The organism is Arthrobacter rhombi (genome assembly GCF_900163545.1).
GTDB lineage: Bacteria > Actinomycetota > Actinomycetes > Actinomycetales > Micrococcaceae > Arthrobacter_H > Arthrobacter_H rhombi_A.
Genome location: NZ_FUHW01000032.1, coordinates 113,755 through 171,425, shown reverse-complemented (window position 1 = coordinate 171,425; position 57,671 = coordinate 113,755). Strand labels below are relative to the sequence as shown.

Here is a 57,671-nt window from a genome sequence, read left to right as displayed (position 1 = left end):
TCGATTTTGGCGCTTTCCTCAAAAATCGCCATTGTGTGTTCGATAATGGGACGTCCTGCGATTTTTATCAGTTGCTTCGGGATACCCAAGCCAACCCTCTCGCCGACTCCCCCTGCAAGAATCACACCAACATTACGCATATATTGACCATCCCTCGTCTAGAAAATATTGCAAGTACGATACTGAAACTCGCGGGAACTACCGTCACAGTCCCGCGTTGAGTATCTTTTTAACTCAGTTCCTTGACGATCTGGCTCAAGCTATCAAGGGTTCGTTTGAGTTCTGACACGTGCCGTTCATCGAACGCACTGAGGACACGCTTCATTTCGGTGGTCGAAATCCCTGAAGTCCGTGGCAGGTAGATCACGTCTACCTTGTCTTCCAGATCATCGAATTTGCCGCGCCAGTCGTCCCCGATCCCGAACACGTTGACATCGTATTTGGTGATATCTTCGCGTTTTTGTCCCCAGTTGTCTTCCGGGATTGCCTCGTCTACGTAACAGATAGAACGGACGATCTCCACTCGCTGATCGTAGGGGACGATTGGCTTTTTACCCTTGACCGCGTTGAACTCATCCGTTGATACGCCCACAATCAGGTGGTCGCCTTGTTCCTTGAGTCGCTTCAAGATGTTCAGATGCCCGATGTGGAAGAGGTCAAATGTGCCGTAGGTCAATACGGTCCTGGTCATGTTCTATTACCTGACGTCGAGGGCTATGGATCCACAACCACTTTAGACGAACCCTGCCTCTCGATCACGTTCCAAGCATCACGTGTTCCCAAAAGGCAGGTTTTTGAACTGCGCAGTTGCGGAGACACGGCTCATCGGTGAAACCCGGTCCCGTTCAGATAATCGGGGGACGACCAGCCAGCGTCATCCGGAGATGTGTACTCCACTTCAACTTGGGCCGCGGCGTTTGATACCAAGGGGAGGTGCGGTAGCCCGACATCACCCCGGCGAGGTGCTGGCGCAGGCCCTTGCGGTCTTTCCGCAGGCGGACGATGTTGATCAGCGTCCATGACCCCACGTAGGCCCAGCTGAAAGGCCACCTCAGATTCCTACGTGCCAGCCAAACGCGGTTTCGGGCGTTCAGCCGATAAAATTCACCGTGCCGACGTGGATCTACGACAGGGTGGAAGACTCGCAGGTCCCCCGCGTACCAGACACGATGGCCTGTATCCCACACACGCCAAGCCAACTCAATGCCTTCATGGGCATACCAAAACCCGCCAGCCCAACCACGGGTCGCCTCAAAAATCGCCCTGGGTAGGAGAAGACAGGTCTCCCCAACATGGAAGATATTGCTTGACTCCCCCGCCGTCTTTTTATTCAGGCGAGGAATCCAACGACGGGGCGATTCCTCGTTTTCCGGGTCAGCGATGCGCGGCATCAGCATCCCCATATCCGGGTACTTCCGGAAACGGGCAACGGCATTTTGCAGAAAATCGATGTCTGGAAGCCACGAATCATCGTCGAGGAACAGGATGAATTCACCCCGAACGTGCGGCACGCCGGCATTACGTCCGGCTGGGATGCCTAGATTCTCTTCCAAGTAGACCGGAACAAAACATTCCGGTAGTCCTCCCGGCTGTGTTGCCGGGTCCCAGCCATTGCCGACAACGGCAACATCCAAGCGGACGCCTTCTTGTAATTGAAGCGAAGCGAAGGCGCGCCGAAGTTCCTGCGGCCGGTCTCCCATGGTCAGGATCACGACTCCGACGCTGGGCTCTCCATTCGTTGTGCCCATGAATGCCTCCTAGGCCCTGAGCCTGGATGATGCGAGGCTGGCTGCGAAATGCCCGAGATTCACGAAAAGGGTGACAGGCACGAGCAGCCACAGTAACCAGCTTTCGGCAAGTCCTGAACTCCCGAAAATCGTGGATACAATGGTCGCTACCAGAAACAAAAGGCTCAATTCCACAGCGTGCAAAAGCCGGTGGAAGGGCAGGAAGCGGGCGAGATTCCGCAACTTGCCCAACAGGGACGTCGACGGGATTGCCCGCGCATCCCCGGTATCGGGAAGTTTGCCGAGTCCAGCCATGCCGCGAGCAGCGTGGACCATCAGGCTCAAGGAGCGGTTGAGCACCAGAAGCAAGGCCACGATTGCGCCGATGAACAGCACCTGGTCATCGAGTCCCGCGGGGAGCCCCGCTTCGTTTCCAAGGGAAATCCGAGCCGCAAGGGCGATGGGTAGTAGCGCCTCGGTAGTATGGTGGCCGACCATGTCAATGAAAATGCCTTTGGGCCCCTGGGTTTCTCGCCATCGCGCGACTTCTCCATCGCAGCAATCAAAATATAGCTGCACTTGGGACAGCACGACAGCGAGTAGGGGGCCCCAGATTCCTGGAATCAGCAAGGCTGCGGACATACCCCAGCCGGCAAGAATCATGAGTCCCGTGACTCCGTTGGCACTGATCGGGGTTCGAACCAGTAGTGCGGTGAGATAGATGGAGATATGTCGAAGATATAGTTCCGCAGTCCAATGCTCGGCGTTACGTCTGGATCTGACCTCCGGGGGCTGACATACGGCACGAAGCTCATCCAACGACGGTCTTGCCGGTCGTGTTTCCGACGGGGTCATTCTGTACCCTCGGAGTTTTTTTCCACGTTCTTTACCGGTCGGCTCTGATCCGTGGTCTGGCCGGCCCCAAGAATTCGTCCACGGACAAAGCCGAAGGCCCAGGGAAAGTGGATGGTCGGTAAGACACGCAGCAGTTGGAGCCGCTCCAATCCGTTGCAGCATTTCGTCTGGACTGAAGCCGCTATGATCATTGCTCCATAGACCGCAGGGGCACTGCGCACAGCTCGTTGAACTAAGCGTCCTAGGCCTCTGAAATGGTCTGAACGCACGAGCCACGACACGACTCCCGCCGCAACCGTTACGGCCATGATCGGCGGCGCGAAATGCCTAATTGACTTTCCTTCCGGATACCTACGAGCCAATTCCCCGCGCCACACCCCGGAAGCGTAGCTTTGTGCGGCCAATCGACGATAATCATCCCGAGGAAAATACGTCGTCTTCAGCAGTGGATCAAACCACACTTTTTCTCCGGCCTGTCGGATCCGGAGACACAGTTCCCAATCTTGTCCACGCCACAAGGACTCATCGTAGAAGCCGACTTCGTCGAAGATCGAGCGGCGAAAAACTCCAAGGTACGCCGATTCAGCCGGGCCTTCGGGAGCACCCGAGTGGTACGCAGCTCCCCCCAGTCCCAGGGGCGAATTATAGGCAGCCGCGACGGCGCGTTGCAGAGCGTTGCGGCCTTGCGCGTCCATACGGCCGCCAACATCGGCCGCCCCACTGCGCAACAGGGTGTCCACGCCGCGGCGTGTGTACTGGGGATCCAGAACGCTGTGCGCATCCACCCGGATGATGATGGGAGCCGTAGACGCCTTGATGGCGAGGTTCAGGCCTGCTGGAGTGCGTCCACTGGGGTTGTGAACCCACCGGATCCTCGGGTCTTCTAGTGCCATCTGCTCCACCACGGTCTCAGTCCCATCGTCGCTTGGTCCCAGAGCAAGGATGATTTCCTTGGGTCCATCGAAGTCCTGGGCGAGAATCCCTTGGACAGCGTCTCTGACGTACTCAGCCTCGTTCAGGACAGGCATGACGTACGAAACGGCTGTCTTTCGGTCGGGGAAATTCATTTCTTTGATTCCTTGTACGCCTTGACGACTTCCTCGGCGTCCCCGTCCATTTCCAGAACCCCCTGGTTGATCCATAGCACCCTGTTGCAGGTATCGAGGATGGACTTCATGGAATGCGATACGAGGAAGACTGTTCCGGCTTGTTCGCGGATCTGCCGGATACGAGCTTCACTCCGCTTCCGGAAACGGGCGTCGCCAACCGCCAGCGCTTCGTCAACGATGAGAATTTCGTGCTGCTTAGAAGCCGCGATCGCGAACTTCAGACGAGCCGACATCCCGGAGGAGTACGTCCGCATGGGCAAGTCGATGAAGTCCTCGAGTTCAGCGAATTCAATGATATCGCTCCTCATCGCTTCGATTTCCCGGCGGTTATAGCCCAGGGCGAGCCCCCCGAGGGTGATGTTCTTGTCCCCTGAAAGATCGGGAATGAGCGCGGCCCCCACGCCCAACATATTGGGACGAGAAGTCGCGTAGACGGCGCCCGATGCTGGAGGGGTCAGGCCCACGATGCTGCGCATCAGGGTGGACTTTCCTGAACCGTTTGAGCCGATGATCCCGATTGACTCGTTCTCATAGGCCGTGAAGGAGATCCCTTTCACCGCGTGCACCTCCCGCAGCCCACGGGTTTTCGTCATCAGTCGTCGACCACCAGCCGAACCAGCGGACTTCCCACTGGAATAGACCTTGTACCGAACATGCAGGTCCTCCACGACCACCACTGGTCGTCGTCCGTCCGGGTGTGTATCCGCGGATTCGGGTACTGGAGAAACTGTCGCGGATTCGGTCTCCAGCGTCGCGTGTGCGGACTCTGCCTCTGACGATGCCGAGACAGGAGACGCCGTGTCTTCAGGTGGGATCTCGCTAGGAGGACCGCTGGGTGGTTCGACCTGGTGGTGGTTTCCCATGGAGTTCCGGCGTCTCCCCCGGAATGCTTCAGAGGGAGTATCTGCATTCGTTCCGGCACCGTCGGTTTCGACACGGTCCGCAGAACGTCGCCTCGGACGAATCAGATCGTCAAAATCAGTTGACTCGGCCATAACGCTCCTCTGCTACCCAAAAGAAAAGGATTCCGAAAATCAACAGCAGTACCGACCAAATGGACAGGTATGCCCAATACTCAATGGGGTATTCGGTGCCCATGATGCATCCGCGGGCGATCTGGAGCGTTTGATAGATCGGGTGGAAGTCGAAAAGTGTCACCATAACCGGGAGCATGCTCAGAATGCGATCCACCGAAAATAAAACACCGGACGTATAGAACAAGAGCCTATTGATCAATGGCAAAAGCTGAGTCAGGTCCCGCACATGCACGGTAAGTCGTGCAGCAACGAGGGCGACCCCGGTATTGAACAAGGTATAGATGCCTACGAGCGGCAAAACCAGTAGCCAGCTCCATGACGGCTTAGCACCCAGAATGAGGCAATAGATATACATCACTCCCAGCATGGGCGCCAGAGTGAGTAGCTGCTGAAGAACGGTAGCCAAGGGAAGCGTAATACGGGGGAATGAAAGCGACTGCACCAGCGCAGTATTTCCGGTAATCGACTTTGCGCCTTGATTCATCGACTGGCTGAAGAATTCGAAGAGGAAGACACCGATGACGACGTACATCGGAAAGCCTGGCGGCCTGCTGTCACCCTGTAATAGCCCAAAAATGGCGCCATACATCAGTGCGTTCAAAGTCGGCTTCAGAACGACCCACAACATACCCAAACGGTTGCGCCCGTTGCTGGCCTCGATCCGGCTACGTGCCAGTTCGAAGGCGAAGTCACGCCGCTCCCAGGCTTGCTTCAGGTAGGTAAGGAGGCGGGGTCTGGCTCCCACACGGTGAAGACCTTCGGGTCCCACTGAACCAATGACCGTCATGCGTTCAAACTCCTCATTTGGCCTTGGCTTCCAAATCTGATTCCAAATCTTCGAAATAGGAGCCCATCGTATCGTGGCTCAGGGCTTCACCGACGTCAGCAACTGCTTGTTCATCTTCCAACACGATGGATTGCCCGTCCGCGCTCGTCGATGTACCTGCCGTTGGGAGGGTGAACAGGTGAACGTCTTTGGAACGCAACCCTTTGAATTGGATGGCCAATCCGGCAACGGTCCCTGCATCAAGCGAGTCGTCAAGTGATACATAGGGAGAGACCTTGTCGATGACCCTATAGACCTTGCTCGGATTAGTCAGAGTTTCGGACCGCAGGAGCTTATCCATGACGGCTTTCAAGAACGTTTGTTGGTTCTTCACTCGCTGGTAATCGCCATCGGAGAAGGACTTTCTTTCGCGGACAAAGCGGAGCGCGCGGTCTCCCTCTAAATCAATATTTCCTACCGGGTAGAAATAGTCGGTGTCGTTCGCCGTGAAGGGAATCTCATTCTTAACTGTCACGCCACCCAGTGCGGTGGTGAGGTCTCGGAACCCCTGGAAGTCCACCACGGCGACGTGATCGATTTTAGCGTCGAATAAGCCTTCAAACGTTTGAACCACCAAGGGGACTCCCCCGAAAGCCATCGCCGCGTTGATCTTGTGCTTCCCATGGCCCGGAATCTCCAGCCATGTATCGCGCATGACTGACATGACGTAGATACCATTGCGGTCCGCCGGAACGTGCACGAGCATCATCGTGTCAGAGCGCTGACCGGTACCACCAGTGTCGATGACGTCTTCGGTGACCTGATTTGCGCCACCGTGGTCCGCACCCATCAGTAAGATGTTCATGGATTTATCGCCCGGATCCTTCACAGGCCGAAGCGACTCTTCCGGAAAAGCTGAGCCCAACTCGGGGGTCTGATCATCGAACGTGTTGGCGAGCGTGAATAAGTATCCGCCGGCGACGAGAGCGGCGACCACAATCAGCGCCACCAACGACAGAATGACGGCGCGTACTGGGTGTTTCTTCCGCGGCGCCATTCGGCGCGGAGCGTACCCGGATTCAGGCTGCGTACTGTTCAAGTCTTCTCCCGTGGGGGACGCCGGCCGTGAAATGGCCCGAATTTGGCCGCGACGATGCCCGAATCAAGTGGATGGTCGTAAGCAAGCAAGTCTAGCGCCATTGGAAGAGAAGACTTGCCCTGTGCAGATGCAACTGGATCTAGGCCTCCAAGGCTGCAACGAACTCCTTGAGCCACGGAACCAACTGTTCGCCGATATCCTGCCGCTCGGCTGCGAGACTGATCACCGCTTGAATATACGAGAGCTTATCTCCCGTATCGTATCTGCGACCACGGAAAATGACTGCGTGCACGCCGCCTCCAGACTGATCCGAAGCTGCGAGTTCCTGAAGGGCGTCGGTCAGTTGAATTTCATTACCACGACCGGGTTCAGTCCGCTCAAGCACTTCGAAAACTGAAGGGTGGAGTACATAGCGGCCGATAACTGCCAAATTAGAGGGGGCTTCCACTGGGTTCGGTTTTTCAACCAATCGATTAACCTTGACATAATCCTCGCCGTCTACGCTAGTGACATCAGCACATCCATAGGCGCCAATTTGCGTCGGATCCACCTCCATCAACGCAATCACAGACCCCCCAGTATTCTGTTGGACCTTGATCATTTCGCTCAAAAGATCGTCCCGTTCGTCGATGAGGTCGTCACCCAGAAGAACAGCGAAAGGGTCATTCCCCACGTGAAGTTTGGCGCACAAAACAGCGTGTCCTAACCCCTGCGGATCTCCCTGGCGAATGTAGTGGATCTCTCCGAGGTCAGTCGCCTCTTGGATCAATGCGAGTTTTTCCGTGTCACCCTTGTCCGTCAAGACTTGCTCAAGATTAGGTACTCGGTCAAAATGATCTTCAAGAGCTCGTTTGCTGCGTCCGGTGATCATCAAAACGTCGTCTAAGCCTGCCTTGGCTGCCTCAGCGACAACATACTGGATGGCTGGCTTATCGACGACGGGGAGCATTTCCTTGGGCATCGCCTTGGTAGCCGGCAAGAAACGGGTCCCCAACCCCGCTGCCGGAATCACTGCCTTGGTGACGCGCTTTGTTTCACTCATGATCCGACTTTACAAGACCGATCCCACTTCGGTCTGCAATCTCTAACGACCATTGCGAAAGCGACTGACGACCGAACGTGGAAGGTACTCTTCCACATCACCACCCAGAGCTTGGACTTCTTTGATCAGGCTTGAAGACAGATGCGTATACCTGTTGTCTGCGGAGAGGAAAACGGTCTCGACACCTGTAAGGTGCCGATTCATAGCTGCCATCGGAACTTCATATTGGTAATCCACCACAGAGCGCAGTCCTTTGACGATGGCGTCGGCACCCACCTCGCGGCAAAATTCTGCCAACAGCCCGTCCCCCATCGGCACGACGCTGATTCCGGCGAGCCCAGAGACAGTTTCACGCGCCATAGCGATCCGCTCTTCTTGATCGAATCGGTACTTCTTGGAGTAGTTTGTCGACACTGCCACCACGACCTCATCGAAGAGGCTACTGGCACGGGCAATGATTTCCACATGGCCCTTATGAATGGGATCAAAGGATCCGGGGCAGACGGCGCGACGCATACGTGCAATCTATCAATTGGAGGCGTCTATGGCCTGCAATAGTCGTCATGTTGGCCGCGTCCTTGCCATACTGAGTCCATGTCCCACAGCTTTCCCTGGCAACGTGCCGCCCATGGCGCAAATCTCCTCGGCCCAGACGGCCACCTGGCAGCAACCATTTTCGAAGAGATCACAGTCCTCGCACGAAAACACGAGGCAGTTAATCTCGGTCAAGGATTCCCCGACACGGACGGGCCCGACTTCATGGCCGAAGCAGCCGCACAAAATATTCGATCAGGTCAGAACCAATATGCACCGGGTCCGGGTATTCCGGAGCTCCGCGAAGCTATTGCAGAACACCAGCAACACTTCTACGGGCTTTCGCCCGACCCGGCGGACGGCGTCGTAGTCACCACGGGTGCTACTGAAGCAATTGCTGCATCGGTCCTCGCCCTGGTCAACCCGGGAGACGAAGTTCTCACCTTCGAGCCCTTCTACGACTCCTACGGAGCCACCATCGCTTTGGCGGGAGGTATCCACCGAACGGTTCCGCTGCGGCTTCCTGATTTCCAGCCAGACCCAGCAGATCTTCAACGCGCCATAACCGACAAAACGCGCATGATTCTGCTTAATAATCCGCATAATCCGACGGGAACGGTCTTCAAGCGCGAAGTCCTCGAACAGATCGTCCAGCTCGCTGAACGTCACGACGTACTGATCGTGTCCGACGAAGTGTACGAGCACCTGACCTTCGGCTGTCAGCACATTCCGGTGGCCTCCATCGATGGCGCTTGGAAGCGGACGATCAGTATTTCCTCGGCTGGCAAGACTTTTTCCTTTACCGGGTGGAAGGTCGGATGGGCGAGTGGACCAGCCGACTTGATTGCTGCAGTCCGCACAGTGAAGCAGTTCCTTTCCTACAGTTCGGGTCCGGCCTACCAACCCGCCGTGGCCGAGGCACTCCGGCTTCCCGACGAATACTTCGCGAATTTTGCGACGGATCTGGCAGAACGCGGCACATTCCTGGCCGACGGCTTGGAGAACGCTGGCATGGGGGTGTATCGCCCTTCAGGCACGTACTTCGTTGTCGCCGATGTGGCACCCCTGGGAATCGACGACGCCGCGGACTTGGCGCGGCGGATGCCTGAAATCGTTGGGGTTGCCGGGATTCCCCTGTCGGTCTTCTGTCACCAGGAGGGTGCCGCTGCTACACGTACGTTGATCCGGTTCGCCTTCTGCAAGCGGCCCGAAGTCCTCGCCGAGGCGACGAAACGGCTGAGTCGGCTGCGTGAAGTAATCACCCGATGAACGTCCCGCACCACAAGACCCATCGCCGCTGGCTGTCCGGTGTCGGTCAGCACGCGGACCTCGTTCCGGACACGTGGATTCCCGGGGCATGGGTTCTCTCGATCGGCGGCGCCGAGCAATCCCACGTCAATCCAGCGGCTCCCGGCGACATCTTCTACGAGTACCTCCGCCGGACGGCAAACCATCTGGATCTACTCGGTTCTCCTGGGAGTCCGCTCAGTGTCCTCCATCTGGGGGCAGGAGCACTCACTTTGGCCCGCTATCTCGACGCAACACGGCCCGGCAGCACGCAGCTTGCCGTTGATTCAGAGCGGGAGCTCTTGGACTTCGTTACCGAGATCCTGCCGTTACCCGCCGAGGCGAACCTTCAACTGATCATCGCTGATGCACGTGATGTTGTCGCTGGGAAACTTGCCGGGGAAACCTTCGACGCCGTCATTTTGGATGTTTTTGCCGGAGCCGACGCTCCGGAGCACTTGCGTGCGGATGAATTCCATCGAGAAATCCGGCGATTATTGACCCCTGCGGGGATTTCATTGGTCAATGTCGGGGACGATCCGCCCTTTGCCTTCATCCGCCAACAGATCCGCGCCATGGAAGAGACCTACCGGCAGGTCACCGTCGCTGCTCCCCAGGATCTATTCGAGCTCCGGGCCCCGGGAAATTTCATTCTCATGGGGACGGATACCGCGTGGGACGGCTCTCGGCTAGACGACTTGCGTGGCATGGGCCCCCACCCCGGCAGTGTCCTTTCAGGCGTCGATCTTGACGACCTCCGCAAACCATAGGGTCGTCTCCCCGTATTTTTTCGTCGACAGTCCGGCCAGCTCCGCCGGCCACGAAGGTTCAGGGGAACGTGAGGAACGTTCCAGGACCACCAACGCCCCCTCGTTCAAGACAGGCACCAACGCCAGGAGCGTGGCCGAGAGCTCGGCGTCAGTCAGAGGGTAGGGCGGGTCCATGAAGACCAGGTCCCAGCCACGCCCCGACTCGGTTTCCGCTGCCAAAAACGTCTTGACTGACCCGCGCCGGGCCGCGATAACTTCGCGGCGCAGGTGTTTGTTGACTAACGCGGCATTGGCTTGGCACACCGCCAAAGCCTTGGGAGCTTGTTCAACGAGCACTACTGCTCGAGCTCCCCGACTGGCTGCCTCAACGCCGAGTGCGCCGGAGCCAGCATAGAGGTCCAGAACACGAGCGCCGTCGAGTTCGTCCTGGCTTTCCAACCTCGAGAAGAGTGCTTCCTTCACACGATCGGTCGTCGGTCGCGTGGCGTCACCCGGTACGGAGGTGAGGCCCAGTCCCCCGGCTGCACCGGCAATAACACGTCCCATATGCAGTTAACCTCGTTCCAGAAAAGCTTGCATGTCATCATCCACCCAGCTGTGCACCAGTTGGCGCAGTCCCGGGTGCGCGGCGAGCCCTCCGATGCTTTCAACGATTTTTTCGGCATCAGTTCGGGCTGCCGTGATGATCTTCCGGTCACGGACGACCCGGAGGATCTTCAGGGTGTTCTGTGTTCCCGATTGTCTGGCCCCCAGCACGTCTCCTTCGCGGCGTTCGGCCAAATCAACTTCTGCCAGCTCAAAACCGTCGGTGGTTTTGGCCACGGCTGCGAGTCGTTGCAAGGAAGGGTGCTCCTGGGGCAGCCATGACGCCAAGAGACAGGTCCCTGGCAGGCCGCCACGGCCAACGCGTCCGCGCAGCTGGTGCAACTGCGACACACCGAAGGAGTCGGCATCAAGGATCACCATGGCGGTGGCGTTGGGGACATCGACGCCTACTTCGATGACCGTAGTGGAGATCAGGATTCCGGTCTCCCCCGATTCGAATCCTGACATTGAGGCTGCCTTCTCTTCGGTCGTCATCCGACCGTGCAGCGTATCGATGCCTACCCCGTTGAAAAGCGGCATGTTTGCCACACGTTGGTACATCTCCTCGACGGTAGCCTTCGGCGGTGCAGGCAGACCGGGCAGATTAGCGCCTTCAGATCCTGTGTCCGAGCCCATAGCTTCGGAGCCGTTCAGCCCCGGAGCCATGCCTTCTTCCGTCGCCTGTTCGGAGATGCGCGGGCACACCAAATAGACCTGGTGTCCCTGATCAACCTCTTCTCGCATGAGAGCAAACATTCGGTCGCGGTAGCGTTCGTCATGGAGGTCAACGACATAGGTACTGGTCGGGGCCCGGCCGGCCGGCAATTCCGACAACGTACTGATCTCCAGGTCCCCAAAGACCGTGATCGCGACGGTTCGCGGGATAGGTGTTGCCGTCATGACCAACATATGGGGTTGAATGCTTCCCTTGGCTCGCAGGGTATCTCGTTGTTCGACGCCGAACCGGTGTTGTTCGTCGACAACGACGAATCCCAGTTCGGCGAAGATCACGTTTTCCGATAGCAATGCGTGGGTGCCGATCAGGATGCCGGTTTCCCCGGAGGCAACCCTGAGCAGGACTTCCTTGCGCTGTGCGGCGGGCATGGAACCAGTGAGCAGATCCACGCGTGTCCCGTTAGGATGCCCGTCTAGCTGCCCTGCACGTCCTAGTGGACCCAGCATCTTGGAGATGGAAGCATAGTGCTGCTGCGCCAGGACCTCTGTCGGTGCCATCAACGCCGTTTGTGCCCCGGCATCGATCACCTGGAGCATGGCCCGCAACGCCACGACGGTCTTACCTGACCCGACCTCTCCCTGGAGCAGACGGTTCATCGGTCGTTGACGCGCCAGATCCGCTGAAATTTCCATCCCGGCCCGGATCTGGCCTTCGGTGAGCGTGAACGGCAGAGCTGCTTCGAAGGCATTAAGTATCCCGTCGACTCCCCCGACCCGAGCGGTAGCTGGCTGGCGGAAGCGGTGCGCCCGGCGCTCAGCCAAGGCCAGCTGGAGAACCAATGCCTCGTCGTATCGGAAGCGTTTCTTCGCCGCTTCACCATGGGCGACCGTATCCGGCGCGTGGACCGCGTGTAGGGCTCGTGCGAGCTCGGGAAGGCGGTGTTGCTCGCGGAGTGATTCGGGCACCGGATCTGGGTATGTCGTCGATGAGACGCCAGCCAACACCAGGTCCATCATGCCCCGCAGTGCCTGGCTACTGACCGCAGCGGTCGCCGGGTAGATGGGGATCGGCCGGGGTTCGGCGTCCTCTGCGGTTTCCAAGAGTGCGTACTCGGGTTGGGCTAGTTGAAGTGTCTGCCGGTAGGCACCGACTTTTCCACTGAACATGGCCACGGTTCCGTGGGTCAGTTCCTTGGCAGCCTTGTACCCGTTGAAGAAGGTCATGTTGAGTCGGCCCTGCGTGTCGCCGAGTTCGTCCTCGACAGCTACTTGCAGGAGCATCCCTTTGCGTCGTTGCATTCTGCGTTGTTCCGAGGAGACAACCCGGGCCACCACGGTCACGGTTTCACCGAACGGAAGTTCGTCGATACGCGTCAGTTCACCCACGTCGAGATAACGTCGGGGGAAGTGGTGGAGCAGTTCCCCACAGGTTTCGATATGAAAGGCCTTGGCCACTGCGTCGGCTGCTCGACTTCCAACTGCCGAGCGCAAGGGTGTTTCCGGACCGAAGGACGTTGAGTCAACCACTGTGGGTGCACAAGTCCGTAATAGAAACGTTGACCGGTTCACCGGCCTCACGGATGGCTTCCAGCGCGTCTTCTGCAGCAGGAACATGGACGTGGACACGCCAGCGATAGGCTTCGTTGGGCCCATTGACCGCGCTCATGATGACCGAGTTGCCGAGCGAGTCGAGCCGGGCACGCAGCGTGGCAGCTTCCAAGGCTCCCAACGTGATCGTGCACATCACTTCGACGCCTTCCTCAGTTGAGGACGTGGCATGAATGTGGGGATCCTGGATCCCGTACCCGTGTAACGGGGTATAGCGCGATTCCTCAGGTTCTTCACCCGTCAGCGCTGCACACAGCGTATCGAGGACCAGCAGCATACCCACGGCTCCGGCATCCACCACCTTGGCTTTGGTCAGCGCCCCGAGCTGGTCTTCAGTACTGACCACGGATTGGATCGTTACTTCCTGCACGGCAGTCAGAACCTCGCGCAGGTTTGCTCGACTGGACGGATCGGCAGTCGATTGTGCCACCGCGCTACTTGCCGCCCGAGCCGCGGACTCCGCCACGGAGAGCATGGTCCCCGGAACCGGGTCGCTGAGCGCGGACCATGCCCGGACCCTTCCACGTTCCAGGGCGGCGGCGAGCAAGGGGCCGGTCAATCGTGGCTGTCCCAGCAGCGGTTCTGAAAAACCGATAAGGAATACCGAAAGCAGTGTCCCTGAATTACCGCGCGCCGATTCCATTCCGGCTCGACCTGCCGTCGCCAGATACTCGCCGAGGTCCTCTGATTCCAATACCGACACCGCGTCGTGGGCAGTTCGCGCGGTCAGGTAAAGATTGGAGCCGGTATCCCCGTCAGCTACCGGAAAGATATTGATAGCGTCCAGCCGGTCGCTATGGTTGGCCAGGGCCCCGACCATCGATTCGAGCCAGGTGGCTGCTGCGGGCACCCCTGAAGCGATCTTGGCGGTCATGTTCGTTCCCCTTACGGGTTGCTTAGAGTCCGTGTGACTGGACGAATTCGCCGACTTTGTCATCCTTGAGTGCGGTGGCGAGTTCATCGATCGCCGCGTCGTCAGGGACAACGATTGATTGGCCGTCGTTGGACCAACCGGTGCCCTTATTCGGCAGTGTGAAGAAGTGCATGTCCCCACTTCGCACACGAGCCAGAGAGGCGCCCAATTTACCAACCTCGACCGCGCCGAATTCATCGTCGACGGCGATATATGGCGAGATTTCATCGACCACATCGGTCATCTTGGCCGGGTTGGCCAACGTTTTCGGAGTCAACACCTTCCCCACGACAGCCTTGATAAAGGTCTGTTGGTTCTTCACTCGCTGATAGTCGCCATCCTTGAACGACTTTCGCTCGCGGACAAAGGCCAAGGCCTTATCTCCTTCGAGATGTGTCTGTCCTTGAGTGAAGTCATAGTGTCCGTACCCTGACGTGAAATTCGATGGCACGTTGACATCGACACCACCTATCGCCTCGGTGAGCCCCTTGAAGCCTTCCATATCAATGGAAGCCACATGGTCAATACGCGTATCCAAGAGTGTCTCCAGCGTCTGGACCGCCAGCGGGACTCCACCGTAGGAGAAGGCTGCGTTAATCTTGTGGCTGCCCTTCCCCGGAATCGGCACCCAAGTATCGCGCATAATCGAGGTGACGAAAACGTTCTTTCGGTCTGCCGGTACGTGGATCAGCATGATGGTGTCAGATCTGCCGGCATTGGGGACACCCTTGAGGTTCTCCGAGTCACCGGATCCGCCTCCAGAGTCGCTGCCCAGGAGAAGAATGTTGGAGGCCCCATTGGCCGACTTCTCAGGGCGGACTGAGTCCGAAGGGAAAGCCGACTCGATTTTTGCGCTGTGCGAATCGAAGTTCTTGGCGAGCATGAAGACGTATCCACCGGCGACCAGGGCGGCAATCACGACCAGTGACAAGAGAGTGATGATGGTCGCTCGTACCGGGTGCTTCGTCTTATGTTCGGGTTCACCGAACGCCAAATCCATGTTCTCTTGGGACATGTCAGCCTTTCATCGCCGTGGTTGCCGTCTCATCTTAGCCGTGGCACCACGGGTTAGAGTGGAGGTGTGCGTTTGCCTGTTGATTTATTTGTTCAGCGCCGGGCCCTCCCGGCGGTCGTTGTCCTTCTCGCGGGCCTATCATTGGCAGGATGTGCCAGTCCCGCTACCGTGCAGCCGGCCGATGACGCAGCGAATCCACTCTGCGCTGACATGATGGTCGCGATGCCGGATGAGCTGGCCGGCTACAAACTTCGCCCCACGACCAGTCAAGCAACGGCAGTCTGGGGGGACCCTGCGAAAATCATCCTGCGGTGCGGCGTCAATGTTCCGGGCCCGACGACGGATCAGTGTGCCGGCGTGAACGGTGTGGACTGGGTGGCCAAGGAGGGTGAGGTCGCATGGACGTTGACCACCTACGGCCGGACCCCCGCCACCGAGGTACTCTTCAATCCGGATGAAGTGCCTTCCAGTTCCGTGCTGTCCCAGCTTGGATCCGCCGCCGAGCGTATTCCCGCTCAAGGAGGGTGCAGCACCCAAGACACCTCCGAGGACCTGCCGTAGGTTCCCGAAGGGAACCACCGGGTCCTAGCGGAGACCGGTTTTTCGGTTCACGGCCAACCAGATCAGTTCGTCGACGAGTTCCGCGTAGCCGATTCCGGTCTCCCCCCAAATACGCGGGTACATGCTCACCGGGGTGAAGCCGGGCATGGTGTTGATCTCGTTGATGATCCAGCGGCCATCATCGGTGTAGAAGAAGTCGACCCGGGCCAGGCCTTCACCACCGATCGCGTCGAACGCGATGGAGGCCTGTTCCCTGATGATCGAGATCTGGTCTTCAGGTAGAGCGGCCGGGCAGGTGAGCTCCGCGGCTCCCCCGTCCACGTATTTGGCGTTGAAATCGTAGAAGGTATCGGCCCCGGCCGTGACCTCGATCTCTCCGGGCAATGAGGTCCGCGGCGCGTCGGAGCCGCGTCCTTCGAGCACACCGCATTCGATTTCACGGCCGGCAATGCCCTGTTCGATGATGACCTTCGGATCGTGCTCGCGCGCCGCGTCGATGGCGTGGACGAGTCCGGCTTCGTCGGAGACGCGGCTCACGCCGACCGAGGATCCTGCGCGCGCAGGTTTCACGAAGAGGGGGTATTCAAGACCCGACAGCCGGCCCAGGCAGACTTGCCGGTCCCGCAGCCATTCCTTATCGGTGATGACCTCGTAGGGGCCAACTTCCAACCCAGCTGCCTCGAAGACGAGTTTGGCGAAGTGCTTATCCATCCCGATGGCGCTGGCGGCAACGCCGGAGCCCACATACGAAACGTCGGCCATTTCCAGCAGCCCTTGGACCGTGCCGTCTTCGCCGAAGGATCCGTGCAGCACGGGGAAGACGACGTCGACTCCACCGAGGCTGCGCATGGCCCCGGATTCGCTATGTCCAATGAGTTCGGTCGCCTCATTGGTATGGGAGAACTGCAGGGACTCTCCACTGGGTTTGATTTCCGGAGCGACGCCGGAAGACAGTGACCAAGACTCCGGGTCGGCTTCTTCAATAGTCCACTGTCCCTGACGGGTGATGCCGATAGGAACGACCTCGTACTTCTCAGGGTCCAAAACCCGGAGGATCCCGGCAGCAGTCACGCAGCTCACGGAGTGTTCCGGCGACCTGCCGCCGAAGAGCAGCGCGATCCTTGTTTTTTTGCTGTTGGTCGCACTCATGAGCCTTCTCCTTCGGATTTAAGTTCCCGCCCCAGCAGGCGTTCGGCCATCGCTGACACCGTCAGTTTTCCTTCGAGGACCATGACCACGGCCTCAGTGATCGGCATTTCCACGTGGACGTTTCGGCCCAGGTCCAAGACGGCACGAGCGGATTTGATGCCCTCGGCGGTCTGCGTCATCGTGTCGTTGACATCCTCGAGGGTGAGCCCGTTGCCGAGGTGCCGCCCTGCCGTGCGATTGCGCGAGAGCGGGGAGGAACAGGTAGCTACCAGGTCACCCAGGCCGGCCAGCCCCGACATGGTCTCCAGTTTTCCGCCGATGGCCAGGGCCAACCGTGTGGTTTCGGCCAACCCGCGGGTGATGACCGAGGCTTTGGTGTTGTCCCCCATGCCGCGGCCATCGCAGATGCCCACGGCCAAGGCGATCACGTTCTTCACGATGCCGCCGATTTCGACGCCGATGAGGTCGGTATTGGTGTACGGACGGAAGTAGTCAGGAGAGCAGGCATTGGCGATCCATGCTGCCGTGTCACCATCCGGGCAGGCCACCACCGAGGCGGTTGGTTCTTCACGGGCAATTTCCATGGCCAGGTTCGGGCCGGAAACGACGGCAATTTCGTCCTGGTTTCGGCCGATTTCTTCCGCGATGACTTCCGTCATCCGTGAGTCGGTCCCCCGTTCGAGGCCCTTCATCAAGGACACGATGACCGCACCGGCAGGGATGAGGCCTACGACTTTTCGTAGCTGTTCGCGCAGCTGTTGGGCTGGCACCGCCAGCACCACCATGTCGGCACCGGCTAGGACGGCACCGGCATCCGCAGAGGCAGTGATATTGGACGGAAGGACGGTTTCCTTCAGGTACGTCGAGTTCGTATGCCTCGAGGTGATTTCCTCGGCAACCTCAGCACGGCGGGCCCATAACTGGACCGTGGTTCCGTCGTCGGCGCAGGAGTCTGCCAGGACCTTGGCAAAGGTTGTTCCCCAACTTCCGGCTCCGAGGACGGCAATCTTCTGCGGTGCTGGCCTCATGCTGCCCCTCCTGGTCGGTCGTCTTCGTTGCGGTTTTTGTCTTCGGTGTTCATTCGTCCGGTCGCCGTCTGCCCATGCGCAACCGGGTCCCATGGTTTCTCTGGTGGCTGCTCGCCACGGAGCTCGCCCACCTCCGCCGATAGGGCGGCAATAATGCGCTGTGTCGCCTGGTCCAAAACCGTGCGAGTCATCGGTCGGTCTCGTAGATCGTCGAGGTCCACGGGCTGGCCGGCTCTGACATACACGCGCTTTCTTGGGAAGATGCTCAACGTCTTGCCGTAACGGGGCAGGACCTTTTGCGCGCCCCAATGTGCGACCGGTACCACCGGCGCCCCGGTCTGCAACGCCAGCCGGGCCGCACCCGTGCGTCCACGCATGGGCCATTCCTCGGGATCCCGAGTCAGGGACCCTTCGGGATAGATGATGATCACGTCCCCAGCATCGAGTACTTCCTTCGCAATGGCTAATGATCCGCTGGCACCCGCAGTCGCCCGGGACACCGGCACCTGATGGGAGGCCCGCAGGGCAGCACCCAGAAGCGGAACCTTGAAGAGCGACTCTTTCGTCAGATAACGCGGCAGGCGACCTTGGTTGTAGAAGGCATGGCCCACCACTACCGGGTCGATCTCCGTGACGTGGTTCGGGCAAGCGATAAAGCCCGCTACTGGCAGGTTATCGAAACCGATCCACGTCTTGGCCATCAGCACGTTCATCAGGGGCCTGGCAATTCCGGCCAGGATCCCGAAGACCAGTCGCTGTCCCCGTTCTTCCTTCATCCGGGCCCTAGAGGATTTCGCTGATTTCGACGCGTGCTCCGAGGCCCTGGACCTTTTCCAGGAAACGCTCGTAGCCACGGCTAATCAGCTCGATCCCGGTCACATGGCTGGTGCCGTCGGCGGCCAAGGCTGCAATGAGGTGTGAGAATCCGCCCCGGAGGTCGGGGATGTCGATATCGCGGCCCACCAGCTGCGACGGACCGGTGATGACCGCCGAGTGCTTGAAGTTTCGCTGTCCGAACCGGCAAGGAACCGCACCGAGGCATTCGCGGTGCAATTGGATCGTTGCTCCCATGCGCACGAGGGCTTCGGTGAATCCAAACCGGTTTTCATAGACGGTCTCGTGGACGATCGACACGCCATGTGCCTGCGTCAGGGCAACGACCAAGGGCTGCTGCCAGTCGGTCATGAACCCGGGGTGGACGTCGGTTTCAAGAACCAGCGGCTTCAATTCCCCCCCGGGGTGGAAGAAACGGATGCCGTCGTCATGGACCTCAAAGTCACCACCGATCTTGCGGTAGGTGTTCAAGAAGGACGTCAGGTCCTGTTGGTCTGCCCCCTCGACGTAAATGTCTCCGCGCGTCGCCAGTGCGGCCGAGGCCCAAGAGGCACTCTCGTTGCGGTCAGGGATGGCGCGGTGGTTGTAGCCATGGAGCTCGTTGACTCCCTCGATGCGGATGACCCGGTCGGTCTGGACGGTGATGATGGCGCCCATCTTCTGCAAGAGCGCGATCAGGTCCATGATTTCAGGTTCCACCGCTGCGCCGGTGAGTTCGGTTATACCTTCGGCCCGGACAGCTGTCAGCAAGACCTGCTCGGTGGCGCCGACGCTCGGGTAGGGCAGATCCACTTTGGCGCCCTTGAGTCCGTGGGGGGCGCTGATTGAAATGCCATTGGCGCGTTTATCGACCACGGCACCGAAATTGCGGAGGACTTCCAGATGGAAGTCGATCGGCCGGTCACCGATCCGGCAGCCTCCAAGGTCGGGAATGAAGGCTTCCCCGATGCTGTGGATCAACGGGCCGCAAAAGAGGATGGGAATGCGCGAGTCCCCGGCATGGGCGTCAATCTCATTGGATGGGGCCGTTTTGGCACCCTGAGGATCGAGGGTGAGATCACCGGATTCAGGGTCCTTCTCAACCGTGACACCGTGGATCTGCAACAGACTCGTGACGACGTCGACGTCCTTGATCTCAGGGACGTTGCGCAGTACCGAGGGGGTGTTCCCCAAAAGAGAGGCCACCATTGCCTTCGGAACTAGATTCTTGGCCCCCCTGACCTTTACTCTCCCCTGTAGCGGGACACCGCCGTGGATAGTCAGGACCTTGCCCATGTATCAAAACCTCACACTTGTATGGTTCTTCGAGTTCTCCGAAGGTTCTCGGCAAGCATACAGCCACCACCCCTGACGACCCTTGAACGCGCGGCGGTTCGGCGTGCGCGATTCGCTGTCGGCTGAAGCGATGCCGGTCTACGCTCAGGAATACTTTGCTGGCAGCGTTTTCGGCTTCCAGCTGGGCCGGGTCTGCTCATAAGAGGTGATCCCCGGTTCCTGCTGCAGGGTCAGCCCGATATCATCCAGGCCCTCCATGAGCCGCCAGCGGGTGTAGTCATCGATATCAAACGGCGCGACAATCGATCCGCAGCTGACCGTCCGTGATTCCAGGTCAACGGTGACCTGGGACCCCGGGTGGTTGTCGAGCTCCTTCCAGATGAGCTCTATATCGCCTTGGTCGACTTGCGCAGCGACGAGGCCCTGCTTACCTGAGTTGCCGCGGAAGATGTCGCCGAACCGCGATGAGAGGACGGCACGAAATCCGTAGTCTTTCAGCGCCCAGACGGCGTGCTCGCGTGAGGAACCGGTACCGAAGTCCGGACCAGCCACCAGGACCGAACCATGAGAGAAGGGGGCTTGGTTCAGCACGAACTCAGGATCCTTGCGCCAGCGAGCGAAGAGTGCATCGTCGAAGCCCGTGCGGGTGATCCGCTTGAGATAGACGGCGGGGATGATCTGGTCGGTGTCAATATCAGACTGCCGCAGCGGAACGCCGATGCCCGTATGTGTGGTGATCTTTTCCATATCTACTTCCTTAGGCTGCTGAGGCGGCTGCGCCGTCGGCTGGTTCCAGGTCCGAGGGAGAACTCAGGGTTCCCCGGATGGCGGTGGCTGCTGCTACGAGCGGTGAGACCAGGTGGGTGCGCCCGCCTTTGCCCTGACGGCCTTCGAAATTGCGGTTGGACGTCGAGGCACATCGTTCGCCTTCGGCCAACTGGTCGGGGTTCATCCCCAAGCACATAGAACAGCCGGCAAAGCGCCATTCGGCTCCAAACTCCTTGAAAATCTGATCCAGTCCTTCGGCTTCGGCTTCGAGGCGGACGCGTGCAGAGCCAGGGACGACGATCATGCGGATGTCGGGATCCTTTTCCCTGCCGCTGATGATGTTGGCTGCCGAGCGCAGGTCTTCCATGCGGGAGTTGGTGCAGGATCCCAGGAACACGGTGTCGACCCGGATGTCTTTCATCGGTGTGCCGGCCGCCAGGTCCATGTAGGTCAGGGCCCGTTCGCAGGCGGCGCGGGCGTTCTCGTCCTCGAAGTCTTCGGGAGCCGGGACCGATTCGGAGAGGGAAACGCCTTGGCCGGGGTTGGTTCCCCAGGTGACGAAGGGTTCGAGGTCATCGGCGTTGACGTTGACCTCGGCGTCGAACCGGGCGTCATCGTCGGTGCGCAGCGTTCGCCAGTAGTCGACCGCGGCGTCCCAGTCGTCGCCCTGTGGGGCGTGCGGGCGGCCTTCGAGGTAGTCGAAGGTGATCTGGTCGGGGGCGACCATGCCAGCGCGGGCGCCGGCTTCAATCGACATGTTGCAGATTGTCATGCGGGCTTCCATGGACAGCGCACGGATGGCCGAGCCACGGTATTCCAACACGTACCCTTGGCCCCCGCCGGTCCCGATCTTGGCGATGACGGCCAAAATGATGTCCTTGGAGGTCACCCCGGTGCGCAGGGTTCCCTCGACGTTGATGGCCATCGTCTTGAAGGGTTTCAGCGACAGGGTCTGGGTGGCCATCACGTGTTCGACTTCGGAAGTACCGATGCCGAAGGCCAACGCGCCGAAGGCTCCGTGGGTGGAGGTGTGGGAGTCCCCGCACACCACGGTGACGCCGGGCTGGGTCAGGCCCAGCTGCGGTCCAACGACATGGACGATCCCTTGCTCCTGATCCCCGAGCGAATGCAGTCGCACGCCGTACTCGGCGCAGTTCGACCGCAACGTCTCGATCTGGGTCCTGGAGGTCGGATCGGCAATCGGCTTATGGATCTCCAGCGTCGGAGTGTTGTGGTCCTCGGTGGCAATGGTCAGATCAGGCCGGCGCAACGGCCGACCGGCCAGCCGCAGCCCTTCGAAAGCCTGCGGCGACGTCACTTCGTGAATCAGGTGCAGATCAATGTAGATGAGGTCCGGACGGCGTGCCGAGCCTTCTCCGCCACCTTCTTGGACCACATGTGCGTTCCAGACCTTTTCGGCCAGCGTCTTCGGCGTGGTGGTGGCCGTGGACCGTTCCTGTTCAGACATTGGGTTCCTCCTGGATTCTTCCCTTAGATCTAGGACACCACCAGCGGCACTCCACGCGCTAGCAGAATAGCGTGCATCTCAAATGGTGAGACGCTAGTATCAATAGATGGACACTTCTAGCGGGGTCGGCGTCATCGACAAGGCAGCTCTGGTTCTCGATTCACTCGAGGCTGGACCCATCAGTTTGGCTCAATTGGTTGCGGCCACCGGGCTCTCACGCCCCACCGTCCACAGGTTGGCCCAGGCGTTGGTCCACCATCGGCTGGCGGGCAAGGACATCCACGGCCGGTTCATGCTCGGCAGCCGCTTGGTGGAACTGGCATCCGCCGCTGGCGAGGACCGTCTCATCGCCGCTGCCGGCCCACTCCTGGTCCAGCTCCGCGATGCCACCGGTGAAAGTTCACAGGTATTCCGCCGTCAGGGTGAAAACCGGGTCTGTGTTGCCTCAGCCGAACGTCCCGTCGGGTTGCGCGACACCATTCCCGTGGGCACCCAACTGTCCATGAAGGCCGGTTCGGCGGCCCAAGTCCTGCTGGCGTGGGAAGACCACGAGAGGCTGCTGCATGGGCTTAACCAAGCGCGGTTCTCCCCCACCATTCTCGCGGGTGTGCGGCGGCGAGGATGGGCCCAGTCCCTGGGCGAACGCGAACAAGGCGTGGCTTCCGTCTCGGCACCGGTCCGCGGCCCCTCGGGCCGGGTCATCGCCGCCGTGTCGATCTCCGGTCCTATCGAACGTCTCGGCCGTCAACCGGGCAAGGCTCATTCGGAAATCGTGTGCCGGATGGCAGCCCAGCTCAGCGAGGCGCTGAAGAAGCCGACCGCCTAAATCAGCTCGCCTCCTCCTATCCACTGAAATGGTCGAATCCGGGGGAGGACTCCCCCGCGGACCCGGAAGGATACGGCGCGCCATCCAGCGAGATGCATTGCCGTACGTCCTGGTCACCACTTGCGCGGCCCACCCGGCCCACGCGCATGAATCCCGAAGGCAGTGCTGCATCTGGGGGAAACGTTGCCAGCAACCCGTGGTCCTCTCCCCCGGAGAGAACCCAATTCAAGGGTTCCTGTTCCATGAGTTCCGCGGCGGCCCCGAGATCTATGCCTTCGCGTTCCATGGATCCGATGATGGCCCGTAGTGAGGTGGATTCCAAGTCAATGGACACCCCGCTGGCTTCGGCCAGTCGTCCGGCATCACGGGCCAACCCGTCGGAGATATCCATCGCCGCGGTTGCTCCAGCCGCTGCCGCCCGGGGTCCCGCGGATAAGGGAGGGCGTGGCCGGAGCTGTCGTTCAACCAGAGTTGCGCACGACGGATCGAGAGCGGTGAAGTCATGCTCGGACTCCAAAAGGGCCAGCCCGGCGGCAGCGGCGCCCAGAACTCCGGAGACTGCCAGGATGTCTCCAGGACGGGCCCCGCTCCGCAGCAGCGCAGGGCCGGGAATCGAGCCGGTCAAGGCGGCCGTGATCGACAGTTCACTCCCCGAACTCAGGTCGCCTCCAGCTAGTGCGCATTGGTCGGCGCCGAGTTCCCTGACCGCTGCCGAGAAACCGTCGGCGATTCCCTCGACCCACGCCACGGGTGTCTCCGGAGGAAGCGTCAGGGAGATGACTGCGGCCGTCGCTACAGCCCCCATGGCGTTGACGTCTGACAGGTTCTGCGCCGCAGATTTCCATCCGACGTCATATCCGCTGCTCTGGTACCCGTTGCGCCAGTTGAGACGGAAGTCTCGATCCTGGACGAGGGTATCGATGGTAACGACGAAGCGTCCTCCCGGAGCGTCGATAATGGCGGCGTCGTCCCCTGGCCCCAGCAGCATGCTGGCTCCGCGCAGACGTGGCAGGATCCGTTTAAGGACACCGGCTTCACCGAGTCCGGCCACCGTCTGTTCCTGATCCGATGTTTCAGCCACGGGCCCTCCGAACGGCGGAGCTGAAGGAGTTGAAACGCCTGACTTCCTCGCTCACTGGTTCCACAATTGCGTTCTGTGCCACGTGGGCGATGGAGGCCTTGAGCCTCTTACCCGCTGCGCGTGCCCTCCCGGAGGCAGCGGCCCGAGCCAGGAGGCCGGTCGCGAACCCGAGGACAATACCCAGCAGCACTCCCCCGGCCAGCATCAAGGTCGGGACGGGAAGGCCTTCAACCCGGGGGGCTGGCGGAGCGTCGAACTGCAGATATCCCATGACCGCCAACACGGCCAGCCATCCGGCCCCGGCCAGGGCCACGGCCAACGCCGACCACTGCACCACGGAAACAACCGGCCACCACCAGGACCCCCGTCCTGCCGAAATGTCCGTAGAAGCGATCGCCTGATCCAGCGCATCCGGCAGCTCCTCCGAACTGGCACGGGCGGCACGCCGGATCGATCCCCGCCAGGCTTCGGGAGCGCCCTGGCTCGCCCCGTCGGCGAAGGCGCGTACGGCGGAATCCGCCTGGGCACGTTGGGCAGCACCGGGGGACGGGAATGACGTCCTGTTCACTGCAGGATTGACGTCTCGACTGCGCAGATTCAGACGGCGCAAGGGGTCGGGGCGAAGCCGGGACAACCAGCGGGTCACCGGCCATCCGGTCCGGGCGCGAGCCTGGAGACGGTAGGAGGTCCGCGCGGCGGCAACCACGGTGTCCACTCCAGCAGCTTCTGCCAAATGATCAGCCAGACGTCGCTGCTCGGCACTGCCGGGCTCGCTCAGCCCCCTCCCGATAGCCATCGCCGGGTCTCCGCGCCACCCTGCTTTGGGATCCGTTGTTGAAGGTGATTCTCCGATGAGGCCGTCCGCGGCAGCGGCGACGTCTTGAAGCAGCCGGTCCGTTGCCGCTGATCGTGCGACGACGACGTCGGCGATGGCTTCGCGTAGCCCGTCGATGCCTTCACCGGTCTTCGCCGAGACGGCATGGACTCGCGGACGGCGGAGCCCATCGGCCTCGAGGATGCCGTGCAGGGACTCGATCACTGCTGCACGATCCGAAGAATCCAGGAGATCAATCTGATTCAAGACCACGAGCGTGATACCAGCATAGGCGGCCAGCGGGCGGATGAATTCGTGATGGACCGCGGCATCGGCGTATTTCTGTGGATCGAGCACCCACACGAGGACATCTATCTGCCCGGCAAGTCGCTCGGCGGTTTCGCGATGTGTTGCCGTCGTGGAATCAAAGTCCGGAAGGTCCACGAGGATCAATCCGCTGGCTACCCCGCCTCGGCGTCGCATCAGGCCACTCTTACTCGTTCCCAGCGGTTCATCAAGTTGGTGGCGCTCTGGAACCTGCAACCAGTCCAGAAGATCATCACTGCCCGCTGCGTGCCATACCCCGGCCAGAGGCACGCTGGTCGTCGGACGCGTGGCAGCAGTTCGAGCCAGTTCCCTACCAGTCACTGCGTTGAAGAGCGAGGATTTTCCGCTGCCGGTGGCCCCGAAGAATCCAACGACGGTGTGTTCGGCTGACAACGACCTGCGGGTGGAAGCCTGGTCGAGAACGATCCCCGCCCGCTCTATATCCGCCGCGGGGACCCTGCCCGTGCCAAGCTCGGTGGCAGTCTGGAGCGCTTCGAGTCGTTCGATCAACGGCGTGGTGGCTGTGTCCTTCCCCCGGCGGCTCATGACGTCGCCTCCGGAGTGGTCTGCGCCAGCTGATCCAGCCGCATGGACAAGTCCTTCAACCGAGCGATCTCCTCCGTCGTTGGAGTGTCTTCCAGCAAGGTCAGGAATCGTGAGCTTTCCTCGGCGAGCAGTCCTTTGACCCGCCGCTCGAGTCCTTCACGTGCCGTTTTCGCTAGTCGCCGGACGGCGTCTTCCCCGAAAATGGATTCCAGTAGTTTCTGACCGACGACGGCGGTGCCTCCAGCAATACCCACCTCGAGTCCTGTCAGACCGGCGGTGGAAGCGAAGACCACGACCATCAATGCCACGGCGACACCGTTGACGCCGAAGGAAACCATCCGGGCGGTAAAACGCTTTCCGGACCCTTCTGAACGTATCAGGGCCAGTAACTCGTTTTGCCAGTCTCGGATTTCCGCGGCGACACGATCGCTGAAGCCTTCGGAGGTCGACCCGTAGTCGACGGTACCGATGAGCGATCGGGCGGCGGGGTCGGATCGCCAGAAAGCCTCTGATTGCTCGGCTGCCTTGGCCGCTTCGTCCACGATGACGGCATGCAGCCCGGATTCGATGGCTTCCTCGACGGTGCTGACCGGCTGAGGCTTGCCCGTGAAGAAAGCTCCAATGCGGTCACGTACCTTGCCGATGCCCGATTCCAGCGAGCGGAAGAACTCTCCGGTCCCTACGAAATCTTGCCACCGGGCCAGAACTTCGCCGCGCAGCAGCGTCCCTTCAAAGGTGGCATGACCGATGCGTTCTGCGGCGGCCGCATAGGATTCGGTGACGTGACCGGCCAGCTGGCGGCTGGAGTCGTGTTGTTCTTGTTGTGAAACGGCAATTGCCGCGGTGCGGCGGCCAAGGGTCGCGACCACCCCGGTCAGCGTCTTGCGGGCGATGGCTGCCCGGCCGGCGCTGTCTGCGGCGATACCGGCCAACCACTCGCGGAGGGGTGCCACGGCCTCCGCAGCGAGCATGCCGTCCCCGTCGAGCTCGGATTCCTGGACGACGAAGAGCCCAGCGGTGTCCAATCCCTGTCGGTCGAGCATGGCGCGCAGGTCTGCAGCAACCTCGTCTTCCACCCCCGACGGGACACGGTCCAGCACAATGGAGAGGGTGATGTCGCGGGATGCTGCATCTGCCAGGAGCCGCCACGGCACGGCGTCGGCGTACCTATTGGCAGTGGTCACGAAAATCCACAGGTCGGCTGCCGCGAGTAGTTGTCCGGCCAATTGCCGGTTGGCGTCCGACACCGAATCGATGTCAGGTGCGTCCAGCAAGGCAATGCCCTGCGGGATGTTGTTGTGCCCGAGGAGAAGCAGCGATGGCCCGCCCACGGGGCCGACGCTTTCACCTTTGCCCGCCACCGTCGCGGTCGCAGCCCCCTGAATCTGCCCACTAGGCTCGACGGTCCCAGTGATCCGGGGTAGCCCGGGCAGAATCCGGTCACCGTCGAACCACTCCCTCTCATCCGGATGATGAACCAGGATGGGCTGACGTGTCGTCGGACGGATGGCTCCGGCCCGCGTCACCGGATGGCCGACCAACGCGTTGACCAGCGTGGATTTGCCGGCCCCTGTTGACCCACCAACCACCGCCAGAAGTGGAGCGTCGAGGCTGCGGTACCGAGGCAGGATGTAGTCATTGAGTTGGACGGCGGCATCGTGCACGCTGCTGCGCACGCTGTCGGCCCCTGGGAGGTCAAGTGGCAAGGACACCACCTCAAGGGCAGACCGGCACTCTTGGAGGAGTCCGAGGGCCGGTGGTCCCGTTTGGCCGTCGCTGTCGAGGGAAGTCACTACTACATCATGCCAAACCAAGGGGAAGAACAGGGGAAGCGGCGCAGACGGAACACAGCAGAAATCGGCGCCAGGGTTTCAAACGAAAATTCGCGGCACACCATGACGATGTACCGCGAAGTTCCACAGGTGACCCCAGCGGGATTCGAACCCGCGTTACCGCCGTGAGAGGGCGGCGTACTAGGCCGCTATACGATGGGGCCGCATAGCTCGCATCGTTGAGGGCTGATGCCGCCCTGTTCTGGTGAACGTGACCCCAGCGGGATTCGAACCCGCGTTACCGCCGTGAGAGGGCGGCGTACTAGGCCGCTATACGATGGGGCCATAGCTTGTCCTGTTTGTTCATCGGACAATGCCAGCCGGCGCAGAATCTGCCCCGGCTGTAGCGCTGGGATACCAGGACTCGAACCTAGAATGTCGGTACCAGAAACCGATGTGTTGCCAATTACACCATATCCCAATGGTTTGCCGGACTCGGTTGACCTCTCTTTCGAGATGTTCCGTATGCCTCGGCACGAGAAATAACTTTACCCGAGGAATCCGACAAAACCAAAATCGGCTGGCCCTCCCCAGCCGTGGAGCATCAGGCCAGCGTGGCCTTGAAGTTTTGCAGTCGCTTCAGGGACGATTCCTTCCCGAGGATGACCATGGATTCGAATAACGGCGGCGAGACGCGCTTGCCTGACATGGCGGTGCGCAGAGGCCCAAAGGCCAGTCGCGGCTTGATGCCCATGTTCTCGATCAGCGCGGACCGAAGCACTGCCTGGATCGACTCTGCATCCCAAACAGCCAGTTCTGTCAGTTCCGCTAGCGCGGCGTCGAGGACCTCGTCGGCGTTTCCGGGCATGCCCTTGAGCGCTTCCGGCTGGATCACGATCTCGTCATCGCCACGGAAGAGGAATTCAAGCATTTCCGGTGCTTCACCAAGCAAGGTAATGCGTTCCTGGACCAGAGGAGCGGCCTGATCAAGGGTGTGTCCTTCCTTTGCTGTCAGCGTCTCCCCCGTGAGCCCGGCAGTCTGGAGATACGGCACGAGCCGGTCGCGGAAATCTTGCGCTTCGAGCATGCGCACATGGGTGCCGTTAATGGCTTCAGCCTTTTTGACGTCAAATCTGGCTGGGTTGCCGAGGACGTCATGGATGTCGAAGGCCTCGACCAGTTGCTCGCGCGTGAAGATGTCTTCGTCTGCCGACAAACTCCATCCGAGTAACGCCAGGTAGTTCACCAAACCTTCAGGAATGAAACCTCTGTCGCGGTGGAGGAACAGACTGGACTCAGGGTCACGCTTTGACAGCTTCTTTTTGCCGGCACCCATGACATAGGGCAAGTGCCCGAAGAGGGGCATATGTTGGGCGATTCCCACGTCAATCATCGCCCGGTACAGGGCGATCTGCCGTGGCGTCGAAGAGAGGATGTCCTCGCCACGCAGAACATGGGTGATCCCCATCAGAGCATCGTCGACAGGGTTCACCAACGTGTAGAGCGGCTTTCCGTTCGCACGGACGACGGCATAGTCGGGGACCGTACCGGCTTTGAAGGTGATTTCGCCGCGGACCAGATCGGTAAACGTCAGATCATCTTCGGGCATGCGCAACCGCAGAACCGGCTCGCGCCCCTCGGCACGGAAAGCAGCAATCTGCTCGTCACTGAGTGTGCGGTCGAAATTGTCATAGCCGAGCTTCGGGTCCTCCCCCGCCGCGCGGTGACGGGCCTCAACTTCCTCCGGCGTGGAGAACGATTCATAGAGATGGCCAGCATTCCGCAGCTTGGAAATAGCTTCCTGATAGATGTCTGCGCGCTGCGACTGTCGGTAGGGCTCGTGCGGACCGCCCACGTCGACACCTTCATCCCAGGTGATGCCGAGCCAATTGAGAGCATCGAGCAATTGCTCGTAACTTTCCTCGGAATCTCGCTTGGCGTCGGTGTCTTCGATCCGAAACACCATTTTTCCACCGGTGTGCCGGGCATACGCCCAGTTGAACAGTGCGGTGCGGATGAGTCCGACATGTGGCATCCCAGTCGGGGACGGGCAAAAGCGGACGCGGACAGGGGTCTCGTCAGTGACGACCGGAATCTGGGATGGCTCAATCATGATGAATCCCATCCTAATACGGCTAAGGGAAGTCGGCCCGCGTCATCGTTCTTTGGACTGGCGGTGATTACGTACCGCCGAGGCGATACGGCGGATCAGTAGTGTCACGGCCAAGGCGATGGCGATGCCCAATAACGTGGTGGTCACCGGGACGGGCCAACCCGCCCGATAAGAGATCCGTGAGCAGACGGCCAAAGCCCACGCGGCTCCCCAGAGGGCCGTGCGACGCTTCTGCCAAGCAGGGCGAGCCGCTCGACTGCGTTGAGTCTCCATCATCGATAGGCGAATGGCCCGCCCTACACGACGTTTTCCGTACACCTTTGGCGTCCCTTAGCGACGGAAGGTATTGGTGAGCGTACCGATTCCCTCGATCTCGACATCGAAACGCTGTCCTTCGCGGAGCAGGCCGACTCCGGCAGGCGTCCCGGTGAGCAGGATGTCGCCGGGCAGGAGCGTGAACGCCTGCGAGGCATACGCGACCAGGTCCGGAACGCTCCAGACCATCAAGGTGGTATCGCCATCTTGAACGGTTTCGCCGTCCAAGCGTCCCTGGATCCGCACATCCTCGACGTCCAAATCTGTTTCGATCCATGGCCCGAGGGGGCAGGAGCCATCCCATCCCTTGGCACGGGCCCACTGGTTGTCGGTCCTCTGCACGTCCCTGGCCGTCAGGTCGTTGGCACAGGTGTACCCGAAGATGACATCGCCGGCTTTATCTGCCGGGACATCTTTGCAGATGCGCCCGATGACGACGGCTAGTTCGGCCTCATAGGACACTTCTTCAGAGAAGGCAGGAAGGGTTACCGGGTCACCGGGGCCGGCCACCGACGTGTTCGGCTTGAGGAACATCAACGGTGTGACAGGAACCTCGTTGCCCATCTCCCGGGCATGTTCGGCATAGGTGCGACCGAAGCAGACGACCTTTGATCGTGGGATGATCGGGGCAAGCAGACGTACATCATCGAGCCGGTGGCGGGTACCGGTGGGCTTGATGCCTTGGAAGAAGGGGTCACCGGCAATGACGATGACGTCTTCGCCGTCGACTACGCCGTACATGGGGTCATCGTCTAGTACAAACCGAGCAATACGCATGGACTACAGCCTAGTAGAGGTTCCGGGTTCCGTGCGATCTGCCCCCGCAGGAAGAGGACGATCTTCGGGCACGTCGTCTGCTGGGGAATTCAAACAGTCAGCTGCCACGCTCTTGTCCTCCAACCCCTGTTCTCGATAGCCTTCTGGGTTGGCTGACTGCCAGCGCCAGACATCGGCCACCATGTCCTCGAGCCCACGTTCTGACTTCCACCCGAGCTCTTCGCGAGCCAAGGTTGGATCTGCCCAGTACGCTGGCAAGTCCCCAGGTCGGCGGACAGTGACTTCGTAAGGGACTTCTTCCCCCGAGACACGTGAGAAAGCCTGGATCACGTCCAAGACGGAAGTCCCTACGCCGCTACCTAAATTCCAAGAATGTAGGCCGCCGTGCTCGACGAGGTATTCCATTGCCTTGAGGTGCCCGGCCGCAAGGTCAACGACGTGGATGTAGTCACGAACACCGGTACCGTCAGCCGTGTCATAGTCATTTCCAAAGACACTCACTTTTTCTCGGCGCCCGACGGCGACCTGCGCGACGAAGGGCATCAAGTTATTGGGCAGTCCCTGAGGGTCCTCGCCGATGCGTCCGGATTCATGGGCACCGACAGGGTTGAAATACCGCAAATTGGCGATCTTCCAGCGTCCATCCGCAGCAGCCAAATCCTTGAGGATTTGTTCAATATGCATCTTTGTTCGCCCATAAGGATTCATGGCGTCCAGGGGAAGGTCCTCCGTGTATTCAACTATTCCTCCGGCTTCGCCGTAGACCGTGGCAGATGAGCTGAAAACGATGGTCCGTACGTCGTGAGCTTCCATCGCCTCGAGCAGATTGAGAGTCCCCACGACGTTGTTGCGGTAATACCAGAGCGGTTTCTGGGCTGACTCACCGACGGCCTTCAACCCGGCAAAGTGGATGACCGCCTCGGGCGCCGCTTCGGTAAAGACCCGATCCAGAGCTGCAGGCTCCAATAAGTCGGCCACGTGCAAGGTAGCCTCTCCTCCGACCAGTTCGGCAACGCGTCGGAGGGCCTCGCGAGATGAATTCGACAGGTTGTCCAGGACGTGGACGTCGTGGCCTTCTTCTAGGAGCAGCAGAACGGTGTGGGATCCAATGTATCCGGCTCCGCCGGTAACGAGAATGCGCATGGCCCCCAGTCTATGAGGTCTATCCCGCTGTTGGGGAAGATTGCGCTGCTGCGTCCCGTATCCATTCCTCCACAGTTGCTTTCGCTTCAGGCAACATGGTGTAGCCGTGACCGGCGTCAAAGCCCGCGAAGTCCTTCCCGGTTGCTTTAGCGACGTCCTGCAGATCCTGATAGCGGGTCTCGCCGTCGGCATGCGATGTGGTGAGCAGAACCGGCTGATTCGTTCGTTTCAAGTCGTGCTGGAAGGAATCCGCACCGGCCATACCGTAGCCCGACAAGCTGATGATCGAATCAGCACCGGCAGCTGGCCCGAAGTGCACGGCCAGGTATCCGCCTAGGGAAGCTCCGACGATGACAATCACCCGAGCACCGCTGTCTTGCAGTCGATCGATACCCGCCGTGATTTGCTGGCGCTGGTTGGTCTCGGTCCCGGCGCACTGTGCCTGCCCATACCCACAGAGATCAAAGGTCAGGAATCGAGCATCATGGGCGAGATCATTGAAAGCCTGCGAGTGGGCAAGCCACCCGCACATGCCGTCACCATCGCTCTGGTGCAACAGCAGAACGCCGGTCCTACCGTTCCCCCAGCTGGCGGCTGGCGACGTGGTGGAGCCGGCTTTCAGCGTCTCAGGGACGATTTGCGTCCCGGAGGGGCAGCGGGTGTCGTTCGGTATATCCGAGCTTGGATCCGAGGCAGACGATGCCACCACGGCATTCGAGCCTGAGGTTTTTGAAGCGCCCCCGGTGGCTTCCGTGCCTGCTCCGGCTGCGCAACCCGAGAGGACCATCAGCAGGAGTGCGGTCATCCACAACGACCAATGGCAGCTTCCTCGGTTCATGCGCTCAGACACTAAACCCGACATCCTCGCGGAGCAATGCTCAGCGAGGATGTCGAGTTTGATGCCTTCGCCCAGGGACCAGGTAGGCCTACACGAGGCGGGTGAGCCACCCGTGGGTATCTTCGATGGTTCCGGTCTGGATGCCGAGCAATTGTTCACGGATGGCCATGGCCACCGAGCCCTTGCCGGTTTCCGGTGTCACGATCGATTCATCGGTGGTCTTCAGTTCCCCGATGGGAGTGATGACCGCAGCGGTGCCGCAAGCAAAGACCTCGGCGAGGGAACCGTCAGCCGCCGCACTACGCCATTCGTCGATAGTAATCTTGCGCTCTTGGACCGTCAGGCCACGCTCGCGGGCCAGTTCCATCACGGAGGACCGGGTCACGCCGTGCAGGATGTTCCCGTTCAGTTCCGGGGTGACCAGCGTGCCATCGGTAAAGACGAAGAAGACATTCATGCCACCCAGCTCATCGACTGCGAAGTCATTCGTGGGATCCAAGAAGAGGACCTGCTTGCAATCGTTGGCCTCTGCTTCGAGCTGGGCCGCCAAGGAAGCTGCGTAGTTCCCACCACATTTCGCCTCACCCGTGCCGCCGTGACCGGCCCGGGCGTACTGGGTGGACAGCCAGATGGAGACCGGCTTCAATTCGCCGCCGAAGTAGTTTCCTGCCGGTGAAGCGATGACGCGGTAGGAGACCTCGTGGGAGGGACGCACTCCCAGGAAGGCTTCCGTGGCGATCATGAACGGGCGCAGGTACAGCGCCTCCCCCTCGCCGGAGGGAACCCAATCAACATCAACCGATACCAAGCGCTTCAGCGAATCAATGAACACATCGGTCGGGAGTTCTGGCAGGGCCAGCCGGCGGGCTGAGGTGTTGAAGCGCGCCGCGTTGGCTTCCGGCCGGAAGGTCCAGACGCTTCCGTCGGCGTGACGGTAGGCCTTCAGCCCCTCAAAGATCTCTTGCCCATAGTGCAGGACCGATGCCGCCGGGTCCATCATGATCGGGCCATAGGGTTCGATCCGGGCATCGTGCCAGACCCCCTTGCCGGAGGCATCCTGGGTCCAGTCGACGACGGCGGTGTGGTCGGTGAAGTAATCGCCAAATCCGGGATCTGCCAGAATCTTGGCGCGTTCTTCGGCGCTCTTGGGGGTGGTGGAGAGCTGTTGTGAGAATTCCATGGTGCCTACGCACTTCCTCTGCAAAGTTTTCGTGCCGCCCCTCACACGGGACGTTGTTCCGGCACCAGCTTATGACAGCTCCAGCGTGATCGCGTCGCCGACTTCCGCAGTTGATCTCGGATCGGTCAGTTCCGCCCGTGAGTCGAGGTCCTTTTCAACGGCGGCTTCTACCTTGCGGGCAGCATCGGTCAGGCCCACATGTTCCAGCAGGAGCGCCGCGGAGAGGATCGCCGCGGTCGGGTCGGCGATCTGCTGTCCCGCGATATCCGGAGCCGAGCCGTGGACCGGTTCGAACATCGAAGGACCGGTACCGAGCATGTTGATGTTCCCCGAGGCAGCCAGCCCGATTCCGCCGGTCACGGCCCCTGCGAGGTCAGTGAGAATGTCACCAAACAGGTTGTCGGTGACGATGACGTCGAAACGTGAAGGATTCGTGGTCATGAAGATCGTCGCCGCGTCGACGTGCATGTAGTCGTGAGTGACGTCCGGATACTCAGCGGCTACGGTCTCGACGGTCCTGCGCCACAGATGCCCGGCGTAAACAAGGACATTGTGCTTATGGACCAGAGTGACGTGGCGGCGCTGACGTTCGCTGGCACGGCGGAAGGCTTCGCGGACGACGCGTTCGACGCCATAAGCGGTGTTAACGGAGACCTCGGTGGCGATCTCGTGTTCGGTGCCGACTCGCAGTGCACCACCGTTGCCGACGTAAGGGCCCTCGGTTCCCTCACGGACAACAACGAAATCGATGTCTCCGGGGTGCGCCAGCGGGCTAGGGACGCCCGGGTACAGGCGCGACGGCCGCAGGTTGATGTAGTGGTCGAGGCTGAAGCGCAATTTGAGCAGCAGTTCGCGTTCGATCAGCCCCGAAGGAATGCGGGTATCCCCCGGCGCCGCACCGACTGCTCCAAAAAGGATCACTTCGTGGGCGCGGATGGATTCAAGAGTCTCATCGGTGAGGGTTTCGCCCGTTTCCAACCAATGCTGGGCGCCCAGGCTGTAGTCGGTGAACCGCAGTGAACGGTCACCGCCTTCGGTTGCCTTCTTCAGGACCTTGATGGCTTCGGCAATGACCTCGGGGCCAATGCCGTCACCGGAGATGACGGCCACATCAATCGCGTTGCTCATGTATCCAGATTATTGCGGCGTCCGCATCCCGGACAAACTGTCTCGCTATTTGATACTAGGGAAAAGGGCTGCGCACGGATTTGTTCTGTCTCACTCTCGACGTTTATGAAGCCCGCAACACTTGTCTTATCCCTCACCCCATCATGAGATCCTGGGCAGAGTTCAGTCTTTCAAGCCACTCGCAATCTTCTTCTCTGGCGCAGTAATACGCCTGACCCTGAAGGCCGTGTTATATCTGCGAGCCGACACCAGAACCGGTCCCACTGTTCGGCATACGACCAGTGCTACAACACCTGACCCACGATCGAGATCCAGCTAACCTCCGGGTTCGTCATACGAGCAATCTTTAGTCCACCTGAACTCTTTGGTCACTTTTGAGCGAGTTCAGAGCACGCTGTCGGCCGCAATCGAGTCAACAGAGCGAATTGAATCCATGTTGGGACCCACGCTATTTATCAGGTCCTCACTCGCAATACGAAACTGGTTCGAATACTCAGTTTGGTCAAACTCTCCAAGGTAGTAGTTGCGCATTTCAGTCCTCAGAACGGATTTCGAGTCGGCACCTAATAGTTCGTCCAGAACCATCTGAAGATTGGACTGATCTTCTCTAAGAAGATAGCCAGCCGCTGATGCGGGCAATTCAACTTCCAGCTCCGTGGGAGACTTTTTCATTGCGACTACGGCAAAGGGCTTTTCAGACTGCAGGTAATCCGACACCACGGCCGACACATCAGAAATCATCGCATCAGAGGAGTTGAAGCAGTCAACGATACTCATGCGAGTCTCTGCTTTCCGACCCCATTTGTGGGCTCTGCCTGTCTTGGCTGCGTTCTTACGAAGAAGGCGACTAATTCGATTAATCCTTTTTACGTCGTCCGGAAATTGATAGTTCAGAACATGGGCCCGGAATATTACGGTGCAACCACGCTGCAGCAGGGCGGAGACTATCTCTTCACCATGACGCAGCGAATAGACTTCCGTATCCTTATACGGCCCCCTCCACGTCGGCGCATACAGCACGGTCTTGGAACCTTGCTCATTTTGGTAGGAACCTGGACGCAGAACCTCGCGGACTTGGGGGCGCCCTACGATCCTAAATTTCTCGGGTGGGATCGTTACCCCTTGGCGGGCATAGCGGTCCACGCCAGCCTGGCCTGCTGAAAAAATGAAGTCATAGATGTTGTGTACCGGGTTATAGCAGGCTGGCTTCTCGGAATCCCCGTGGTTGAGCCACACATGTTTAAGGTCGCGCCGTTCAATGAAATGGGAATTGTTGCCGGCATTGTTGACGTAAAAGGCGACCTTCAACGACGGCGTAATGACATCTTCCAGGCTGCGGAGCGTTTTCCTGTAGATGACCGGGGCCGTGGTGCGCGGCCAAATTTCACGCATCATGACGATATTTCGAGTCACGATAATGAACGGCTTGTTCATTTCTTCAAAGTATTCCAGCCACATACCCAGCTGGTAATCAATACCGGTTTTTGCCCCGAAGTAGACGACGAACTCCGGAGAGATGGATTCCAAGACGTCGGGCAAGGACGTCTCCAATTTTGCGCTACGCACCCCTCTTTCCAATCCGCTGCAGAAGATAAACACGGCGAACAGGAAAGGAACTGCAGAGACCACGAAAATCACTGCTGGGTGGGAGCCGACGTAGGCGAGCATCCAGCACAGCGCGATCGCAACGCTAGCAATGAGCGTTGCGTATCCCCGAGCAATCGGCTGATAGCCGCGGGTCTCGACCCCGTGGACGTTCCTGCATTCGAGACCACTCACGCGCCAGGCTTTATGGATGCTTGTTTCCATCACGATGGATAGGATAAGGAAGGTTGCTGCACCAGCAAGCCACCAGGTCCAGCCGTACCGGCCTATCAGCGCAATACCCAGCGCCGCTACTCCGAGCGACCGAGCACCATTGACTGCCCTGAGCAGTCGATTCACGGCTATAGAATCCCCGGCTGCCTGCTTGTTTTGAAATAGGTAGGTAGCAGATGCGGCCACGCCAAGAGCCGCCACGAAGAGGGGAGAAGCGCCAAGGATCGCAAACGTAAAGACCGCTACGTTCAGAGTGACCGGTAGAACGGTCCGCCCCGAGTCTCTCTTCCAGATCCTTCCCGCTAGGTGGACTATTAGATTCTCCTTGGGGGCCGCCACGGTGGAGACCACCAACTGCCCCGACTCACTGGCCGCGCCTTCGAAGGTGATCGCCGAGGGGATTCCTGGTCGTAGCCGGGGTCCATCCGGCGTGGGGGATGCACCGATAGGCGCTCCGACGGTGGCCGATGGAGGAAGCGTTTCTGCGTCATGCTTGCTAGGTCGGTTCGCCGCGTGGATTGTCGGACGGCTCTTCTTTGGTTCACCTGCTTTGGAACTCTGCCCAGCCCCCACAGAGTGGACCTTCGTCGTCGCGGCACCAGCGACCGGTGATGCTTCGATTCCCGCCGGCTTTATCAGTGACCGTGCGGCTTCGACGAAATTTGAAGCATAGTTTTCAAGGGGAAAGTCGCCCAAATAGTCGGCTCTCAATCTCCTTCGATCCGACTGGAGCGGATCACTGCCGAGCATGGCATCAAGCGACCCCGAAAGAGAGGTCAGGGATTCATCCACAACGTATGCGGCCGCACCGACCGGATACAGCTCCGAGAACCGGTCGGCTTCAATCCCAATCGACATCATCGCGAACGGTTTTTCGGAATATAGGTAGTCGGATACCACACTGGACACATCCGAAACCATGGCGTCGGACTCGTTGATGCAGTCGGTAATCGACCGCAACGTTTCGGCTGCAACACCGTAAACGTGCTCCCGGCCGGTGATTTTGGAGTCCGATATCAGGCGTTCATGAATCCTGGAGATATGTTCCCTGTCCTCGGGAAACTGATAACTGAACGGGTGTGGCCTGAAGATCACCCGGCATCCACGGTCCAAGAGAGCCGAAACGATCTCGAATCCTGCGGCCAGCGAAGACAAACTCGTCTCTTCGACATGTCCACGCCACGTTGGGGCAAAAAGAACCGTCTGCGGTCCCGCACTGTCGTCTGATCGGACCTTGCGAATAACAGTCTCCAGCTGGGGGCGACCGACGACAACAAACTTCGAGGGTTCAATATAGATGTCGTGCGCAGCGTACCTTCTGATCGCAGCTGGTCCCGCGGCGAAGATCTTGTCATACATGGCATGCAATGGGTTATACGAAGTTGGTTTGTCCGAATCACCATGTCCAAGAAAGACATGTGTGAGATTCCTGTACCGAACCATCGTGCTATTACCGGACGAAGCATTCACGTAAAAGACGGCTCGCATTGATTCCACCATGACCTCCTCGAGCTCTTCGATGGAGCGGCATAGGAGAACAGGATGGGTTGTCACCCCAGCAAGATCGCGAGCCGTACGCTCGGTGCGAGCGACGAGCACAAAGGGCCGCCCGGTTCGCTCCAGGTAGGGAAGCCACATCTTCACCTGATGTGCAGCCGGTTCCGCTAGCGAGGTGTAGATCATAAATTCTGGTGCGAGACGCAGCAGCCCGTCCCCCAGATTTCTTTTGACGAGCGTTGACTGCCGAAACTGAGCAACGGCTTGTAGAAAAACCAGCACATAGAATATATCCAGTACGCCAACAGCTGCGATCCACCACCAGAGCTGTTGTCCAGCGCCATGCAGGACGCCGCCGGCCATGATCACGATTGAACTAGCTGTGAGCAGCTGACGATCGATCGTGATCGGCTGTTTCGTCGTAGGGACTCCCGGCAAATGCGCGACAAACGGCAGGCGGAGAGCGATGGCCCGCCTCAGCGAAGGCTCGAATAGTACGGGCAACCCAATACCAATAAAGCCCAGTACGGCTAGATATGGTGCTTCCGGCCTACTATCTGACAAACCAACACTGGATAGATTGGCGGCGACAGCAGCAGCAGCGAGGATACGAATGACTGGGCGGTACCCGAGTTTTCCGCCTTTTCTCCAGAGCCCGAGCACATGGACCGCCAGGGCGAAAGCCAACAGTCCGATGAAAATACCCTGATGCCCTGGACCGGAGGAGACGAGAATTGCCAGAGTGGCGGCAATGGCACTGACGGCATATGAAACGAGCGGCGTAAAGACACCCTTGATATATCCTCGCGCAATCGACTCCTGCCGATCATTTGCTTTATGCCGCTTGAATTTCACTGCAGTTTCCCCCATGATTTAACGCTTTGACAACTAAACAATGCTAGAGGAGGGCTTGGTCCACGTGAAATTTGCGGCCGTTTATCACGTTTAGTTCTTTGGACTTCGGCCGAATCCTTCTAGCCACATCCTGGGGTCAGTCCCCTCAAATGCCCCCGGGACCATACCGAGGTATGACGCGGGGCGGGGACGACCAAAAGTAGAGTAGGCCCATGACCCCGCACCGCACCCTGGATGTTTGGATCCGAAACCACCCGGGCAAAGTCGACGGGGCACTAGCCATCGGGCTGTGGCTGCTCCTCACCCTGTCGGCCTTCCTCTTGGGTGGTTTTTCCGGGCAGCACCGCGTCCTCGAGTTCATCATCGGATCGCTGCAGGTCCTGCCGCTGATCTGGCGGCGCTCCCATCTGCTGCTGAGCAGCGCCGTCGTCGTGCTCGGATGCCTGGCCCAAGTCATCCTCCTCCAGACGTTCCTTCCCTCTCAGCTGACCGTCCCCATCGTGGTCTTTTCCTTGGCGAAGTATGGGAAACGTTGGGCCTCCTACGCAGGACTCGGCGCCGGCATGCTCGGGGCCATACTGGCCACACTGCGCTTTGGAAATCCGACCGGGCAGGCCATCGGCCTCCACATGCTGCCGAGCCTCGTGGGTCTGGCCCTGATCGTCCTCGTGGCTTGGACCTTCGGAGACCTGGCCCGTACCCGCAGATTAGCCATGCAAGCCTTGTCCGACCGGGCCAGCCGGCTGGAAATCGAACGCCAACAGGAACGCGATCTTGCCGCCTCCGACGAACGCGGCCGGATTGCCCGGGAAATGCACGATATCGTCGCCCATTCACTCTCGGTCATCATCACCCAGGCCGACGGTGCCCGCTACGCGAGCGAACACGACCCCGAGGTCGCGCGCGAAACCCTGGGCACCATTTCGGAAACCGGCCGAAAATCATTGCGCGAGATGCGCCGGCTGCTCGGTGTCCTGCGTGGCGACGAGCAAGCCTCCACCCGCCCGTTGCCCACGCTGGCCGATATTGACTGGCTCCTGGACGAAACCCGGACCGCCGGATTGGAAGTGACCTCCACCCTCTCGGGGTCCCCGCGACGCGAGCTCCCACCCGGCGCGGAATTGACCGCCTACCGTGCCATCCAGGAAGCGCTGACGAACACCATCAAACACGCCGGCCCGGCCGCTTCCTCCGAGGTCCACCTGGAGTGGACCTCCACCGGTCTCGAGGTGGAAGTGACCGACGACGGACGTGGTGCTGCCGCCACCGAGGAGAACATCGGGGCCCGTCAAGGACTCATCGGCATGGCGGAGCGGGTCGCCCTCTACGATGGACGCATTGAGACCGGGCCACGGAGCACCGGTGGATTCTCCGCCCGCATCTTCATCCCCTACACCGAGGACTAAGTGGACACCCAGCCCAGCACCCCGATCGCCGTCGCACTGGTCGACGACCAGCTCCTGGTCCGCAGCGGATTCCGTATGCTGATCAACTCGCAGCCCGACCTCGAGGTGGTGGCCGAAGCAGCCAACGGCCGGCAGGCCCTCGCCTCCCCCGCCCTGGCCCGGGCCGACGTCGTCCTCATGGATGTGCGCATGCCCGAGATGGACGGGATTGAGACGACCGCCAAACTCCTGGCCCCTGGGCCGGGTACCGGACCGCGCATCATCGTGCTGACCACCTTCGATCTGGACGAGTACGCGCTGGCTGCCATCCATGCCGGGGCCAGCGGATTCCTCCTCAAGAACGCCCCTCCGGAAGAGCTCCTCGAGGCCATCCGCACGGTGTACCGCGGGGATGCGGTGATCGCCCCGTCGACCACCCGGCGCCTGCTGGACCACGTCGCGCCGATGCTGCGCCAACCGGCAGCCACCACGTCGGGGCATGAGGCGGCCGTGGCTTCCCTGACGGCACGTGAACGCGAAGTCTTCGAACTCATTGCCTGGGGCAAAGCCAATCCGGAGATCGCCGCCGAACTCTTCCTCTCCGAGGCGACCGTGAAGACGCATGTGGGGCGGATCCTGTCCAAGCTGCAGGCCCGTGACCGGGTGCAGGCAGTGGTCATCGCCTATGCCACCGGGGTTGTCACCCCGTAGCTTTTTGCCGGCATCAGCGGCGGTACTGGGGTTTCGGCTTGGGCTGGCGGACGAACACGAAGAAGTACCAGAGCCCTCCCAAGGCCAGCAGGGTGCCCAAACCAATGGCCGGGGCCGAAGGCGACATGACCAGTCCCATCACTGCGGAGGGGCGCCCAGTGGAAGCCTCCGCCTGCTGTGCCGGGTTCGACGGCGGAAGGACGCCTGCGGCGTTCGTTGCCCCGTCCCCGGCGCCGGCCGAGGAGTCCGGCTCCCCAGGTGCCGAGCTGCCGTCCTGCTGCTGGATGGAGAGCTTCACGCTCTGGGTCGCCTGGTCGTAGACGAAGTCACTGGCCTCCAGCGAACCACGCACCAGCATGCGTCCGGTGCCCGGTTCGATGAGCAACCCGGTCTTCGGGTGGATGGGATAGCCGCTGGCCGGATCAATCAGAAACCCAGTCCGGGCATCGCGGGCACCATACTGTGCTCCCGGGCGCGGGCCCTGGGGAGTAGTCGAGGACTGTCCGGGCCCCGGGCTGCGCGTCGAACTGCCGGGCTTCGAGGGATACTTCGGGGGCTTCGGCGGTGCCGGGATGATGCCCGGCGACGTTTTCGACGGCGTGGTCGACGGCGCCGGGGCGGGAGGCTCCGCCGAGGAGCTCGAGGATGGCCCGCTGGATCCCGAGGAGGAGCCAGGCTCCGAGGGCTGCGTCGAGGATGGCGGCGGGGTCGTGGGATCCGTGCTGGGCGGCTCCGTCGTGGGGTCGATCGGCTCCGTCGGTTCCGTTGATTCCGAAGGCTCTGGTGTTTCCGTCGGTTCCGTCGGCTGTGAAGATTCACTAGGATCCGTCGTGATCTGCGGATCGGTGGGTTCCGGCGGCGTGACGGACGGCGAGTCAGGGCCGGTCTCGGTGGTGGTGCTCACCGAATCCGCGGCAACTTCGGGGGATGTTTCAGCGGCGGAAGCGGGCAGGATACCGAGGGAGCCCACCAGCATCAGGGTGCCGAGGAGGGCGGCCCAGCGCAGGGTGGAGCGCTGGTTCGAGCCTATGGCCGTCGCGCGCATCCGCCTCCTTCACTAGGTCAGACGCCAAACGACGCCTCACCTATTGTAACGAAAAGGACACGATGGGCGATATTTGTTGTTATTTCGGCAGGTTTCCGTCCGCAAAATCCTTAAACACCTTCCGGGTTGCGCTGGTGGCTTCCAGGATGGATTGGCCATCTGCGCTGCGTCCATAGTCGGCGGTCGGCACTTGGTGCCCCATCTTCTTCAGGTCGATCTGATAGGCCCAGGCGCCGAAGGTCAGGGCCTGTTCGGCGCTCAGGTTGGTGGAGACATGCCGATCGGCGATATCGAGCACCTTCGCCAGGCCTGCCGGGCCCTCGGCCACCGCCTTGGCCCCAATTCCCGCCAGCGCGATCCCCTGGTTGGAGGTCCTGTCGAAGTCACCGTTGGGCAGGGTCTTGCGTTCGCGGGTGAACCAGAAGGCGTCGTACCCGTCGACCTGCTGTTTGCCCTTCTCCACCGCCCGCACCTTCATCGGCGCGTTGATGGTGATCCCGTCGAGCTCGTCGATCATCTTCTGGAACCCGGTGAACCCGGTCAGGACGTATCCCTGGATCGGCAGTCCGGTGGCTTTTTCAACGGTCTTCGTCTGTGCCGTGGGCCCACCGGTGGAGAGGGCGCTATTGATCTTGGCGTTCCTGCCGTTGGCCTGGGGCACCCACAGGTCCCGCGGGATGCCCATCACCCCGCCGCCACCCCGACCGTCAACACCGACGACCTGCAGGGCATCGGCCCGTGCCTCGTCGATCTTTTCGCCTTGCTTTTCCCGGGCGTCCGAACCCATGAGCAGCACATGGCGTTTCCCGCCCAGCGCCGCATCCTTGATCCCCAGTGAGGGCCACCAACCGCCCACTGCGGTCCACGTGCCCTTCTTCTTCACCACCAGGGTGACGTCCTTGCCACTGGTGAGCACGGCAAATTGCTCCTTCTTCCAGGTTCCGGTCGCAGCCTTGACGGAGGCGGCCCGCTTCGGAGCCTTCGACTGTTTCAGCGCCTGGGTTGCCGGGCCACTGCTGGGCACCGATTTCCCGGTGTAGAGCTTGGTGGTGAACCCTGCCAGGTCCTTCTTCATCCCCGAGGTTTTGACTGCCGGGGCGGAGGGGCTGGGAGCCGGCGTCGAGGAAGCCGCGGGTGTCGGGGGCACCTGGGGTTCGGCAGGTTTGCTGCAGCCGGTGAGCAAGGCCAAGGTCATGAGGGGGGCCAGCACGGCGGCGGCAGTGGAGGAACGCACAGTCATGGGCCTATTCTGCCGTTCCTTTGCTGGACGGTCCGTGATCGCCACACCAGGTGCCGGCACCGATACCCCCAATCCGTCGCTGACCTGTGCCTCGTCATACCTCGGTATGACGTGCGGGACCACGAAGACCCTCCGCCGGGTTGATCCGCCGGGAGGGAGGGTCCGCATAAATTATTCAGTATGACCATGACTCACACCTCAACCACCACCCAGGCAGTCTCTGCCCGCGGCCTCACCAAGGTCTACGGCAGCGGCAGCACAGCGGTCCACGCCTTGGCCGGCGTGGACATCGGCTTCGAGGCCGGACGCTTCACCGCCATCATGGGGCCTTCGGGTTCGGGAAAGTCCACGTTGATGCATTGCCTGGCCGGCCTCGACTCGGCCACCAGCGGTTCCATCATGATCGCTGGCCAGGACATCACCTCGATGAACGATGACCAGCTGACCCGGTTGCGCCGCGAGAAGATCGGCTTCGTCTTCCAGTCCTTCAACCTGGTGCCCACCTTGAGCGCCGAACAGAACATCCTGCTGCCGCTCCAACTCGCCGGGAAAAAGCACGACGCCGGTTGGCTCGCCACCGTCGTGGACACCCTGGGCATCACGGACCGCCTCTCCCATAAACCGCACGAACTCTCCGGCGGACAACAACAACGCGTGGCCGTGGCCCGCGCCCTGCTCACCCGCCCCGCCGTCGTCTTCGGTGACGAGCCGACCGGAAACCTCGATTCACGCACCGGTGCCGAAGTGCTTTCCCTGATGCGTTCCTCGGTCCGGGAAATGGGCCAGACCATCATCATGGTCACCCACGACCCGGCAGCCGCAGGCTATGCCGATGAGGTGGTGCTGATGCGCGACGGGGAACTGGTCGGCCATCTGTCGGATCCGACGCCGGAGAGCGTCACCTCGGCGCTGGCCGGACTGGGGGCCTGAGGTGTTTTCACTCGCGCTGGCTAATATCCGCATGTACTCACGGCGTTTCATCGCCGTCACCCTGGCCGTCATGATCGGCACCGCCTTCCTGGCGGCCACCCTCATGGTCAATGCCTCGACCACCGCCTCGCTGGAACGCAGCATCGGTGAGGCCTACCAGAACGCCGATCTGGTTGCCGGCATCAGCCCCGATGAGACCGACGAGGCCGTGGGCCTCGGCCCCGAGCAACTCGCCGCGGTCCGCAAGGCCCCCGGGGTCGCCGCCGCGGAGGCCCAAAGCAGCGCCGGAGCCAGGATCGAAACCGGCTCGGGCGACTATAACGCCATCGTGCAATCCTTTGTCTCCGACGAACAGTTGCGCACCACCGAGCTGGACTCCGGTGCCGTTCCGGCAGACCGCGAGGAAATCACCGTGGACCGCCAGCACGCCGAGAGCTATCACCTGAAGGTCGGCGACGAAGTCGGGATGTCCGGTTCCTCCCCGGACGGCTCCACCGTGGACTTCACGGCCCGGATCAGCGGTATCACGACCTCCAGCAACAGCCCTTTCATGGGGTCGAATCTGCAGGTTGCCGTCTCCCCCCAGCGCTACAGCACCCTGATGGGTTCGGACCCGCAGTACGAATCCCTGCTGGTACGCCTCGATGCGGGCACCGACCCGGCAGAGGCCGCCTCGGCCGTTGCGGCCGCATTGAAGTCCGCGGGTGTCTCCCAGGCGTCGGTGATGACCGCTCAGGAACGCACCGTCGACGATCTGGCAGGCTTCACCGGCGGCCAGGACCAACTCACCGGTGTTCTGTTGGTCTTCGCACTGATCGCCCTGGTGGTCACCGGGCTGGTGGTCATGAACACCTTCGCGGTCCTGGTGGCCCAGCGCACCCGTGAACTGGCCCTGCTCCGAACCCTGGGTGCCCTGAGCTCCCAGCTGCGCCGTTCGGTGCTCGTCGAAGCCTTCGTGGTCGGGCTCGTCTCCTCGGTGCTGGGGGTCCTGCTGGCCATCGGAGTGATGGCCGGGCTGGTGGGCTACGTTTCAACCCTGCCCTCTGCCTCGTTCGCCGTGCTGGCCGTGCCACCGAGCGCCGTGATCGCCGGCCTTCTCGCGGGCACCGTGATGACCCTCATCGCCGCCTGGGCTCCGGCCCGCAAGGCGATGAGCGTGGCCCCCTTGGCCGCCCTCCGCCCCGCGGACTCCGCCAGTGTGCATAACCGGGTGGGCAAGGTCCGCCTGATCTTCGGGTTGCTGCTGCTGATCGGAGGCGGAGCGTTGTTGATCGGCGGCGCGGTCCTCGGCCAGCTCCTGCTGGGCTTCGCCGGAGGCCTGTTCTCCTTCATCGGGGTGCTGATGCTCGCCTCGCTGTTCCTGCCCGGTGCCGTCCGCGCGGTCGGCCGGCTCTTCGGTGGTTCGGGAGTTCCGGCGCAGCTGGCTTCGTTGAACTCGGTGCGCAACCCCGGGCGGACCACCGCCACGGCCACGGCGCTGCTCATCGGCGTCACCCTGGTGTCGATGATGATGGTGGGCGCCCAGACCACCAAACAGTCCTTCAACGACGAACTGGCCCGCAACTACCTGGTCGACGTCACCGTGGACTCCCCCGCCAACTACGGGGAGGGCTTCGACGGCGGCGCACTGCCCGGCCCCGATGCGGCGGCGGGCGCCGGCCAGTTGGGCCCCCAGCAGGCGAAGCTCGCGGCGGGCGTCGACGGGATCGAGGAGGTCGCGCTGCTCAAACCCGTGGGACGAAACGCCGCCGGGGAGCCGGTCTATGCCGCAGCGGCCGAGGAACTGGCGCGGGTCCTGAAGGACCCGTCGCTGGTCCCCGGCACCGGCGAAGTGCTGGTGGGCCAATCGGTCAGCAGTGACGACGTCGAGGTCACGGCGTACAAGGGATCCACGGCCAGCTCCTTGGCCGCCCAGCACTCCCAGTCGGAGATTTCCGCCCCGCTGATGACGATGGAAACGGCGCAGCAGCTCGATGGATACACCACGGGCGCTTCGGCGGCTCGTGCCGCAGCCGAGGCGGGCCCCGATCAGCTGGGCGCCTATCCGCTGTTATGGCTCAAAACAGCCAGCGGGCTGAGCACCGATCAGCTCGAGGGTCTGAGCCGTACCCTGGCCACCGAGCTGCACGTCCAGGACTACCAGGTCGCCGGTGGCGCCGTGGAGCGGTCGCTGTTCAATCAGGTCATCGACACGTTGTTGCTCGTGGTCTCCGGTTTGCTGGCCGTCGCCGTGTTCATCGCCCTGATCGGGGTGGCCAACACCTTGAGCTTGTCGGTGCTCGAACGCACCCGCGAATCGGCGTTGCTGCGGGCCCTGGGGCTGACCCGGGGCCAGTTGAAGTCCATGTTGGCCCTGGAGGCGATCCTGATCGCCGGGGTCGCCGCGGCCCTGGGGATTGCCTTGGGCACCACCTATGGTGTCTTGGGCGCCCAGTCGGCCATCGGTTCCTTTACCGATGTGACGCTGTCGCTGCCCTGGTCTCAGCTGGCACTCGTCTTGGGTGTCAGCGTGTTGGCAGCGCTGGCCGCCTCGGTGCTCCCGGCTCGCCGGGCCGCCCGCCTCTCCCCCGTGGAGGGACTGGCCACCGAGTAGCAACGGCTCCACAAGTCCCGCCCCTCGTTGGTGACCAACGAGGGGCGGGACTTGTCTGCTGCCCGGCGACGGAGTCCGGCGCCTGGTTTCCTTATTTCGAGATCTTGCCCGTCAACCCGGCGAGGGGGCGCAGGAAGATCGGTCGGGCCAGGAACCAGGCGGCGACCATGACGGCCAGTGAGGCGGCGAAGAGCCAGAAGCCCAGCCATCCTGCCCCCTCACGTGCTGCATACATGTGGTTGAGGTTGGCGAGCATCCCGGTGGAGAACACCAGCCCCACATGCACGATGACGAATCCGACGAAGAAGAACATGACGGGAAAGTGGATCTTGCGGGCCAGTTCGATCGGGTAGGCCTGGTCCAGCTTCGGGTGCCCCTTGGGCCAGGCAGAGCTCATCCGCACGCCGGTGATGGCCGCGAGCGGTGCCGCGATGAAGACGATGGCGAAATACGCCAACAGTTGCAGGGAGTTGTAGTTGACCCACCCGTTCTCGATCGGCCAGTTCAGTGAGGCGTATTGCAGGGCTGCACTGAGCGCGTTCGGGAACACGTCCCAACTGGTGGGGACGATCCTCATCCACCCACCGGTGACGAAGAGCAACACCACGAACACCAGCCCATTGAGCAGCCACAGCACATCCAGGCTCAGATGGAACCAGAGGTCCAAGCTGATCTTGGTGGGTTTATTCCGGGTTTTGAACCATCCGGTGTTCCGGCGGGTCCAATGCCCCGGGGGTCTGGCGGTGTTGCGCACCTTCCAGCCGGAACGGATGATCAGGACCAGGAAGAACGCGTTGAGGAAGTGCTGCCATCCCAGCCAGGCAGGTAGCCCGACGGGTGCCCCTTCGGGAAGTTCGGACTGTCCGGGGTAGGTGAGCAGAAATTCCTGCACCGGTTCCAGCCCGCGGACCCACCGGGCCAGCAGGACGACGACGGCCAGTGCCACGATGGCAGCACCGATCCACCAGAGCATCGCCTTCCACCCGGCGGGCCGCTGACCTTTCGCCGGTTTCTTTCGCCCGCGCTGGGCTGTCGCTGTCATCGCTGGTCCTCCCCTAGACGGTGGCACCGACGCCGGCACGTTCGGCGAGGGCCCGATTCAGCTGCGGAAGGATCGTGAACAGGTCGCCAACAATGCCGAAATCGGCGATCTCGAAGATGGGGGCGTCGGCATCCTCGTTGATGGCCACGATCCGTTGTGCGGTCTGCATGCCGGCGCGGTGCTGGATGGCCCCCGAGATGCCCACGGCCAGGTAGAGGTCGGGCGAGACGCTGACACCGGTTTGCCCGACCTGATGGTTTTGGCCGATGTAGCCGGCATCCACTGCGGCGCGGGAAGCCCCGAGGCCGGCACCGAGTGCGTCGGCCAGCGTTGACACGAGGGCGAAATCCTCCGCCGAACCCAGTCCGCGTCCACCCGAGACCACGATTTTGGCCGAGGTCAGCTCGGGCCGGCCTGAGCTGGCCTCGACGGGCTGGATGGCGGTGATGGCCGCCGCGGTGCTGGTCGCCACGTCCAGGTCGAGGGTTTCAACCGTCGGGGCTTCGACGGCCGGCAGGGCCGGGAGGCCGTGGGAGGAGACGGTCACCAGCGCGACGCCGGAGCCGACGGTGGATTCGGTGGTGTAGTTGCCCCCATAGACCGAATGCGTTGCGCGGATCCTGCCGTCGGCGGTGGTGACGTCGATGGCCTCCAGCACCACGGGGTTCCCGGTGCGGGCCGCCAAGCGGCCGATGGTCTCCCGGGCATCGGCAGTGGTGGAGGCCAGCACGGCTGCCGGTTCGTAACGGTTCAGGGCCTCGGCCAGGGCGGCGACGGCACCGGCGGCGACGTGGCTGGTGGCTGCCGGGGTTTCGGCGACCACCACGACGGGGGCACCCCAGGCGGCCAGTTCGGCGACCACCGTGGTGCCCGCAGGTGCCGCGACCACGGCGACCGGGTCGCCCAGTTGGGAGGCCAGTGCCAGCAGATGGGCGGTATGGGGGCGCAGCGTGCCGTTGGCCGCCATTTCACAGTTGACGAGAATAGTGCTCATGGTCTCCAGTCCCTTCAGATCAGGTGTTCGGCGCTGAGGTAGTCAATGAGTTCGGAGGCTGCCTGGCCTTCGTCGATGATTTTGGGCCCCGCGGTTCGGGCGGGGCGCCTGCTGGAAGCCATCACCAGGTTCCCGCCCTCGTGCCCCAGATCGGTGAGGCCGAGTGTGGCGGCGTCGTGCACGGTGACGGGCTTGCGTTTGGCGGTCATGATGCCCTTGAACTTGGGGAAGCGTGGTTCGGCGGCCCGTTCGGTGATGGAAACCACTGCGGGCAGGGCCGCGGTCACCGTTTCGGTGCCCTCGGCCCCCTCGCGTTCCCCGCTGATCGATCCGCCGGTGACGTCGGCGGTGTTCAGCGGCCCGGCGAACGCGATCCCGAGCAGTTCGGCGATCATCGCCGGGACCACGCCGCCGCGCCCGTCGGTGGATTCGTTCCCTGCCAGAACCAGGTCGAATCCGCCGTCCTTGACCCCAGCGGCCAGGGCCCGTGCGGTGGTCAGGGCGTCGGAGCCGGCCAGGGCGTCATCGACAATATGCAGGGCCGAATCGGCCCCCATCTGCAGGGCCTTGCGCAGGGCATCGCTGGCCTGTTCGGGTCCCATGGTCACGGCCACGATCTCCACCGATTTATCGGCATCCTTGTGCAGCAAGGCGACCTCGAGGGCTCGTTCGGTGATTTCGTCGGCAATGCGTTCGCTCGCAGCCCGGTCCACATGCCCGGCTGGGGTGAGTTGCCTTTCGTCCCAGGTGTCGGGGACTTGTTTGATCAAGACGGCAATCTTCATCGGGTTTCCTCCCTGCTGGTTTCCGGTGAGGCCACAGCCTCACCGGCATCGGTTCCCTGTTCCGCCCCGACGGGGCGGTGGGTGTAGGTGCCACGGTCCAGGACGACCGTCTCCCCCACGCGAACCTGGAACACCGCGCCGGTCTCGGTATGCCAGATGGTGGTGGTCAGTTCATCGCCGGGCACCACCGGGGAGGCCAGCCGGACACTGATGGCACCGAAGCGGTCGGGATCGGCCTCGGCCACCTCCTCGAGGACCGCCAGACTGGCAAAGCCCATGGTGCACAGACCGTGCAGGATCGGCTGTTCGAAGCCGACCATCCGGGCCAGTTGCGGGTCGGAGTGCAGCGGGTTGCGATCCCCGTTGAGGCGGTAGAGCAGCGCCTGGTTGTCGGCGGTCTTCCGGGTCACGGTGGTGTCGGCCGGACGGTCGGGGACGGCCCAGGTTTCCTTCGGCCCCGGATCCCCGCCGAATCCGCCTTCTCCGCGGATGATCATGGTGGTCACGCTGGTGGCCACCGGTTCGCGGGTCCGGGCATCGAGCAGCTCGGTGGTCAATTCGATCACGGCATGCTTGCCCTTATCGTGGACGGCGGTCATCCCGCTGACCGGGATGACGGTGCCTGCCGGTTCCAGGGTGCGGTGCAGGGTGATGGCCTGGCCGCCATGGAGGATCTGCGAGAGCTTGAAGTCCCCCAGGTCTTCCATCGAACCGCCCGAGCCGCCCAGGACGACGGCGAAGCTGGGCAGGACCTGCTGGTCGATGCCGCGGGAGTTTTCGGTGGTGAACGCCAGCTGCTCCGCCGGATCCGAAGCACCCGCTCCGACGCTGAGCGCATAGAGCAGCGCATCCTGTGAATCCCAGCTGTAGGGATCTCCTTCAGTGGTCTTCCCGATGTTCTCGACGTTGATCGTCATGGGATTGGCTCCTTCCACGGGTGTCCCCCGTGCTGCTGTGGACGCGCACCGGACGGTGGTGCGGGTCACGTCTTCATAAATACTATAATGGGATTCTAGTTCTTGTCTATCCGTGGTGAGCGGACGGTACGGTCACGGCGTTTTTCCCGCGGCGCGCATCACGTTCGGCAGCCGTCTCGGGAACCCATTTCACCGGGTGGCGTTTGAGCATCAGGCCCAGCACCACCGAGAGGACCGAGAAGGCCAGCACGAACAGCAGGGCCGCGCTGACACCGTTCTGGTTGACCAGCGTCGTGCTGGGGTTCTGGTAGCTGGCCAGGATGTAGGCGCCGATAGCTGTCGCCGCCGACTGCCCGACGTTACGCACCATGGTGTTGGTCCCCGCGGTTTCGGAGGTATTGGCCTCGGGAATGGCTTCGATGAGTACATTGGGCAGCGCACCGAAGGTCAGCGAGATGCCGATCCCGTTGATTCCCTGCGCGATGATGAACAGCGGGGCGTTGCCGAAGGACAGCAGGATGATGGCCAGGGCAGCGGTCATCAGGGTCAGCCCGCAGACGAAGACCGAACGGGCACCGAACCGGTGGGCCATCCGCCCGCCCAGCGGGGAGAAGGCGAAGCCCAGCAACGCCGTGATGCAGCTGAGCACCCCAGCTGCCGTGGCGCTGAAGCCCAGCCCGAAGCCTTCGCTGGTGGGATATTGCAGGACCATTTGCGTCGGTACGGCCAACCCGCCGATCGGTCCGATGGCGGCACAGAGGGTGGCCGTCATGACCAGGGCGATCTGCCGGTTCTTGAACATCCGCAGATTCACGATCGGGGATTCCACCCGCAGTTCCCACCAGGCCCAGAGGCCGGCCACGACCAGTCCGGCGCCCATCAGACCGAGGAACCGGGCCGAGGCGAATCCTGTGGTGGAACTGCCTGACAGGGCCAGCAGGATGGCGCTGACGGCGATGGGCAGCAGCAGGGCCCCCAGGTAGTCGGGTTTTTCCGTGGTGGGCGCTGTCGTGTCCCGGGGGATGACGATCAGGATGGTGACGATGGCGACTCCAGCCAGAACCGCGGCGAAGGCGAAAATGCCATGCCAGGAGAAGACGTCGATCATGAACCCGGCGATGAAGGCCCCGGCGGCACCGGCGATCAGGGCCGAGGCCCCGATCATGGAGACACCCACCGGGACGCGCTCCTCGTCCAGGTGTTCCCGGGCCAGGCCGAAGGCCAGCCCCATGACCGCGCCTGCGGTGCCCTGGATGGCCCGGCCCAGGATGATCATCCCCAGCGTTCCACCCAGCAGGGAGATCAGCGATCCGACGCCGGCGATGGCCAGCACGATGATCAGGACCTTGCGTCGGCCGTAGAGATCCCCGAAGCGCCCGCCCATCACCCCGGCGGAGGCGGAAACCAGCAGGTAGGCGGTCACCACCCAGGCGACGGTGTTGGCATCGACCTGGAATTCGGTGATCAGTGTTGGAAGGGTCACGTACATCATCGACAGTTCGAAGGCCGAGACGATTTCGGCCAGGATCAGCACCACCACGACGGCGGCGAATCCCGGCTTTTTGAGTTGTTGGAGCAGGGTGGCCTGTCGGCCAGCGGGTGCGGACATCGTTGTCCCAACCTTTCAGGGACGCGGCGAAAGAAACATGGTGCGAACATTTCTTGGGTCCGCAACCCGCCCCCGATCAGGAACGGTCACAGCCCACCGGTGGTCCCGCGGGTTGGGCGGGGACCACCGGTTGTGACGTGTGGGTCGGGCCTGGATCAGCCGTTTCCGTAGGCGACGGATTTGGTCCAGAAGAATTCCTCCAGGCCTTCCACCCCGCCTTCGTTGCCGTTGCCGGAGTGTCCGATCCCGCCGAAGGGCCGTTCGGTGACGGCATTGGGGGCACCGTTGACGATGACTTCCCCGGTCTCGAGTTCTTCGGTGATCCGGATGGCCCGGCGCGCATCCGCGGTCCAGAGGTAGCCGGAGAGTCCGTAGTCGGTCCCGTTGGCCAGGGCGACCGCCTCGGCTTCGTCGCTGAACCGCATCACGGCCAGCACGGGGCCGAAGACTTCCTTCTGGGCCAGCTCGCTGGCAGGATCGACGTCGGCCAGGATGGTCGGGAGGTAGTAGAACCCCTCGGCCAGTTCCCCGTCGCCGCGGGAACCGCCCATGACCAGTCGGGCGCCGTCGTCCTGGGCCCTGGCCACCATGGCCTCGATCCTGTCGATCGCCGCCTGGTTGACGACCGGGCCGCAGATCGTTGACGGGTCCTGGGGATCCCCGATGCTGAAGGAGCCGGCAATGGCGGCGACCTTGGCCAGGAATTCGTCGTGGATGGAGTCCTGCACCAGCAGCCGGGTCGGCATGGCGCAGCCCTGCCCGGTCATGATCGCGAAGGCCATGACGGCCGCCTGCTGGGCTGCGGCGTCCAGGTCGGCGTCCTCGAACACGATATTCGCCGATTTGCCCCCGAGTTCCAGCAGGACCGGCTTGAAGGTCTGCGCGGCGGTGGCGGTGATCTTACGGGCCGTTTCCGGGCCACCGGTGAAGGACACCTTCTTGACCAGCGGGTGTTCCACCAGGGCGGCACCCGCGTCGGCGCCGCCGGTGACGACGTTGAAGACGCCGTCGGGGATGCCGGCCTCATGGACCAGATCGGCGAAGAGCATGACGCCCAGGGGCGTCAGTTCGCTGGGTTTGACGACGACGGTGTTCCCGGCGGCCAGGGCCGCGGGGACCTTCATCGCCAGGGACATCAGCGGTGCGTTCCAGGTGATGATCGCCCCGATGACCCCGTAGGGCTGGCGCAAGGTGTGTCCGAAGACCCCTCCCGCGCCGACCGTCGAGGAGATCCGGCCCAGCGGGAGCTTATCGGCCCATCCCCCGTAGTACCTGATCCAGGTCGCGGCGGCATCCACCGAGAGTCGGGCGGTGGTCCGTGGGGTCCCGTTATCGGCGATGCCGAGTTCGGTGAACTCATCGACGTGCGCTTCGACGAGCTCGGCGAGTTTGAGCAGGGCCCGTCCGCGCTCGGCGGCCGGCGTGGCCTTCCACGTGGCGAAGGCCAGATGGGCGGCCTGGACGGCCTCATCGACCTCTGCTGGTCCGGCCATCGGCACGCGGGCATCCACCTGGCCGGTGGCCGGGTTCACGTGCTCGTGGACTCCTTGGGCGTGGGTGCGGATTTCGGAGCCGATGCGCAGCGTGACCGCTGGCAGGGCGTCGGTGGTTTCGGTGCTCATTTCAGACCTCCGGTTCGTAGCGCAGCATGGTGATGTCCGATGCCGGGTAGTCGCAGAAGACCGGCTTGACGCGCATGCCGATCGTGAGGTCTGCGTGGTCGATGTTGATCAGTTCGGTGGAGAACTTCGGGCCCTCATCCCATTGCACGACGGCCAGGACCATCGGGCCCTCGGCCGCGAAATGTGGTGACACCGGCCGGGTGGTGATCGTGTAGGTGTAGAGGGTCCCGGTGCCGGGAATCTCTCGCCATTGAAGGTCGTCGGCCAGGGTGCGCGGGGCCAGCGGCCGGGGGTAGAAGACGTATTCGCCCAGTGACGGGGAGTACTGGATGCGAACCTTGTGTTCGGCCAGCGCATCCCAGAACGGCTGGGTCAGCGGGGTCGGGACGGGCAGGGGCCGTTCGAAAACGGGTGCTGTATCTGTGCTCATGGTCAAAGCTCCTATTCGCCTTCGAGGATCAGTGCAGTTTGTTCGCTCATGATGCCGCCGTTTCCGGAGACGAACGCCCGGTTGCAGTCGTTGACCTGGGCTTCTCCCGAGCGGCCCATGATCTGTCGGACGCCGTCAATGACGTGGTGCATGCCTCCGGCGATGCCCGCCTGGCCGAAGGACAGCTGGCCACCGGCGGTGTTCATCGGGAAATCACCGCGGAAGGTCAGGTCGTGTTCGTTGACGAACTGCATTCCCTTGCCCTTCTCGGTGAAGCCTGCGTCCTCCAAGGACATGAGCACGGTGATGGAATAGCAGTCATAGATGGAGACCATGTCCATATCGCCCCGGCCCAGGCCTGCCATGTCGAAGGCCTGGTCGGCGGCGTGGATCATCGGCGAATACATCAGGTCGTGGGCGTAGGTCGGCGTCTTATAGGGCACGCGTTCCCCGAAGCCCTTGATCCAGGCCGGACGGTTCTTTGACTTTTTGGCCTGGTTCTTGTTGCCGATGACGACCGCGGCTCCGCCCTGGCAGGGCATGACGATTTCGAGTTTATGCAGGGGGTCGGCGACCATCGGTGAGGCCAGCACGTCCTCGATGGTCAGTGGCTGGCCGTGGAAGATGGCATCCGGCGTGGAGCAGGCGTTGGTGCGCTGGTCGACGGCGATCTTGGCCATCGCGCGTTCGTCGTAGCCGAATTCATGTCCATAGCGTTTGGCGATCTGGCCGTAGGGCCCGTTCTGGCCCAGATTGGCATACGGGATCTCGAACTCCGCCTGCGGGGATCCGTAGGCGTTGGAGGAGGCCCCGAAGAGCATGCTGTCGTCCAGCACGAAGGGCCGACGTTCGTGGGTGGGCACCTCGTGGGTCCCGGGGAAGGTGACCAGGACTGTTTCGCACAATCCCAGTTCCACGGCGGCGGCAGCACGCCAGACGGCGGCAGCGGAGCCGGCCCCACCCAGGTCCACTATTTCGGCGAAGTTGGCGTTGATGCCCAGATATTCGGTGATGGTGGAGGGGACGAACATGCTGGCTTCGCCGATGAGCGGGGTGACGATTCCGTCGACGTCCGTGGCGTCCAGGCCTGCGTCGTCCAACGCCGCCTTGGACAGGCGCGCCCACTGTTCGAGGTTGAAGGTCTTATCGCGGGTCAGCTTGCGCTGAGGCGGTAGTTCGTGGAAACCGAGAATCGCGGCTTCTGCTTTCAGTCCCATGGTGTTCTCCTGAGATCGGGGATGGTTGGTTCGGTGACGCGCCGATGGTCCGGCGCCTGAAGGTGGTGGTCGATGGTGACAGCTGACGACGGCGGGATCTAGCTGTCCGCCGGCACCGTTGCGGAACGCAGTGCGGCAATGCGGATCCCGAGTTCGGGATGCCCGGTGCCCTCGCCCAGCTGCGCGGTCAGGTCTGTGGGGTAGTCTCCCGGCGGCCAGAAAGTCTCGGCTGGCAGGATGCCGATGGCGTCCAACCCGATGGCTGTTCCTTGGCTCAAGACCAGGTCGGCGCCCTCGTTCCAGCGGAAGCCCAGAACATCGCTCTGGCCGCGGGGTGCGGGACCGATGCCGAAGGTGCGGGCACCGAGCACGTCCACGAGGACGGTGCGGGCGAGTGGCAGGTCCTCGACGACCCCATGGATGAGCTGGACCCGCACCGGATCGGTGTTCTGCTCATCCCACGGGCAGCCACCGGTGGAATGGGGCAGTTGCTCCGCCGACGCGTCGAGGAGGGTGGTGCTCTGGACCAGCTGGGCCAAAAAGCCCAGCCCGGTGTCCCGAGGGTGGAGGAAGGCCTCTTGCCAGCCCGGGTGCTCCAGATTCACCAGGATCGGCTCGATCCCTGCCTTCTGGGCCCCGGCGATGGCCGAGCGGATATCGGCCACCTTGAAGGTCACATGGTGCGGTGCAGCCGAACCATCATGGTGATCGAGGAAACGCTGAATGAAGGAGTGTTCGGACCCGCTGGGTTCGAGCAGTTCCACCCGCATGTCATCGACCACCGCCAACTGGCAGGGGTTGAAGGCTTCGGTGGTGAACCCTCCGCCCCACCGGGCGCCCAGCTCGCGGTTCAGCACCGGGCCGGCAGGCGCCCAGGCGGGCACCGCGATGGCCAGATGATCCAATTCGTGGGCGCTCATGAGAGCACCCCGGTATCCGTGGCCGAAGCCGCAGCCGGACTGAGAAGGGCTGCGCCGGTTAGGCGCCCTCGGCCTCGAACTGAGCGACCCGCAGGCCGATCATCCGCACGAAGCTGTCGATCACCCGATGGGCTTCGGGAATCGTCTTGTCCCCGGTCAGCAGCCGGGCCACCAGATCCATCAGCACGCACCACACCATGGCGGTGATATCGGCTGCCTCCTCGTGACCGAGCATCGCAAAGTCCGCGTGGATGGGTTCCTCCAGCACGACGCCGAGTTGCTGCATCAACGCCGAAACCTGCGGGTCCGAGGTGGAGCGCAGCAGCCAAATGGCTTTGTAGAAGTTCGGCTGTCGTTCGAAGGCCGCCAGCGCCGAGCGCATCCGATACTGGACGCGTTCGGTAGTGCTCAGGCCCTCCGCCCAGGACTGGTCGGCCGAGTTGAAGGGCACGCTCCAGTCGTAGACGACGTTCGCATACAGATGCTCCTTCGAGGAGAAGTACCGGTATAGGGTGCCCAGTGCCACGTTGGCTTCGGCGGCGACGTCCCGAATCTGGATGGAGTCGTAGTCGGTTCCCACCAGGAGGGTTTTCGCCGCGTCCAGGATGCGCTGCCTGCGCATCACCTGGTAGGCGGGAAGATCGACGAGATCCGCGGAGAGTTGGCCGGACATCGTGCTCCTTCGGCTGCCGGTCGGAATGGGACTCCAACGCTATCACCGGGCTACGCTCCCATGGCCCAGCTCCCACGTTCATGCCCGGTCCTTCCACCGGACCAGTGCGTCGAGGGCTTCAATCTGGTTCCCCGCCACCCTCAGCGGGTTGATTTCCAACTCTTCGAGTTCGTCGCCCAGCCCGAGAGCGACCTGGGAGATCTTGAAGACGACCTCTGCCAGCTGGTCCAGATCGGTGGCCTCCCCGCCACGGAACCCGGTCAGCAAGTCGACTCCCTGGAGGGCTTCGAGCATCCGTCGAATCTCTGCAGGGCCGACAGGCAGCAGCCGCAGGGCCGAGTCCTTGAGGATCTCGACCATGACGCCGCCGAAACCGACGGCCATCACCAGCCCCCACTGCGGATCACGGATGATCCCCACCAG

At 61.8% G+C, this 57,671-nt stretch carries 53 protein-coding genes and 3 tRNA genes (2 of these 56 only partly in view); 9 read left to right on the top strand and 47 right to left on the bottom strand.

Annotated features, from left to right (window positions below; genetic code table 11):
- The 10 genes from FM101_RS09310 to coaD form a co-directional block, all read right to left on the bottom strand.
- Positions 1-140 carry the beginning of a bifunctional cytidylyltransferase/SDR family oxidoreductase gene (locus FM101_RS09310; protein ID WP_086998712.1) on the bottom strand. 1,288 nt of this gene lie to the left of the window's left edge, so 140 of the gene's 1,428 nt are visible here — the first part of the coding sequence; the start codon lies at positions 138-140; the stop codon falls past the left edge of the window.
- Positions 141-229: 89 nt separating this feature from the next.
- The gene (locus FM101_RS09305) at positions 230-691 is read right to left on the bottom strand and encodes an adenylyltransferase/cytidyltransferase family protein (protein WP_086998709.1); all 462 of its coding nucleotides are present in this window, start codon (positions 689-691) and stop codon (positions 230-232) included.
- A gap of 154 nt (positions 692-845) precedes the next feature.
- Positions 846-1,748, bottom strand: coding sequence for a glycosyltransferase family 2 protein (locus FM101_RS09300; RefSeq protein WP_086998707.1), 903 nt, complete (start codon positions 1,746-1,748; stop codon positions 846-848).
- A gap of 9 nt (positions 1,749-1,757) precedes the next feature.
- On the bottom strand, positions 1,758-2,582 hold the full coding sequence (locus tag FM101_RS09295; protein ID WP_086998705.1) for a CDP-alcohol phosphatidyltransferase family protein: 825 nt from the start codon (positions 2,580-2,582) through the stop codon (positions 1,758-1,760).
- Positions 2,579-3,649 (bottom strand): glycosyltransferase family 2 protein, encoded by a 1,071-nt coding sequence (locus tag FM101_RS09290; protein WP_086998702.1) that lies wholly within the window; start codon positions 3,647-3,649, stop codon positions 2,579-2,581. Before FM101_RS09290 ends, FM101_RS09295 begins: the two co-directional genes overlap by 4 nt.
- Positions 3,646-4,440 (bottom strand): ABC transporter ATP-binding protein, encoded by a 795-nt coding sequence (locus FM101_RS09285; protein WP_179204288.1) that lies wholly within the window; start codon positions 4,438-4,440, stop codon positions 3,646-3,648. Before FM101_RS09285 ends, FM101_RS09290 begins: the two co-directional genes overlap by 4 nt.
- A gap of 229 nt (positions 4,441-4,669) precedes the next feature.
- Complete coding sequence (locus FM101_RS09280) at positions 4,670-5,515, bottom strand: ABC transporter permease (RefSeq protein ID WP_086998699.1); 846 nt, start codon at positions 5,513-5,515, stop codon at positions 4,670-4,672.
- A 13-nt stretch (positions 5,516-5,528) separates the two neighbouring features.
- Entirely contained in the window at positions 5,529-6,503 is a 975-nt protein-coding gene (locus FM101_RS09275) for an LCP family protein (RefSeq protein WP_245806670.1), read from the bottom strand.
- Positions 6,504-6,732: 229 nt separating this feature from the next.
- Positions 6,733-7,635 carry a UTP--glucose-1-phosphate uridylyltransferase GalU gene (gene galU / locus FM101_RS09270; protein WP_086998693.1) on the bottom strand — a complete coding sequence of 301 codons (903 nt, stop codon included), beginning with the start codon at positions 7,633-7,635 and terminating at the stop codon, positions 6,733-6,735.
- Between the two features lie 42 nt (positions 7,636-7,677).
- The gene (gene coaD, locus FM101_RS09265) at positions 7,678-8,151 is read right to left on the bottom strand and encodes a pantetheine-phosphate adenylyltransferase (RefSeq protein ID WP_086998689.1); all 474 of its coding nucleotides are present in this window, start codon (positions 8,149-8,151) and stop codon (positions 7,678-7,680) included.
- A 78-nt stretch (positions 8,152-8,229) separates the two neighbouring features.
- Between coaD and FM101_RS09260 the strand changes: the two genes are divergently transcribed.
- Positions 8,230-9,438, top strand: a complete 1,209-nt coding sequence (locus FM101_RS09260) for an aminotransferase class I/II-fold pyridoxal phosphate-dependent enzyme (protein ID WP_086998686.1) — start codon at positions 8,230-8,232, stop codon at positions 9,436-9,438.
- The gene (locus FM101_RS09255; RefSeq protein WP_086998683.1) at positions 9,435-10,226 is read left to right on the top strand and encodes a spermidine synthase; all 792 of its coding nucleotides are present in this window, start codon (positions 9,435-9,437) and stop codon (positions 10,224-10,226) included. The genes FM101_RS09260 and FM101_RS09255 overlap by 4 nt, the downstream gene beginning before the upstream one ends.
- On the opposite strand, the gene rsmD is transcribed toward FM101_RS09255, so the two are convergent.
- Genes rsmD through FM101_RS09235 form a run of 4 tightly spaced genes read right to left on the bottom strand, consistent with a single transcriptional unit; the run spans position 10,191 to position 15,022 of the window.
- Positions 10,191-10,772: a 16S rRNA (guanine(966)-N(2))-methyltransferase RsmD gene (gene rsmD / locus FM101_RS09250; RefSeq protein ID WP_086998680.1), complete on the bottom strand. Its 582-nt coding sequence runs from the start codon at positions 10,770-10,772 to the stop codon at positions 10,191-10,193. The genes FM101_RS09255 and rsmD overlap by 36 nt on opposite strands.
- Positions 10,773-10,778: 6 nt before the next feature.
- The gene (gene recG, locus FM101_RS09245; RefSeq protein WP_281255512.1) at positions 10,779-13,013 is read right to left on the bottom strand and encodes an ATP-dependent DNA helicase RecG; all 2,235 of its coding nucleotides are present in this window, start codon (positions 13,011-13,013) and stop codon (positions 10,779-10,781) included.
- Entirely contained in the window at positions 13,006-13,968 is a 963-nt protein-coding gene (locus FM101_RS09240) for a DAK2 domain-containing protein (protein WP_086998763.1), read from the bottom strand. Before FM101_RS09240 ends, recG begins: the two co-directional genes overlap by 8 nt.
- 22 nt (positions 13,969-13,990) lie before the next feature.
- Positions 13,991-15,022: an LCP family protein gene (locus FM101_RS09235; RefSeq protein ID WP_241895359.1), complete on the bottom strand. Its 1,032-nt coding sequence runs from the start codon at positions 15,020-15,022 to the stop codon at positions 13,991-13,993.
- A gap of 66 nt (positions 15,023-15,088) precedes the next feature.
- On the opposite strand from FM101_RS09235, the gene FM101_RS09230 reads away from it, so the two are divergent.
- Complete coding sequence (locus FM101_RS09230) at positions 15,089-15,583, top strand: DUF3515 family protein (RefSeq protein ID WP_342744374.1); 495 nt, start codon at positions 15,089-15,091, stop codon at positions 15,581-15,583.
- A gap of 24 nt (positions 15,584-15,607) precedes the next feature.
- Here FM101_RS09230 and FM101_RS09225 read toward each other — a convergent pair whose 3' ends face one another.
- From FM101_RS09225 to leuC, 6 genes are all read right to left on the bottom strand, one after another.
- Positions 15,608-16,732, bottom strand: coding sequence for a D-alanine--D-alanine ligase family protein (locus tag FM101_RS09225; RefSeq protein WP_086998674.1), 1,125 nt, complete (start codon positions 16,730-16,732; stop codon positions 15,608-15,610).
- Positions 16,729-17,760: an NAD(P)H-dependent glycerol-3-phosphate dehydrogenase gene (locus tag FM101_RS09220; protein ID WP_086998672.1), complete on the bottom strand. Its 1,032-nt coding sequence runs from the start codon at positions 17,758-17,760 to the stop codon at positions 16,729-16,731. The genes FM101_RS09225 and FM101_RS09220 overlap by 4 nt, the downstream gene beginning before the upstream one ends.
- Positions 17,757-18,536 carry a lysophospholipid acyltransferase family protein gene (locus FM101_RS09215; RefSeq protein ID WP_086998669.1) on the bottom strand — a complete coding sequence of 260 codons (780 nt, stop codon included), beginning with the start codon at positions 18,534-18,536 and terminating at the stop codon, positions 17,757-17,759. The genes FM101_RS09220 and FM101_RS09215 overlap by 4 nt, the downstream gene beginning before the upstream one ends.
- 7 nt (positions 18,537-18,543) lie before the next feature.
- A complete protein-coding gene (gene murA / locus FM101_RS09210) occupies positions 18,544-19,869 on the bottom strand; it encodes a UDP-N-acetylglucosamine 1-carboxyvinyltransferase (RefSeq protein ID WP_086998665.1) in 1,326 nt (441 codons plus the stop codon).
- A gap of 144 nt (positions 19,870-20,013) precedes the next feature.
- A complete protein-coding gene (gene leuD, locus FM101_RS09205) occupies positions 20,014-20,616 on the bottom strand; it encodes a 3-isopropylmalate dehydratase small subunit (protein ID WP_086998662.1) in 603 nt (200 codons plus the stop codon).
- A 10-nt stretch (positions 20,617-20,626) separates the two neighbouring features.
- A complete protein-coding gene (leuC, locus tag FM101_RS09200) occupies positions 20,627-22,105 on the bottom strand; it encodes a 3-isopropylmalate dehydratase large subunit (protein WP_086998660.1) in 1,479 nt (492 codons plus the stop codon).
- 106 nt (positions 22,106-22,211) lie between these two features.
- On the opposite strand from leuC, the gene FM101_RS09195 reads away from it, so the two are divergent.
- Positions 22,212-22,931, top strand: a complete 720-nt coding sequence (locus FM101_RS09195) for an IclR family transcriptional regulator (protein WP_086998657.1) — start codon at positions 22,212-22,214, stop codon at positions 22,929-22,931.
- Between the two features lie 16 nt (positions 22,932-22,947).
- Here FM101_RS09195 and thiL read toward each other — a convergent pair whose 3' ends face one another.
- From thiL to FM101_RS09130, 14 genes are all read right to left on the bottom strand, one after another.
- The gene (gene thiL, locus FM101_RS09190; RefSeq protein ID WP_086998654.1) at positions 22,948-24,012 is read right to left on the bottom strand and encodes a thiamine-phosphate kinase; all 1,065 of its coding nucleotides are present in this window, start codon (positions 24,010-24,012) and stop codon (positions 22,948-22,950) included.
- Positions 24,005-25,699 (bottom strand): GTPase family protein, encoded by a 1,695-nt coding sequence (locus FM101_RS09185; RefSeq protein ID WP_086998651.1) that lies wholly within the window; start codon positions 25,697-25,699, stop codon positions 24,005-24,007. Before FM101_RS09185 ends, thiL begins: the two co-directional genes overlap by 8 nt.
- The gene (locus FM101_RS09180; RefSeq protein ID WP_086998647.1) at positions 25,696-27,492 is read right to left on the bottom strand and encodes a dynamin family protein; all 1,797 of its coding nucleotides are present in this window, start codon (positions 27,490-27,492) and stop codon (positions 25,696-25,698) included. Before FM101_RS09180 ends, FM101_RS09185 begins: the two co-directional genes overlap by 4 nt.
- A gap of 130 nt (positions 27,493-27,622) precedes the next feature.
- Positions 27,623-27,695 (bottom strand) — tRNA-Glu (locus tag FM101_RS09175).
- 48 nt (positions 27,696-27,743) lie between these two features.
- A tRNA-Glu gene (locus FM101_RS09170) sits at positions 27,744-27,816 on the bottom strand.
- A gap of 64 nt (positions 27,817-27,880) precedes the next feature.
- Positions 27,881-27,952 (bottom strand) — tRNA-Gln (locus FM101_RS09165).
- A gap of 123 nt (positions 27,953-28,075) precedes the next feature.
- Complete coding sequence (gltX, locus tag FM101_RS09160) at positions 28,076-29,584, bottom strand: glutamate--tRNA ligase (protein WP_086998644.1); 1,509 nt, start codon at positions 29,582-29,584, stop codon at positions 28,076-28,078.
- Positions 29,585-29,626: 42 nt separating this feature from the next.
- Positions 29,627-29,860, bottom strand: a complete 234-nt coding sequence (locus tag FM101_RS15595; RefSeq protein WP_143269264.1) for a hypothetical protein — start codon at positions 29,858-29,860, stop codon at positions 29,627-29,629.
- 54 nt (positions 29,861-29,914) lie between these two features.
- Positions 29,915-30,676, bottom strand: coding sequence for a fumarylacetoacetate hydrolase family protein (locus FM101_RS09155; RefSeq protein ID WP_086998641.1), 762 nt, complete (start codon positions 30,674-30,676; stop codon positions 29,915-29,917).
- A 3-nt stretch (positions 30,677-30,679) separates the two neighbouring features.
- Positions 30,680-31,819, bottom strand: a complete 1,140-nt coding sequence (gene galE / locus FM101_RS09150) for a UDP-glucose 4-epimerase GalE (protein ID WP_086998638.1) — start codon at positions 31,817-31,819, stop codon at positions 30,680-30,682.
- Positions 31,820-31,838: 19 nt separating this feature from the next.
- The gene (locus FM101_RS09145) at positions 31,839-32,669 is read right to left on the bottom strand and encodes an alpha/beta fold hydrolase (RefSeq protein WP_143269263.1); all 831 of its coding nucleotides are present in this window, start codon (positions 32,667-32,669) and stop codon (positions 31,839-31,841) included.
- Positions 32,670-32,745: 76 nt separating this feature from the next.
- A complete protein-coding gene (locus tag FM101_RS09140; protein ID WP_086998632.1) occupies positions 32,746-33,837 on the bottom strand; it encodes a branched-chain amino acid aminotransferase in 1,092 nt (363 codons plus the stop codon).
- A 69-nt stretch (positions 33,838-33,906) separates the two neighbouring features.
- Positions 33,907-34,965, bottom strand: a complete 1,059-nt coding sequence (locus tag FM101_RS09135) for a 3-isopropylmalate dehydrogenase (RefSeq protein WP_086998630.1) — start codon at positions 34,963-34,965, stop codon at positions 33,907-33,909.
- A 384-nt stretch (positions 34,966-35,349) separates the two neighbouring features.
- On the bottom strand, positions 35,350-39,150 hold the full coding sequence (locus FM101_RS09130; RefSeq protein ID WP_086998627.1) for a CDP-glycerol glycerophosphotransferase family protein: 3,801 nt from the start codon (positions 39,148-39,150) through the stop codon (positions 35,350-35,352).
- A gap of 197 nt (positions 39,151-39,347) precedes the next feature.
- Here FM101_RS09130 and FM101_RS09125 point away from each other — a divergent pair, with 197 nt between their 5' ends.
- Both FM101_RS09125 and FM101_RS09120 read left to right on the top strand, forming a co-directional pair.
- Entirely contained in the window at positions 39,348-40,541 is a 1,194-nt protein-coding gene (locus FM101_RS09125) for a sensor histidine kinase (protein ID WP_086998624.1), read from the top strand.
- A complete protein-coding gene (locus FM101_RS09120) occupies positions 40,542-41,231 on the top strand; it encodes a response regulator (RefSeq protein WP_086998621.1) in 690 nt (229 codons plus the stop codon). It abuts the gene before it with no gap.
- Positions 41,232-41,244: 13 nt separating this feature from the next.
- On the opposite strand, the gene FM101_RS09115 is transcribed toward FM101_RS09120, so the two are convergent.
- Positions 41,245-41,616 carry a hypothetical protein gene (locus FM101_RS09115; protein WP_086998618.1) on the bottom strand — a complete coding sequence of 124 codons (372 nt, stop codon included), beginning with the start codon at positions 41,614-41,616 and terminating at the stop codon, positions 41,245-41,247.
- Positions 41,617-41,806: 190 nt separating this feature from the next.
- On the opposite strand from FM101_RS09115, the gene FM101_RS09110 reads away from it, so the two are divergent.
- Positions 41,807-42,292, top strand: a complete 486-nt coding sequence (locus FM101_RS09110) for a hypothetical protein (RefSeq protein WP_143269262.1) — start codon at positions 41,807-41,809, stop codon at positions 42,290-42,292.
- A 63-nt stretch (positions 42,293-42,355) separates the two neighbouring features.
- On the opposite strand, the gene FM101_RS09105 is transcribed toward FM101_RS09110, so the two are convergent.
- Positions 42,356-43,516: an LCP family protein gene (locus FM101_RS09105; RefSeq protein ID WP_143269261.1), complete on the bottom strand. Its 1,161-nt coding sequence runs from the start codon at positions 43,514-43,516 to the stop codon at positions 42,356-42,358.
- A 180-nt stretch (positions 43,517-43,696) separates the two neighbouring features.
- Here FM101_RS09105 and FM101_RS09100 point away from each other — a divergent pair, with 180 nt between their 5' ends.
- Both FM101_RS09100 and FM101_RS09095 read left to right on the top strand, forming a co-directional pair.
- Entirely contained in the window at positions 43,697-44,446 is a 750-nt protein-coding gene (locus tag FM101_RS09100; RefSeq protein WP_086998609.1) for an ABC transporter ATP-binding protein, read from the top strand.
- 31 nt (positions 44,447-44,477) lie between these two features.
- Positions 44,478-47,039: an ABC transporter permease gene (locus FM101_RS09095; RefSeq protein ID WP_245806668.1), complete on the top strand. Its 2,562-nt coding sequence runs from the start codon at positions 44,478-44,480 to the stop codon at positions 47,037-47,039.
- A gap of 91 nt (positions 47,040-47,130) precedes the next feature.
- Here the strand turns inward: FM101_RS09095 and FM101_RS09090 are convergent, their stop codons facing one another.
- From FM101_RS09090 to FM101_RS09040, 11 genes are all read right to left on the bottom strand, one after another.
- Complete coding sequence (locus tag FM101_RS09090) at positions 47,131-48,012, bottom strand: cytochrome b/b6 domain-containing protein (protein WP_086998603.1); 882 nt, start codon at positions 48,010-48,012, stop codon at positions 47,131-47,133.
- A gap of 82 nt (positions 48,013-48,094) precedes the next feature.
- Positions 48,095-49,075, bottom strand: coding sequence for an electron transfer flavoprotein subunit alpha/FixB family protein (locus tag FM101_RS09085; RefSeq protein ID WP_245806667.1), 981 nt, complete (start codon positions 49,073-49,075; stop codon positions 48,095-48,097).
- Positions 49,076-49,089: 14 nt separating this feature from the next.
- Complete coding sequence (locus FM101_RS09080; protein ID WP_086998597.1) at positions 49,090-49,860, bottom strand: electron transfer flavoprotein subunit beta/FixA family protein; 771 nt, start codon at positions 49,858-49,860, stop codon at positions 49,090-49,092.
- Positions 49,857-50,777: a MaoC family dehydratase gene (locus tag FM101_RS09075; RefSeq protein ID WP_086998594.1), complete on the bottom strand. Its 921-nt coding sequence runs from the start codon at positions 50,775-50,777 to the stop codon at positions 49,857-49,859. Before FM101_RS09075 ends, FM101_RS09080 begins: the two co-directional genes overlap by 4 nt.
- Before the next feature lie 106 nt (positions 50,778-50,883).
- Positions 50,884-52,386 (bottom strand): MFS transporter, encoded by a 1,503-nt coding sequence (locus FM101_RS09070; protein WP_086998591.1) that lies wholly within the window; start codon positions 52,384-52,386, stop codon positions 50,884-50,886.
- A gap of 155 nt (positions 52,387-52,541) precedes the next feature.
- Positions 52,542-54,008, bottom strand: coding sequence for an aldehyde dehydrogenase family protein (locus FM101_RS09065; protein WP_086998589.1), 1,467 nt, complete (start codon positions 54,006-54,008; stop codon positions 52,542-52,544).
- Between the two features lies 1 nt (position 54,009).
- Positions 54,010-54,438, bottom strand: a complete 429-nt coding sequence (locus FM101_RS09060; RefSeq protein WP_086998587.1) for a Zn-ribbon domain-containing OB-fold protein — start codon at positions 54,436-54,438, stop codon at positions 54,010-54,012.
- Between the two features lie 11 nt (positions 54,439-54,449).
- On the bottom strand, positions 54,450-55,655 hold the full coding sequence (locus FM101_RS09055; protein ID WP_086998584.1) for a thiolase family protein: 1,206 nt from the start codon (positions 55,653-55,655) through the stop codon (positions 54,450-54,452).
- Between the two features lie 98 nt (positions 55,656-55,753).
- On the bottom strand, positions 55,754-56,575 hold the full coding sequence (locus tag FM101_RS09050; RefSeq protein ID WP_086998581.1) for a VOC family protein: 822 nt from the start codon (positions 56,573-56,575) through the stop codon (positions 55,754-55,756).
- Positions 56,576-56,633: 58 nt separating this feature from the next.
- The gene (locus tag FM101_RS09045) at positions 56,634-57,248 is read right to left on the bottom strand and encodes a TetR/AcrR family transcriptional regulator (RefSeq protein WP_086998579.1); all 615 of its coding nucleotides are present in this window, start codon (positions 57,246-57,248) and stop codon (positions 56,634-56,636) included.
- 78 nt (positions 57,249-57,326) lie between these two features.
- On the bottom strand, positions 57,327-57,671 hold the 3' end of the coding sequence (locus tag FM101_RS09040) for an acetate--CoA ligase family protein (protein WP_086998576.1). It continues 1,812 nt past the right edge of the window; the window shows 345 of its 2,157 coding nt (coding positions 1,813-2,157); the start codon falls outside the window, past its right edge; it ends in the stop codon at positions 57,327-57,329.

Coding starts and splice junctions, on each gene's coding strand:
- FM101_RS09305 (WP_086998709.1), bottom strand. CDS start 691: ATGACCAGGACCGTATTGACCTACGGCACATTTGACCTCTTCCACATC.
- FM101_RS09300 (WP_086998707.1), bottom strand. CDS start 1,748: ATGGGCACAACGAATGGAGAGCCCAGCGTCGGAGTCGTGATCCTGACC.
- FM101_RS09295 (WP_086998705.1), bottom strand. CDS start 2,582: ATGACCCCGTCGGAAACACGACCGGCAAGACCGTCGTTGGATGAGCTT.
- FM101_RS09290 (WP_086998702.1), bottom strand. CDS start 3,649: ATGAATTTCCCCGACCGAAAGACAGCCGTTTCGTACGTCATGCCTGTC.
- FM101_RS09280 (WP_086998699.1), bottom strand. CDS start 5,515: ATGACGGTCATTGGTTCAGTGGGACCCGAAGGTCTTCACCGTGTGGGA.
- galU (WP_086998693.1), bottom strand. CDS start 7,635: ATGAGTGAAACAAAGCGCGTCACCAAGGCAGTGATTCCGGCAGCGGGG.
- coaD (WP_086998689.1), bottom strand. CDS start 8,151: ATGCGTCGCGCCGTCTGCCCCGGATCCTTTGATCCCATTCATAAGGGC.
- FM101_RS09260 (WP_086998686.1), top strand. CDS start 8,230: ATGTCCCACAGCTTTCCCTGGCAACGTGCCGCCCATGGCGCAAATCTC.
- FM101_RS09255 (WP_086998683.1), top strand. CDS start 9,435: ATGAACGTCCCGCACCACAAGACCCATCGCCGCTGGCTGTCCGGTGTC.
- rsmD (WP_086998680.1), bottom strand. CDS start 10,772: ATGGGACGTGTTATTGCCGGTGCAGCCGGGGGACTGGGCCTCACCTCC.
- FM101_RS09240 (WP_086998763.1), bottom strand. CDS start 13,968: ATGACCGCCAAGATCGCTTCAGGGGTGCCCGCAGCAGCCACCTGGCTC.
- FM101_RS09235 (WP_241895359.1), bottom strand. CDS start 15,022: ATGTCCCAAGAGAACATGGATTTGGCGTTCGGTGAACCCGAACATAAG.
- FM101_RS09225 (WP_086998674.1), bottom strand. CDS start 16,732: ATGAGTGCGACCAACAGCAAAAAAACAAGGATCGCGCTGCTCTTCGGC.
- FM101_RS09220 (WP_086998672.1), bottom strand. CDS start 17,760: ATGAGGCCAGCACCGCAGAAGATTGCCGTCCTCGGAGCCGGAAGTTGG.
- FM101_RS09215 (WP_086998669.1), bottom strand. CDS start 18,536: ATGAAGGAAGAACGGGGACAGCGACTGGTCTTCGGGATCCTGGCCGGA.
- murA (WP_086998665.1), bottom strand. CDS start 19,869: ATGGGCAAGGTCCTGACTATCCACGGCGGTGTCCCGCTACAGGGGAGA.
- leuD (WP_086998662.1), bottom strand. CDS start 20,616: ATGGAAAAGATCACCACACATACGGGCATCGGCGTTCCGCTGCGGCAG.
- leuC (WP_086998660.1), bottom strand. CDS start 22,105: ATGTCTGAACAGGAACGGTCCACGGCCACCACCACGCCGAAGACGCTG.
- FM101_RS09195 (WP_086998657.1), top strand. CDS start 22,212: ATGGACACTTCTAGCGGGGTCGGCGTCATCGACAAGGCAGCTCTGGTT.
- FM101_RS09185 (WP_086998651.1), bottom strand. CDS start 25,699: ATGAGCCGCCGGGGGAAGGACACAGCCACCACGCCGTTGATCGAACGA.
- gltX (WP_086998644.1), bottom strand. CDS start 29,584: ATGATTGAGCCATCCCAGATTCCGGTCGTCACTGACGAGACCCCTGTC.
- FM101_RS15595 (WP_143269264.1), bottom strand. CDS start 29,860: ATGATGGAGACTCAACGCAGTCGAGCGGCTCGCCCTGCTTGGCAGAAG.
- FM101_RS09155 (WP_086998641.1), bottom strand. CDS start 30,676: ATGCGTATTGCTCGGTTTGTACTAGACGATGACCCCATGTACGGCGTA.
- galE (WP_086998638.1), bottom strand. CDS start 31,819: ATGCGCATTCTCGTTACCGGCGGAGCCGGATACATTGGATCCCACACC.
- FM101_RS09140 (WP_086998632.1), bottom strand. CDS start 33,837: ATGGAATTCTCACAACAGCTCTCCACCACCCCCAAGAGCGCCGAAGAA.
- FM101_RS09135 (WP_086998630.1), bottom strand. CDS start 34,965: ATGAGCAACGCGATTGATGTGGCCGTCATCTCCGGTGACGGCATTGGC.
- FM101_RS09130 (WP_086998627.1), bottom strand. CDS start 39,150: ATGGGGGAAACTGCAGTGAAATTCAAGCGGCATAAAGCAAATGATCGG.
- FM101_RS09125 (WP_086998624.1), top strand. CDS start 39,348: ATGACCCCGCACCGCACCCTGGATGTTTGGATCCGAAACCACCCGGGC.
- FM101_RS09110 (WP_143269262.1), top strand. CDS start 41,807: ATGCCCGGCGACGTTTTCGACGGCGTGGTCGACGGCGCCGGGGCGGGA.
- FM101_RS09105 (WP_143269261.1), bottom strand. CDS start 43,516: ATGACTGTGCGTTCCTCCACTGCCGCCGCCGTGCTGGCCCCCCTCATG.
- FM101_RS09100 (WP_086998609.1), top strand. CDS start 43,697: ATGACCATGACTCACACCTCAACCACCACCCAGGCAGTCTCTGCCCGC.
- FM101_RS09095 (WP_245806668.1), top strand. CDS start 44,478: ATGTACTCACGGCGTTTCATCGCCGTCACCCTGGCCGTCATGATCGGC.
- FM101_RS09090 (WP_086998603.1), bottom strand. CDS start 48,012: ATGCTCTGGTGGATCGGTGCTGCCATCGTGGCACTGGCCGTCGTCGTC.
- FM101_RS09085 (WP_245806667.1), bottom strand. CDS start 49,075: ATGAGCACTATTCTCGTCAACTGTGAAATGGCGGCCAACGGCACGCTG.
- FM101_RS09080 (WP_086998597.1), bottom strand. CDS start 49,860: ATGAAGATTGCCGTCTTGATCAAACAAGTCCCCGACACCTGGGACGAA.
- FM101_RS09075 (WP_086998594.1), bottom strand. CDS start 50,777: ATGACGATCAACGTCGAGAACATCGGGAAGACCACTGAAGGAGATCCC.
- FM101_RS09070 (WP_086998591.1), bottom strand. CDS start 52,386: ATGTCCGCACCCGCTGGCCGACAGGCCACCCTGCTCCAACAACTCAAA.
- FM101_RS09065 (WP_086998589.1), bottom strand. CDS start 54,008: ATGAGCACCGAAACCACCGACGCCCTGCCAGCGGTCACGCTGCGCATC.
- FM101_RS09060 (WP_086998587.1), bottom strand. CDS start 54,438: ATGAGCACAGATACAGCACCCGTTTTCGAACGGCCCCTGCCCGTCCCG.
- FM101_RS09055 (WP_086998584.1), bottom strand. CDS start 55,655: ATGGGACTGAAAGCAGAAGCCGCGATTCTCGGTTTCCACGAACTACCG.
- FM101_RS09050 (WP_086998581.1), bottom strand. CDS start 56,575: ATGAGCGCCCACGAATTGGATCATCTGGCCATCGCGGTGCCCGCCTGG.
- FM101_RS09045 (WP_086998579.1), bottom strand. CDS start 57,248: ATGTCCGGCCAACTCTCCGCGGATCTCGTCGATCTTCCCGCCTACCAG.